This window comes from Mesorhizobium sp. M0571 (assembly GCF_040320985.1).
Taxonomy (GTDB): domain Bacteria; phylum Pseudomonadota; class Alphaproteobacteria; order Rhizobiales; family Rhizobiaceae; genus Mesorhizobium.
This window is the reverse complement of record NZ_JAMYQT010000013.1, coordinates 1-54,882: the sequence shown is the minus strand read 5'-3', so window position 1 is coordinate 54,882 and position 54,882 is coordinate 1. Positions and strand designations below refer to the sequence as shown.

General features: G+C 63.3%; 58 protein-coding genes and 1 pseudogene (1 of these 59 only partly in view). 26 read left to right on the top strand and 33 right to left on the bottom strand.

All coding sequences use genetic code 11. The features are described from left to right. Together NKI85_RS17030 and NKI85_RS17025 are read left to right on the top strand one after the other, a co-directional pair. On the top strand, positions 1–1,640 hold the 3' portion of the coding sequence (locus NKI85_RS17030) for a transglycosylase domain-containing protein (RefSeq protein ID WP_352525154.1). 610 nt of this gene lie to the left of the window's left edge; only the last 1,640 of its 2,250 coding nucleotides appear in the window; its start codon lies off the left edge, out of view; the stop codon is at positions 1,638–1,640. A gap of 61 nt (positions 1,641–1,701) precedes the next feature. Next, positions 1,702–2,454, top strand: a complete 753-nt coding sequence (locus NKI85_RS17025; RefSeq protein ID WP_023675240.1) for an SDR family NAD(P)-dependent oxidoreductase — start codon at positions 1,702–1,704, stop codon at positions 2,452–2,454. A gap of 87 nt (positions 2,455–2,541) precedes the next feature. Here the strand turns inward: NKI85_RS17025 and NKI85_RS17020 are convergent, their stop codons facing one another. Together NKI85_RS17020 and NKI85_RS17015 are read right to left on the bottom strand one after the other, a co-directional pair. Further along, complete coding sequence (locus tag NKI85_RS17020) at positions 2,542–4,293, bottom strand: cation:proton antiporter domain-containing protein (RefSeq protein ID WP_352525155.1); 1,752 nt, start codon at positions 4,291–4,293, stop codon at positions 2,542–2,544. 220 nt (positions 4,294–4,513) lie between these two features. Then, on the bottom strand, positions 4,514–4,963 hold the full coding sequence (locus tag NKI85_RS17015; protein ID WP_352777046.1) for a baeRF12 domain-containing protein: 450 nt from the start codon (positions 4,961–4,963) through the stop codon (positions 4,514–4,516). Between the two features lie 419 nt (positions 4,964–5,382). Between NKI85_RS17015 and cysG the strand changes: the two genes are divergently transcribed. The 6 genes from cysG (at position 5,383) to NKI85_RS16985 (ending at position 10,989) form a co-directional block, all read left to right on the top strand. Next, on the top strand, positions 5,383–6,849 hold the full coding sequence (gene cysG, locus NKI85_RS17010) for a siroheme synthase CysG (RefSeq protein WP_352525157.1): 1,467 nt from the start codon (positions 5,383–5,385) through the stop codon (positions 6,847–6,849). Continuing rightward, positions 6,846–7,151, top strand: a complete 306-nt coding sequence (locus NKI85_RS17005) for a DUF2849 domain-containing protein (protein ID WP_352525158.1) — start codon at positions 6,846–6,848, stop codon at positions 7,149–7,151. Before cysG ends, NKI85_RS17005 begins: the two co-directional genes overlap by 4 nt. A 73-nt stretch (positions 7,152–7,224) precedes the next feature. Beyond that, positions 7,225–8,895 carry a nitrite/sulfite reductase gene (locus NKI85_RS17000; RefSeq protein ID WP_352525160.1) on the top strand — a complete coding sequence of 557 codons (1,671 nt, stop codon included), beginning with the start codon at positions 7,225–7,227 and terminating at the stop codon, positions 8,893–8,895. Further along, the gene (locus tag NKI85_RS16995) at positions 8,870–9,634 is read left to right on the top strand and encodes a phosphoadenylyl-sulfate reductase (RefSeq protein ID WP_352525162.1); all 765 of its coding nucleotides are present in this window, start codon (positions 8,870–8,872) and stop codon (positions 9,632–9,634) included. Before NKI85_RS17000 ends, NKI85_RS16995 begins: the two co-directional genes overlap by 26 nt. A gap of 58 nt (positions 9,635–9,692) precedes the next feature. Beyond that, positions 9,693–10,229 (top strand): DUF934 domain-containing protein, encoded by a 537-nt coding sequence (locus tag NKI85_RS16990; RefSeq protein ID WP_352525163.1) that lies wholly within the window; start codon positions 9,693–9,695, stop codon positions 10,227–10,229. A gap of 139 nt (positions 10,230–10,368) precedes the next feature. Next, a complete protein-coding gene (locus NKI85_RS16985; RefSeq protein ID WP_352525164.1) occupies positions 10,369–10,989 on the top strand; it encodes a DJ-1/PfpI family protein in 621 nt (206 codons plus the stop codon). Positions 10,990–11,035: 46 nt separating this feature from the next. On the opposite strand, the gene NKI85_RS16980 is transcribed toward NKI85_RS16985, so the two are convergent. Both NKI85_RS16980 and NKI85_RS16975 read right to left on the bottom strand, forming a co-directional pair. Beyond that, on the bottom strand, positions 11,036–12,058 hold the full coding sequence (locus NKI85_RS16980) for a fatty acid desaturase (protein WP_352525222.1): 1,023 nt from the start codon (positions 12,056–12,058) through the stop codon (positions 11,036–11,038). A 125-nt stretch (positions 12,059–12,183) separates the two neighbouring features. Then, on the bottom strand, positions 12,184–12,387 hold the full coding sequence (locus tag NKI85_RS16975) for a hypothetical protein (RefSeq protein ID WP_352777042.1): 204 nt from the start codon (positions 12,385–12,387) through the stop codon (positions 12,184–12,186). 235 nt (positions 12,388–12,622) lie between these two features. Between NKI85_RS16975 and grpE the strand changes: the two genes are divergently transcribed. After that, on the top strand, positions 12,623–13,255 hold the full coding sequence (gene grpE / locus NKI85_RS16970) for a nucleotide exchange factor GrpE (protein ID WP_352777039.1): 633 nt from the start codon (positions 12,623–12,625) through the stop codon (positions 13,253–13,255). 150 nt (positions 13,256–13,405) lie between these two features. On the opposite strand, the gene olsB is transcribed toward grpE, so the two are convergent. From olsB to NKI85_RS16935, 7 genes are all read right to left on the bottom strand, one after another. Continuing rightward, positions 13,406–14,281, bottom strand: a complete 876-nt coding sequence (gene olsB, locus NKI85_RS16965; protein WP_292664606.1) for a l-ornithine N(alpha)-acyltransferase — start codon at positions 14,279–14,281, stop codon at positions 13,406–13,408. A gap of 259 nt (positions 14,282–14,540) precedes the next feature. Continuing rightward, positions 14,541–16,829 (bottom strand): PAS domain-containing hybrid sensor histidine kinase/response regulator, encoded by a 2,289-nt coding sequence (locus NKI85_RS16960; protein ID WP_352777038.1) that lies wholly within the window; start codon positions 16,827–16,829, stop codon positions 14,541–14,543. A gap of 94 nt (positions 16,830–16,923) precedes the next feature. Then, complete coding sequence (gene acuI, locus NKI85_RS16955; protein ID WP_352525170.1) at positions 16,924–17,913, bottom strand: acrylyl-CoA reductase (NADPH); 990 nt, start codon at positions 17,911–17,913, stop codon at positions 16,924–16,926. A 53-nt stretch (positions 17,914–17,966) separates the two neighbouring features. After that, positions 17,967–18,443, bottom strand: a complete 477-nt coding sequence (gene lspA / locus NKI85_RS16950; RefSeq protein ID WP_352525223.1) for a signal peptidase II — start codon at positions 18,441–18,443, stop codon at positions 17,967–17,969. 26 nt (positions 18,444–18,469) lie between these two features. Continuing rightward, positions 18,470–19,333, bottom strand: a complete 864-nt coding sequence (locus NKI85_RS16945; protein WP_352777036.1) for a TrmH family RNA methyltransferase — start codon at positions 19,331–19,333, stop codon at positions 18,470–18,472. After that, entirely contained in the window at positions 19,334–20,395 is a 1,062-nt protein-coding gene (locus tag NKI85_RS16940; RefSeq protein ID WP_352525173.1) for an RsmD family RNA methyltransferase, read from the bottom strand. Positions 20,396–20,484: 89 nt separating this feature from the next. Further along, the gene (locus NKI85_RS16935) at positions 20,485–20,970 is read right to left on the bottom strand and encodes an anthrone oxygenase family protein (RefSeq protein WP_352525225.1); all 486 of its coding nucleotides are present in this window, start codon (positions 20,968–20,970) and stop codon (positions 20,485–20,487) included. 106 nt (positions 20,971–21,076) lie between these two features. Here NKI85_RS16935 and NKI85_RS16930 point away from each other — a divergent pair, with 106 nt between their 5' ends. Together NKI85_RS16930 and NKI85_RS16925 are read left to right on the top strand one after the other, a co-directional pair. Continuing rightward, positions 21,077–21,760: a helix-turn-helix transcriptional regulator gene (locus tag NKI85_RS16930; protein ID WP_352525174.1), complete on the top strand. Its 684-nt coding sequence runs from the start codon at positions 21,077–21,079 to the stop codon at positions 21,758–21,760. 104 nt (positions 21,761–21,864) lie between these two features. Continuing rightward, positions 21,865–22,233 (top strand): VOC family protein, encoded by a 369-nt coding sequence (locus NKI85_RS16925; protein ID WP_352525175.1) that lies wholly within the window; start codon positions 21,865–21,867, stop codon positions 22,231–22,233. Between the two features lie 137 nt (positions 22,234–22,370). On the opposite strand, the gene lhpI is transcribed toward NKI85_RS16925, so the two are convergent. From lhpI to sppA, 4 genes are all read right to left on the bottom strand, one after another. Further along, the gene (gene lhpI / locus NKI85_RS16920; protein WP_352525176.1) at positions 22,371–23,339 is read right to left on the bottom strand and encodes a bifunctional Delta(1)-pyrroline-2-carboxylate/Delta(1)-piperideine-2-carboxylate reductase; all 969 of its coding nucleotides are present in this window, start codon (positions 23,337–23,339) and stop codon (positions 22,371–22,373) included. 52 nt (positions 23,340–23,391) lie between these two features. Further along, positions 23,392–23,724 (bottom strand): LapA family protein, encoded by a 333-nt coding sequence (locus NKI85_RS16915; protein WP_352777032.1) that lies wholly within the window; start codon positions 23,722–23,724, stop codon positions 23,392–23,394. Between the two features lie 49 nt (positions 23,725–23,773). Then, entirely contained in the window at positions 23,774–24,058 is a 285-nt protein-coding gene (locus tag NKI85_RS16910; RefSeq protein ID WP_006200394.1) for an integration host factor subunit beta, read from the bottom strand. Between the two features lie 70 nt (positions 24,059–24,128). Further along, positions 24,129–25,085 carry a signal peptide peptidase SppA gene (gene sppA, locus NKI85_RS16905; RefSeq protein ID WP_352525178.1) on the bottom strand — a complete coding sequence of 319 codons (957 nt, stop codon included), beginning with the start codon at positions 25,083–25,085 and terminating at the stop codon, positions 24,129–24,131. 306 nt (positions 25,086–25,391) lie between these two features. Between sppA and lptC the strand changes: the two genes are divergently transcribed. The 6 genes from lptC to ptsN all read left to right on the top strand — a co-directional run bounded on the left by lptC (position 25,392) and on the right by ptsN (position 30,633). Further along, positions 25,392–26,105: an LPS export ABC transporter periplasmic protein LptC gene (gene lptC, locus NKI85_RS16900; protein WP_352525179.1), complete on the top strand. Its 714-nt coding sequence runs from the start codon at positions 25,392–25,394 to the stop codon at positions 26,103–26,105. Continuing rightward, complete coding sequence (locus NKI85_RS16895; protein ID WP_352525180.1) at positions 26,092–26,691, top strand: LptA/OstA family protein; 600 nt, start codon at positions 26,092–26,094, stop codon at positions 26,689–26,691. Before lptC ends, NKI85_RS16895 begins: the two co-directional genes overlap by 14 nt. Beyond that, the gene (gene lptB / locus NKI85_RS16890) at positions 26,691–27,509 is read left to right on the top strand and encodes an LPS export ABC transporter ATP-binding protein (RefSeq protein ID WP_292664962.1); all 819 of its coding nucleotides are present in this window, start codon (positions 26,691–26,693) and stop codon (positions 27,507–27,509) included. Before NKI85_RS16895 ends, lptB begins: the two co-directional genes overlap by 1 nt. Before the next feature lie 197 nt (positions 27,510–27,706). Continuing rightward, on the top strand, positions 27,707–29,233 hold the full coding sequence (gene rpoN, locus NKI85_RS16885) for an RNA polymerase factor sigma-54 (RefSeq protein ID WP_352525182.1): 1,527 nt from the start codon (positions 27,707–27,709) through the stop codon (positions 29,231–29,233). 291 nt (positions 29,234–29,524) lie between these two features. Next, entirely contained in the window at positions 29,525–30,109 is a 585-nt protein-coding gene (gene hpf, locus NKI85_RS16880) for a ribosome hibernation-promoting factor, HPF/YfiA family (protein WP_352525184.1), read from the top strand. 59 nt (positions 30,110–30,168) lie between these two features. Continuing rightward, positions 30,169–30,633, top strand: coding sequence for a PTS IIA-like nitrogen regulatory protein PtsN (ptsN, locus tag NKI85_RS16875; protein WP_023718962.1), 465 nt, complete (start codon positions 30,169–30,171; stop codon positions 30,631–30,633). A 99-nt stretch (positions 30,634–30,732) separates the two neighbouring features. Here ptsN and NKI85_RS16870 read toward each other — a convergent pair whose 3' ends face one another. Together NKI85_RS16870 and NKI85_RS16865 are read right to left on the bottom strand one after the other, a co-directional pair. Further along, positions 30,733–30,990, bottom strand: coding sequence for a BQ00720 family protein (locus tag NKI85_RS16870; RefSeq protein WP_352525186.1), 258 nt, complete (start codon positions 30,988–30,990; stop codon positions 30,733–30,735). A 63-nt stretch (positions 30,991–31,053) separates the two neighbouring features. Next, positions 31,054–31,479, bottom strand: a complete 426-nt coding sequence (locus NKI85_RS16865; RefSeq protein ID WP_023718964.1) for an Hsp20 family protein — start codon at positions 31,477–31,479, stop codon at positions 31,054–31,056. Between the two features lie 144 nt (positions 31,480–31,623). On the opposite strand from NKI85_RS16865, the gene NKI85_RS16860 reads away from it, so the two are divergent. After that, the gene (locus NKI85_RS16860; protein WP_352525187.1) at positions 31,624–32,565 is read left to right on the top strand and encodes a nucleoside hydrolase; all 942 of its coding nucleotides are present in this window, start codon (positions 31,624–31,626) and stop codon (positions 32,563–32,565) included. A gap of 7 nt (positions 32,566–32,572) precedes the next feature. Here NKI85_RS16860 and NKI85_RS16855 read toward each other — a convergent pair whose 3' ends face one another. The 6 genes and pseudogenes from NKI85_RS16855 to NKI85_RS16830 all read right to left on the bottom strand — a co-directional run bounded on the left by NKI85_RS16855 (position 32,573) and on the right by NKI85_RS16830 (position 37,610). Further along, entirely contained in the window at positions 32,573–32,953 is a 381-nt protein-coding gene (locus NKI85_RS16855) for a hypothetical protein (protein ID WP_352525188.1), read from the bottom strand. A gap of 106 nt (positions 32,954–33,059) precedes the next feature. After that, positions 33,060–33,332, bottom strand: a complete 273-nt coding sequence (locus NKI85_RS16850; protein ID WP_352525189.1) for a hypothetical protein — start codon at positions 33,330–33,332, stop codon at positions 33,060–33,062. A 149-nt stretch (positions 33,333–33,481) separates the two neighbouring features. Next, positions 33,482–34,096: a LysE family translocator gene (locus tag NKI85_RS16845; RefSeq protein WP_352525190.1), complete on the bottom strand. Its 615-nt coding sequence runs from the start codon at positions 34,094–34,096 to the stop codon at positions 33,482–33,484. Between the two features lie 103 nt (positions 34,097–34,199). After that, a pseudogene (locus NKI85_RS16840) lies at positions 34,200–35,653 on the bottom strand (amidase). Positions 35,654–35,668: 15 nt separating this feature from the next. Next, positions 35,669–36,577 (bottom strand): ribokinase, encoded by a 909-nt coding sequence (locus tag NKI85_RS16835; RefSeq protein WP_352525191.1) that lies wholly within the window; start codon positions 36,575–36,577, stop codon positions 35,669–35,671. 139 nt (positions 36,578–36,716) lie between these two features. Beyond that, positions 36,717–37,610, bottom strand: coding sequence for a methylated-DNA--[protein]-cysteine S-methyltransferase (locus NKI85_RS16830; RefSeq protein ID WP_352777027.1), 894 nt, complete (start codon positions 37,608–37,610; stop codon positions 36,717–36,719). Positions 37,611–37,725: 115 nt separating this feature from the next. Between NKI85_RS16830 and NKI85_RS16825 the strand changes: the two genes are divergently transcribed. Then, positions 37,726–38,541 carry a class I SAM-dependent methyltransferase gene (locus tag NKI85_RS16825; RefSeq protein ID WP_352525193.1) on the top strand — a complete coding sequence of 272 codons (816 nt, stop codon included), beginning with the start codon at positions 37,726–37,728 and terminating at the stop codon, positions 38,539–38,541. A 3-nt stretch (positions 38,542–38,544) separates the two neighbouring features. Here the strand turns inward: NKI85_RS16825 and NKI85_RS16820 are convergent, their stop codons facing one another. Beyond that, positions 38,545–39,039, bottom strand: a complete 495-nt coding sequence (locus tag NKI85_RS16820) for a DUF2244 domain-containing protein (RefSeq protein ID WP_352525194.1) — start codon at positions 39,037–39,039, stop codon at positions 38,545–38,547. A 22-nt stretch (positions 39,040–39,061) separates the two neighbouring features. Between NKI85_RS16820 and nth the strand changes: the two genes are divergently transcribed. Further along, on the top strand, positions 39,062–39,892 hold the full coding sequence (gene nth, locus NKI85_RS16815) for an endonuclease III (protein WP_352525195.1): 831 nt from the start codon (positions 39,062–39,064) through the stop codon (positions 39,890–39,892). Between the two features lie 37 nt (positions 39,893–39,929). Here nth and NKI85_RS16810 read toward each other — a convergent pair whose 3' ends face one another. From NKI85_RS16810 to NKI85_RS16795, 4 genes are all read right to left on the bottom strand, one after another. Beyond that, positions 39,930–41,441 (bottom strand): tripartite tricarboxylate transporter permease, encoded by a 1,512-nt coding sequence (locus NKI85_RS16810; protein ID WP_352525196.1) that lies wholly within the window; start codon positions 41,439–41,441, stop codon positions 39,930–39,932. Positions 41,442–41,449: 8 nt separating this feature from the next. Continuing rightward, positions 41,450–41,917 carry a tripartite tricarboxylate transporter TctB family protein gene (locus tag NKI85_RS16805; RefSeq protein ID WP_352525197.1) on the bottom strand — a complete coding sequence of 156 codons (468 nt, stop codon included), beginning with the start codon at positions 41,915–41,917 and terminating at the stop codon, positions 41,450–41,452. A gap of 107 nt (positions 41,918–42,024) precedes the next feature. After that, the gene (locus NKI85_RS16800; protein WP_352777024.1) at positions 42,025–43,002 is read right to left on the bottom strand and encodes a tripartite tricarboxylate transporter substrate-binding protein; all 978 of its coding nucleotides are present in this window, start codon (positions 43,000–43,002) and stop codon (positions 42,025–42,027) included. A 188-nt stretch (positions 43,003–43,190) separates the two neighbouring features. Further along, the gene (locus NKI85_RS16795) at positions 43,191–43,646 is read right to left on the bottom strand and encodes a DUF2214 family protein (RefSeq protein ID WP_352525199.1); all 456 of its coding nucleotides are present in this window, start codon (positions 43,644–43,646) and stop codon (positions 43,191–43,193) included. A 215-nt stretch (positions 43,647–43,861) separates the two neighbouring features. Here NKI85_RS16795 and NKI85_RS16790 point away from each other — a divergent pair, with 215 nt between their 5' ends. The 6 genes from NKI85_RS16790 (at position 43,862) to NKI85_RS16765 (ending at position 49,843) form a co-directional block, all read left to right on the top strand. After that, the gene (locus NKI85_RS16790) at positions 43,862–44,401 is read left to right on the top strand and encodes a GNAT family N-acetyltransferase (RefSeq protein ID WP_352525201.1); all 540 of its coding nucleotides are present in this window, start codon (positions 43,862–43,864) and stop codon (positions 44,399–44,401) included. 201 nt (positions 44,402–44,602) lie between these two features. Then, complete coding sequence (locus NKI85_RS16785; RefSeq protein ID WP_352525202.1) at positions 44,603–45,580, top strand: Bug family tripartite tricarboxylate transporter substrate binding protein; 978 nt, start codon at positions 44,603–44,605, stop codon at positions 45,578–45,580. 153 nt (positions 45,581–45,733) lie between these two features. Further along, entirely contained in the window at positions 45,734–46,267 is a 534-nt protein-coding gene (locus NKI85_RS16780; protein WP_352525204.1) for a tripartite tricarboxylate transporter TctB family protein, read from the top strand. A gap of 4 nt (positions 46,268–46,271) precedes the next feature. Next, on the top strand, positions 46,272–47,795 hold the full coding sequence (locus NKI85_RS16775; RefSeq protein ID WP_352525205.1) for a tripartite tricarboxylate transporter permease: 1,524 nt from the start codon (positions 46,272–46,274) through the stop codon (positions 47,793–47,795). Positions 47,796–47,810: 15 nt separating this feature from the next. Further along, on the top strand, positions 47,811–48,995 hold the full coding sequence (locus NKI85_RS16770) for a CaiB/BaiF CoA transferase family protein (RefSeq protein WP_352777019.1): 1,185 nt from the start codon (positions 47,811–47,813) through the stop codon (positions 48,993–48,995). Beyond that, complete coding sequence (locus NKI85_RS16765; RefSeq protein ID WP_352525208.1) at positions 48,992–49,843, top strand: citryl-CoA lyase; 852 nt, start codon at positions 48,992–48,994, stop codon at positions 49,841–49,843. Before NKI85_RS16770 ends, NKI85_RS16765 begins: the two co-directional genes overlap by 4 nt. 66 nt (positions 49,844–49,909) lie before the next feature. Here NKI85_RS16765 and NKI85_RS16760 read toward each other — a convergent pair whose 3' ends face one another. From NKI85_RS16760 to kdpC, 5 genes are all read right to left on the bottom strand, one after another. Beyond that, entirely contained in the window at positions 49,910–50,428 is a 519-nt protein-coding gene (locus NKI85_RS16760; RefSeq protein ID WP_352525209.1) for an NUDIX hydrolase, read from the bottom strand. A 129-nt stretch (positions 50,429–50,557) separates the two neighbouring features. Then, a complete protein-coding gene (locus NKI85_RS16755) occupies positions 50,558–50,818 on the bottom strand; it encodes a hypothetical protein (protein WP_352525210.1) in 261 nt (86 codons plus the stop codon). Between the two features lie 162 nt (positions 50,819–50,980). After that, entirely contained in the window at positions 50,981–51,673 is a 693-nt protein-coding gene (locus NKI85_RS16750) for a response regulator transcription factor (RefSeq protein ID WP_352525211.1), read from the bottom strand. Continuing rightward, positions 51,670–54,408 (bottom strand): DUF4118 domain-containing protein, encoded by a 2,739-nt coding sequence (locus NKI85_RS16745; RefSeq protein ID WP_352777015.1) that lies wholly within the window; start codon positions 54,406–54,408, stop codon positions 51,670–51,672. The genes NKI85_RS16750 and NKI85_RS16745 overlap by 4 nt, the downstream gene beginning before the upstream one ends. 52 nt (positions 54,409–54,460) lie before the next feature. Then, positions 54,461–54,882 (bottom strand): potassium-transporting ATPase subunit KdpC (gene kdpC / locus NKI85_RS16740; RefSeq protein ID WP_352777013.1); only part of this gene is annotated, 422 nt, incomplete at its 5' end.

Here is a 54,882-nt window from a genome sequence, read left to right as displayed (position 1 = left end):
TGCAGGAAGTGCTGCTGGCGCTGTGGCTGGAGCACAAGCATACGAAGGACCAGATCCTCGAAATGTACCTCAACCGGGTTTATTTCGGCTCCGGCGCCTATGGCGTCGAAGCGGCCTCGCGCCGCTATTTCGGCAAGAGCGCGCGCGACGTCACGCTGTCTGAGGCGGCGCTTCTCGCCGGCCTGCTCAAGGCGCCATCGCGGCTGTCGCCGGCGCGCGACCCGAAGGCGGCCGAGCAACGCTCGCAGCTGGTGCTCGCTGCTATGCGCGACGAGGGCAAGATCAGCGCCAAGGAGCTGACCACGGCGATGAGCGCGCCGGCGACACGCGCGCCGTCCTACTGGACCGGCTCGGAAAACTACGTCGCCGACACGATCATGGAAGAACTGCCCGACCTGATCGGCGACGTGCGCCGCGATATCGTCGTCGACACGACCGTCGATCTGACGCTGCAGAAGCTCGCCGAGCAATCGATCCGCCGGCTGATCGACCAGAGCGGCAAGAAGCTCAACGTCAGCCAGGGCGCGCTGGTGTCGATCGACAATTCCGGCGCGGTGCGCGCCATGGTCGGCGGCTATGATTATTCGACCAGCCAGTTCGACCGCGCCTCGGAAGCGCGCCGCCAGCCGGGTTCAGCGTTCAAGCCGTTCGTCTATATGGCGGCGCTGGAATCCGGCCGCACGCCCGACAGCGTGCGCAACGATGCGCCGATCAAGATCGGCAACTGGACGCCCGATAATTACGGCGGCAAATATTTCGGCAAGGTGACGCTGGCGACGGCGCTGGCAAAATCGCTGAACTCGGTGGCCGCGCAGCTGACCATGGAAGTCGGACCGAGCGCGGTGGTCGAGGCGGCGCACCGCATGGGCATCCAGTCCGAGCTGACGGCCAACACATCGATCGCGCTCGGCACCTCGGAAGTGACGCCGCTGGAACTGACCTCGGCCTATGTTCCCTTCGCCAATGGCGGTTACAAGCCGGACATCCATTTCATCCGCCGGGTCACGACCAGCGACGGCAAGGTACTCTACGAAAACAATGGCGGCGGTGCGCCGCGCGTCGTCAAGCCCGACGTTGTCGGCATGATGAACTCGATGATGACCGGCACGGTCGAGATCGGCACGGCCAGGAAAGCGGCGTTCGCCTGGCCGGCCGCCGGCAAGACCGGCACCAGCCAGAACTCGCGCGACGCCTGGTTCATCGGCTATACCGCCAATCTCACCACCGGCGTCTGGTTCGGCAATGACGACGGCAGCGCGATGAAGAAGGTCACCGGCGGCGCCCTGCCGGCGCAGGCCTGGCATGAATTCATGGTCGCCGCACATGAAGGCGTGCCGGTGCGGCCGCTGCCCGGAACCTGGAAATCGACGCCGCCCGACACCATCGTCCCGGACGAGATACCGTCCGATACGGCGCCGCCTGCGCCGGTCGCTTCCGTTGGCCAATCAGCGCCGCCCGCAGCCACCCAGTCGCCTTCGCGTCCCGCGCGGCCCGCCGAGACGGTCGATGCCGGCGGCCTTGCCATGCCGGGTGTCGACGGCGCAACCGGATCGATCAAGCACCCGGTGCCGCCCGGCAATGTCGGCGGCCCGGTCAAGAAGCGGCAGACCTCGATCCTGGACATTCTGACAGGCGGCTGAGCTCTATCCCCTCGCAACCGCTGCCGCGTTCCGCTACATCTCTCGCTTGGAGGCAAGCGACATGGCCGAAACCGACACCAGAAAGACCATTGTGCTGACCGGCGCCAGCCGCGGCATCGGCCATGCCACGGTCAAGCGCTTTTCACGCGAAGGCTGGCGCGTCATCACCTGCTCGCGCCAGGCTTTTGCCGAGGACTGCCCGTGGCCGGCCGGCCCGGAAGACCACATCAAGGTCGATCTCGCCGACCAGGAGGATGTCGGCATCGCGATCTCCGAGATTCGCCACCGCCTGGAAGCACATGGCGGCCAGCTGCATGCGCTGGTCAACAATGCCGGCATCTCGCCGAAGCTCAAGGACGGCAACAGCCGCATGAACTCGATCGACACGCCGATGCATGTCTGGCGCGACGTCTTCCAGGTCAATTTCTTCGCCCCGATCATGCTGGCGCGCGGTCTGTTCAAGGAGCTGGCTTCGGCCAAGGGCTCGATCGTCAACGTCACCTCGATCGCCGGCACCCGCGTGCATCCTTTCGCCGGCACCGCCTACGCGACGTCGAAGGCGGCACTCGGCTCTCTGACGCGCGAGATGGCGCATGATTTCGGCCCGCACGGCATTCGCGTCAATGCGATCGCGCCGGGCGAGATCGACACCGCTATCCTGTCGCCGGGCACCGAAAAGATCGTCGAGACGATCCCGCTGAGAAGGCTGGGCACCACCGCGGAAGTCGCCGATATCATCTTCTTCCTGTGCTCGCAGCAGGCCTCCTACGTGACCGGCTCGGAAATCCACATCAATGGCGGCCAGCACGTGTAGAAGGCTTTTCCAGGCGAGCTATCCAGCCTGCCGTCCCGTTCCCATGTGATGGCACGCGGTCATCCTCAGCCGGCCAGGTGAATTGGGTCAGGCCGTCCCCGTCACCACTTCGACAATCCCACGGGCGATCTCGCGTTCGCCCATGATGACCGTGTCGGCACCAAGGCCCTTGAGGTGCTCGACCTCGGCATCGGAATGGGCGCGGGCGATGATTTCGATTGTCGGATTGGCGGCGCGGGCGCGCAGCACGATCTGCCCTGCCTCGAAGGCGTTGGGAATGGCCAGGATCAGCCGCTTTGCGCCCTCGGGATTGGATGCGGCGAATACGTTGCCATTCGCCGCGTTGCCGGCCACGGTTTCGACGGCTTCGGTCTTGAGCTTCGCCAGCGTCTTGTCTGCATCCTCGATGACGAGGAAGGGCAGGGCGGCCTGCTTCAGGGACGCGCCGACGAGACTGCCGACGCGGCCGTAGCCGATCAGGATGGTGTGGCCGGCCTGCCTCGTCCTGGGCGGCGGGCCATCCTCTTTCGCAGGTGCCGACACGGAAGCCACCTGGCCGGGCTCGGTTGCCGGGCCGATCGGCCTTACTTCGTCGGACGGCACCGTCTTGCCGGCGCGTTTTTCCAGCCAAGGTTTTACCCAGTCGACGGCAACAAACATCAGCGGGTTGAGGACGATCGACAGGATGGCGCCGGCGAGGATGAGGTCGCGGCCCTGTTCGGGCAGCAGCTTCAGACCGACGCCAAGTTCAGCCAGGATGAACGAGAATTCGCCGATCTGGGCAAGGCTTGCCGAAATCATCAACGCGGTTGCGATCGGATAGCGGAAAACGAGGACGATGACGAAGGCTGCCAGCGACTTGCCGATAACGATTATGGCCAGCGTCGCCAGGATCGGCCAGCCATTGCTGATCAGGCTGAACGGGTCGAACAGCATGCCGACCGAAACGAAGAACAGCACGGAAAAGGCGTCACGCAACGGCAGCGATTCCTCGGCCGCCCGGTGGCTGAGCTCGGATTCGCTCATGATCATGCCGGCGAAGAAAGCGCCCAGTGCCAGCGACACGCCGAACAGCTTGGCCGCGCCAAAGGCGACGCCAAGCGCAATGGCGAGCACCGCCAGCCGGAACAGTTCGCGCGATCCGGTATGGGCGACGTAGTGCAGGATCCAGGGGACAAGCCGGCGGCCGACCACCAGCATGACCACGACGAAGGCCGCGACCTTGGCCAGCGTGATGGCGACGACGCCCCAGATGCCGTAGTTCGCGGGCAGCGACAGCAGACTGCCGTGGACCTCGGCCTGCTGCTGGCCACCGAGCACGCCGGCCAATGCCGGCAAAAGCACCAGCGCCAGCACCATGGCCAGATCCTCGACGATCAGCCAGCCGACGGCTATGCGGCCACGCTCGGTTTCGATCAGCCGCCGCTCTTGTAGCGCGCGCAACAGCACCACGGTCGAGGCGACGGAAAGCGCCAGGCCAAAGACCAGCCCCGCACCCATCGACCAGCCGAGCATCCAGGCAAGGCCGGCGCCAAGGGCTGTCGCAAAGCCGATCTGCACGATGGCGCCGGGCACCGCGATAGCGCGGACCGACAACAGGTCCCTCAGCGAGAAATGCAGGCCGACGCCGAACATCAGCAGGATGACGCCGATCTCAGCCAGTTCATTGGCGAGGCCGGCATCGGCGACGAAACCCGGCGTGTTCGGTCCAACCAGAACGCCGGCGATGAGATAGCCTACCAGCGGCGGGACGCGGAAGCGGTTGGCAAGCGCGCCGAAGACGAAAGCCAGCCCCAGACCGGCAACGATGGTGGCGATAAGGGGCGTGTCATGCGGCATTGTCTATGGAGCGCCTTCAGGAATCGCGATGTCGGATATGCCGGCCAAAGCCGCCGCCCTGGCAGTATGGACAGTCGCGTGACAGCCCGCAATCCCATGAAATCAATGGCAAAGCAGCAAAAAGACGGAGAGCCGGCAAGATTTGCCACCACCACGGCGCGGCCTGCTCCAGCCTGGCGATTGATACGGAAATGAAGGTTGCGCGCAGCCGATGCCGCGATCAGGTCGCCTGCAGCAGGCTCTCGATATCGGATATGCTGTGGTTGGTCAGCGTCTTTGGAATTTCCGCCGTTATCTTGTCAGCGACCTCCTTGTGCAGCTTCCTGCGCATGTCGCCCAGCACCGGCGGCGGCGCGATCAGCACGATCTCCTTGAACGTGCCGCGATGCGCGAGCTTGTAGAGCGTGTCGGCAATCTCGTCGGCAAAACGCTCCTTGCCGAGACGGTGCCAGTCGGTGTCCTCGACCGCGCTGCGGTGGACGGAAGGGCCGTCGCTGTAGCGGCCGGGGCGGTCCGTGCCTTGCTCTCGGGTCGCCGGATTTTCCTGCTCCATCTCGTGCACGACCTGAAGGTCGGGATATTGGACGTCTCCACGGTTCTCGAGGAATAGCGCCTTTTCGCCGTCGGCCACCACGATCCACAATCCGCGTTTCAGTCTGACGTAGCTCATGGGGCGCTCCTTTTTTGATTTTTCGAACCCATCGCCGGGCCTTTGCCGCAGGGGTATGACCGGGCCTGGGTCTACAGGGCAAACGCGTGCCGAGGCGTGAATGTTCCGGTAGGGATGGCGAGAGCGCCAAGCTGCCGTTAATGGCTCGGTTGGGATCCGGCGGCTTTAATCTACTAAATTGGTAGAATTTAGAAAAATCTGTTTTGTGGCGCGCTCGGCCAGCCGCTAGAAAGGCAGCGGATCAAGGGCCGCAACAGCAGCTTCAATCCGCTCCGCATTTGAATGTGGAATATTTTTCTCTTGGCCGTCATGCTTGCAGAAAAGAGATTGCCTGCTACGAAGCGATGCGCGAGTGGGTGCCTTCTGGTTTTTCGCGCCCCCGCGTAGAACTGGCAAACGGTTCCAGGATTCCGCTCGTCATGCCGCAAGCCAACCCTAAGCTCAACGCCTTTCCCGTCTTCATGCGGGTCGAGGGCGAAGCCGTGGCCATCATCGGCGGTGGCGAGGAGGCGCTGGCCAAGGCGCGGCTGCTCGCTCAGTCGAGCGCTGTGCTGCGCATCGTCAGCGATGCTGCAAGCCCCGAACTGCTGGCCTTCATCGCCGAGACAGGTGCCACCCACGTCGCCGACGCCTACGATGTCGCGCACCTCGCAGATGCGGTGATGGTGTTTGCCGCCAGCGGCAATGAGGCGCTCGACCGCCGCGTTGCAGGGGATGCGCGCCGGCTGGGCATTCCGGTCAATGCCGTCGACCGGCCGGAGCTCTGCGATTTCTTCACGCCGGCACTGGTCAACCGCGCGCCGGTCGCCATTGCCATCGGCACGGAAGGTGCCGGCCCGGTGCTGGCGCAGATGCTGCGCAGCCGCATTGACCGCATGCTGTCGCCTTCGCTCGGGCCGCTCGCCGCGCTTGCCGCATCGTTTCGCGGCGCCGCCGAAAAGCTGCTGCCGAAAGGCAATGCCCGCCGCCGCTTCTGGAGCGATTTCTTTGGCGGCGCGCCGGCCCGCGCCGTGGAAGCTGGACAGCTTTCTGAGGCGCATGACGCCGCCGTCCGCCTGCTGCTTTCGGATACACCGGCATCGGGCCATATCGCCCTGGGCAATGTTGCTTTGGTGGGGGCTGGTCCCGGCGCCGAGGACTTGCTGACGCTGCGCGCTCATCGCCTGCTGATGGAAGCCGACGTGATCGTCCATGACGCGCTGGTGCCGGAGGCGATCGTCGCCATGGGCCGCCGCGATGCCGAACGCCTGCCGGTCGGCAAGCGTAAGGGCTGCCATTCCAAGAGCCAGGCCGAGATCAATGCGCTGCTGGTCGAGCTTGGCCACGCCGGCAAGCGCGTCGTGCGGCTGAAATCCGGCGACCCGCTGGTGTTCGGCCGGGCCGGCGAGGAAATGGCGGCGTTGCGCGATGCCGGCATCGCCTATGAGGTGGTTCCGGGCGTCACCGCGGCCTTTGCCGCCGCCGCCGATTTCGAACTGCCGCTGACGCTGCGCGGCGTGTCGTCGTCAATGGTGTTCACCACCGGTCACGACTTAAAGGGAAATTCGCTGCCCGATTGGGCAAAGCTCGCTATTTCCGGTGCAACGGTCGCCGTCTATATGGGACGCTCGGTCGCCGCCGAGGTCGCCGGCCGTCTGATCGAAGCCGGCCTGTCGCCGGATACGGCCGTCGCCGTGGTCGAGAATGCCAGCCTCGCCAACCGCCGCCGTTTCCATGGCACGCTCGCCGACCTGCCGTCGCTGGAGGCGCGCGCCGATCTCAGCGGCCCGGTGATGACCATCATCGGCGACGCGGTCGCCGGCGCCAATTTCGAACGGTCCGAGCCGTTGGCGGCACACAGGCAGGAAAGCGTGGCCCGTGCTGCCGCGGTAGGAGTGAACCAATGAAAGTCCTGACCGCGAACCGCCTCGCCGACGGCATAGCCGTCTGGTACGCCAATGGCGGCTGGGCCGAGACCATCGACCACGCCGACATCGCCTATGACAAGGCGGCCGAGGACCGGCTGGAGGCGATCGGCGCCAAGGCCTCCGCCGACAACGAGGTGGTCGACGTCAATCTGATCGACGTGACCGTGCTCAACGGCACGGTCGAGGCGGTCCGGCTGCGTGAAAAGATCCGCGCCGCCGGCCCCACCACCCGTCACGATCTGGGCAAGCAGGCCCGTCCGCAAGCCGCCCGCGCGGCATAGATGACAGGAGCATGATCCCGATCATGCTCGAATGAAGAAAATAACGGGCGGACGCGCCCGGAAAGACCGAGACATGTACCGTTACGATGAGTTCGACCACGATTTCGTCAAGGCCCGCGTCGCCGAGTTCAGCGACCAGGTCGCACGGCGGCTTGCCGGCGAGATCACCGAGGATCAGTTCCGGCCGCTTCGGCTGATGAACGGCGTCTATCTGCAGCTGCATGCCTATATGCTGCGCATTGCGGTGCCCTACGGCACGCTGAACAGCAAGCAGCTGCGCATGCTTGGCCATATCGCCCGCAAATACGACAAGGGCTACGGCCATTTCACGACGCGCCAGAACATCCAGTTCAACTGGCCGGCGCTGTCGGACATTCCGGCTATCCTGGCCGACCTGGCAAGCGTCGAGATGCACGCCATCCAGACCAGCGGCAACTGCATCCGCAACGTCACCGCCGACCACTTCGCCGGCGCCGCCGCCGACGAGGTCGCCGATCCGCGCCCCTATGCCGAAATCCTGCGGCAATGGTCGTCGGTGCATCCGGAATTCTCGTTCCTGCCGCGAAAGTTCAAGATCGCGGTGACCGGCGCCGAGCGCGACCGCGCCGCCATCCAGACGCATGACATCGGCCTGCACCTGAAGAAGAATGCGGCCGGCGAGTTCGGTTTCGCGGTCTATGTCGGCGGCGGCCAGGGCCGCACGCCGATGGTGGCCAAGAAGATCCGCGACTTCCTGCCCGAAGCGGATCTGTTGTCCTACTGCACGGCGATCCTGCGTGTTTACAACCTCTATGGCCGGCGCGACAACAAGTTCAAGGCGCGCATCAAGATCCTGGTCCACGAGACCGGCGTCGAGGAGATCACCCGCCAGGTCGAGGCTGAATGGCAGGAATTGAAGGACGCCGAGCTGAAGCTGCCGGAAGCCGACATCCGTGCCATCGACGCCTATTTCGCGCCGCCGGCGCTTGTCGACCGGCCGGAAGGCGACGAGGCGGTCAAGCTTGCCCGGCTCGATTCCAAGAGCTTTTCCGAATGGCTGGACCAGAATGTGGTCACCCATCGCCATCCCGACTATGCCGCAGTGACCATCTCGCTCAAGGGCATCGGCGAGACGCCGGGCGATGCCTCCGACAGCCAGATGGAAGCGGTCGCCGACATTGCCGAAAAATATTCCTTCGACGAGCTGCGCGTCAGCCACGAGCAGAACCTGATCCTGCCGCATGTCGCGCGTGCCGACCTCAAGGCGGTCTATGACGCGCTGGTCGATATCGGGCTGGCGACGGCCAATTCCAATCTGATCAGTGACATCATCTCCTGCCCCGGCCTCGACTATTGCGCGCTGGCGACGGCGCGTTCCATCCCCGTGGCGCAGGAAATCTCGCGCCGCTTCGCTTCGCTGGAGCGCCAGCGCGACATCGGCGAATTGAAGCTGAAGATTTCCGGCTGCATCAATGCCTGCGGCCATCACCATGTCGGCCATATCGGCATCCTCGGCGTCGAGAAGAAAGGCGCCGAGCTCTATCAAGTGACGCTCGGCGGCTCGGCCGACGAGAACACCTCGGTCGGCGAGATCATCGGCCGCGGCTTCAGTTCGGAAGAGATCACCGATGCCATCGAGCAGATCGTCGAGACCTATCTCGGGCTTCGGCTGGACAGAAACGAAAGATTCATCGACGCCTACCGCCGTGTCGGTCCCGCGCCGTTCAAGGAGGCGCTCTATGCTGGCGAAGCCAAGGCCGCTTGATCGGATCGTCGACGTCGAGGCCGGCATCGCCGCCGAAGCGGCGGGTCTCGACGCGCTCTATGGCCATCTGAAGCCGCTGGAGATCATCGAGCGCTCAGCCCGGGAGTTGTTTCACGGCGAAATCGCCGCGGTTTCGTCGTTCGGCGCGGATTCGGCGGTGCTGCTGCACATGATCGCCGAGATCGACCGCACGCTGCCGGTGATCTTTCTCGACACCGGCAAGCATTTCGAGGAAACGCTCGGCTATCGTGACGCGCTGGTCGCCGATTTCGGGCTGACCGATATCCGGGTGATCAGGCCCGACGATACGGCGCTGGCAAGGATCGACCCGACCGGCAATCTCAACGAGACCGATACCGACGCCTGCTGCGACGTGCGCAAGGTCGAGCCGCTGGCGCGCGGCGTCGAGCCGTTCCGCGCCTGGTTCACCGGCCGCAAGCGCTTCCAGGCGGCGACGCGGGCAGCGCTTCCGGTGTTCGAGGCGGTCGGCTCGCGCATCCGCATCAATCCGCTGGCGCACTGGACGACATCAGACCAGGCCGGCTACATGCGCGCACATGCGCTGCGTGAAAACCCGCTGGTCGCCTATGGCTATCTGTCGATCGGCTGTTTTCCGTGCACGCAGCCGGTGCAGCCTGGCGATGACGCGCGCAGTGGCCGCTGGGCCGGGCACGCCAAGACCGAGTGCGGCATCCATTTGTCGGGGCTGGAGAAGTCACTGACCGACGCCTCGCTTTAGGATCTTTTGGGATCCCGGATTTTTGGGATCCAGGTTTTTGAACTTGGGAATTTTCTTGATGAGCGAATTGATAGCGGAAACCGCCACCCGCCTGTGGACGCCGAATGGTTTCTGCGAGGACGAGTGGGTTCATGCCGAAAGCGCCGAGGCGCTGGTCGGCAATGGCCGCTTCATCCTGCCGCTGCAGGCGTTTCTCGGCCTCGATCCGGAGGTGCGGCGGTCGGCGAAGGAACGCATTGGCGTGCTGCTGCAGCCCGGCGACCAGCTCGAAAAGATCGCCGGCCTGCTCGACCAGCTGTCGCTGGTGGCGCTGGCGTTTCCGGCGTTCAATGACGGCCGCTCGTTCTCCAAGGGCGAATTGCTGCGCAGCCGTTATCATTTTGCCGGCGCCATGCGCGCCACCGGCCAGGTTCTGATCGACCAGCTGCCGCATATGCTGCGCCTCGGCTTCGACGAATTCGAGGTGTCGCACCCGGTGCTGCTGAAGCGGCTCGAGCAAGGCCGCACCGGCGGACTGCCGCTGTTCTACCAGCCGGCGGTGAAGCCGGAGGCCAAAGGCCCGAAATATTCCTGGCGGCGGGTGCGCGCCGGCTGATCCGCCCCGCGGAACCAAAGCCGCATCTGGTCGGACCACATTGCCGATTCAGTCTTTTATTTTGCCCGTCCCCGCTTTAGGATAGGTCTATTATTTCGAGATCCGAAATAAATGTGTGGCCACAAGGGAGGAACCGGATATGGCTGGCAAGAAGATATTGATGCTCGTTGGCGAGTTCAGCGAGGAATACGAGATTTTCGTCTTTGAACAGGCCATGCATGCGGTGGGCCACACCGTCCATGTCGTCTGTCCCGACAAGAAGGCGGGCGATATCCTGAAGACCTCGCTGCACGACTTCGAAGGCCACCAAACCTATACGGAAAAGCTCGGCCACGACTACATTCTCAACAAGACGTTTTCCGAGGTCAACCCGGCCGAATACGACGCCGTCTACGCGGCGGGCGGGCGGGGCCCGGAATATATTCGTATCGACAAGCGCGTGCAGGCGCTGGTGCGGCATTTCCACGACACCGGCAAGCCGATCTTCACCATCTGCCACGGCGTGCAGATCCTAATCGCGGTCGACGGCGTCGTGCGCGGCAGGGAAGTCGCGGCGCTGCAGTATTGCGAGCCGGAAGTCACGCTGGCCGGCGGCATCTATATCGACGTTGCGCCGACCGGCGCCCATGTCGACGGCAATCTTGTGTCGGCCAAGGGCTGGCCGGGCCTTGCCGCCTTCATGCGCGAATGCCTGAAAGTGCTGGGCACCGAGATCCGCCAGGGCGAGATCCTGATGCGCGACGAACGCCAGGCGGCTTGATTTAGAGTCCTAAATAAACCGCCGCGCAGGCAGCGCGGCGGTGCGTCTACATGGCCATCCGCGCTTCGCGGAACGACACCAGCTTGTTGCGGCTCTCGTCCCACAGCGCCAGCTTGACGCAGCGCAGGCTGTCGAACAGCGTTATGCGGCCGATCTCACGCAGCTCCGGATAGTCCCTCAGCACTTCCGGAAGCCGGTAGCATGGCACCTTGGCGGAGAGGTGGTGCACGTGATGGACGCCGATATTGCCAGTGAGCCAGCTCAGCACCGGCGGCAGGTCGTAATAGGACGAGCCGTGCAGGGCGGCGCGCTGGAATTCCCACTCGGAGTCCTTTGTCCACTCCGTCTCCTCGAACTGATGCTGGACATAGAACAGCCAGATGCCGGCCGATCCGGCGAGGATGACGATCGGCAAATGGACGACCAGGAACGCGCCGGGGCCAACAAACCAGATGAGCAGGGCAGCGATGACGGCGATGGCGAGATTGGTGGACATCGACGACACCCAAGGGGTGAGACCGCCCCGCATCATGCCCAAGGGCAGTCTCTGCTCGAAAATGAAGATCCAAATCGGGCCAAGGCCAAACATCACCAGCGGGTGGCGATAGAGGCGATAGGCGAGCCGACCTCGCCACGACAGTTGCCGATATTCGGCCACGGTCAGCGTCTTGATGTCGCCCGTGCCGCGCTCGTCGAGATTGCCGGCGCTGGCGTGATGGGTTGCGTGGGCGCGGCGCCAGCAATCGTATGGCGTCAGCGTCAGCACGCCAAGCACGCGGCCGATCCAGTCGTCGGCATAGCGATTGGCAAAGAACGAGCCGTGGCCGCAATCGTGCTGGATCATGAAGATCCGCACCAGAAAGCCGGCGGCCGGAAGGATGAGGACCAGACCCCACCAATGGCCATAGGCATAAGCGGCCGAGGACAATGCCCACAGCGTGGCGAAAGGGATGAGGGTGATGGCGAGTTCGACGGCGCTGCGACGCCTGTCGGGCTTTTTATAGCGCGACAGGATTTTCAACCAGGCACGCTTGCTGTTTGCCACAGCTTCGGGGGAAATCATGTTCATCATGAAACATAGGCGGTGCAGGGCGCTGCCACAAGATGGGGTCACGCAAAGTTACTGCGCGTAAATGTCGCGCGATGCGAGGAGTTTCCGGCCGCAATCGCCGGGCGCGCCGCCGGCAACGGCGTCTACCGACGGCGCCCGCCTGCGACCATGTTGGCTTCGATGCCGTCCAGGCGGTCAAGCAATTCCTTCAAACGGTCGGGAATATCGGACTCCGTGCGGTAGGCCGGCAAGGTGCGCAGAAAGCGCTTGGTCGCTTCGGTGCCGAGCTGGCGCCGGATATCGGCGGCGAGCCCGTCGCGTTTTTCGCCATTCCTGCGGGGCATCATCCAAAATCCTGTGTCGGCTTCGAAACTCTTCCAGGGGAGGAATGGTTCCCGCTTTGTAGTATCCTGGCAAGCAAAGCCGGCAGCTGTGGTAAAGTTTGAATTAAAATCGAAAGGTCTGCGCCGTCCGCCATCAAGCCGCGACAGCGGCTGCAGTATCGCTTGCCCCTTGATTTTTGGCCGCTAAACCTCGATATCGGGCGCAAATCCACACCATTCGAAATGACGGGAAACGGCGATGAGCGACCAGGCAAAAGACGAACGCGCGCCCGATGAAGCCGAGAAGACCGAGGCTGCCGCGGAGCCAAGGGAAGGCGGCGTCGACGGCGACTATGAAGCGCTTGTGCGGCTTCTGAAGGAAAACGAAGAGCTGAAGGATCGCGCGCTGCGCGTCGCGGCCGACATGGAGAATTTGCGCCGCCGCACCGCCCGAGACGTCCACGACGCGCGCGCCTATGCGGTCGCCAATTTTGCCCGCGACATGCTGTCGGTATCAGACAATCTGCGCCGTGCGCTGGATGCCATCCCGGAGGAGGCCAAGGCATCGGGCGATGCCGGCTTCAAGGCGCTGATCGACGGCGTCGAGATCACCGAGCGCGCCATGCTGTCGGCGCTGGAGCGGCACGGTGTGAAGAAGCTCGAGCCCGAGGGGGAGAAATTCGATCCGAATTTCCACCAGGCGATGTTCGAGGTGCCCAATCCCGACGTGCCCGCCAACACGGTCGTCCAGGTCGTGCAGCCCGGCTATTCGATCGGCGAGCGCGTGCTGCGGCCGGCCATGGTCGGCGTCGCCAAGGGCGGCCCCAAGCATGTGGCAAGCGAAGCGCCGGAGCCGGGGCCGGTCAACGAGCAGGCTGAGAAGGATGCGTGAATGATGAATGGTCAATAGTGAATGGTTAGTAGTTGGTAGAAAGTAGTTTGTAGAAGCCAGACGGGCTTCGTTTCTATCATTCACTATTCATCATTCACTATTCATCATTCACTATTCATCATTCACTATTCACTATTCACTATTCACTATTCACGCAGCGAAGCGCTGCGCTTCCCCGCCATAATAGTTGACGTAGCGGGCGCCGATCTCCTTGACCGGCATCACCACGAACACGTCGACCGTCGAGAATTCACGATCGATGACGCAGCCGTCGCCGATGCGCGCGCCGACGCGCAGATAGCCCTTGACCAGCGGCGGCATGGCGGCGATCGCCGCCTTGGCATTGACGGCCTCGATCGGCATCAGATCCATGGAACAATAGCGCCCGGCGACGGCACGCACGTCCCAGGATGAATTCGTCCGGCAGTGATGGGCAAGATAGGTCAGCGCCTCGGCATGTGCCGCCGGCACGGTGCCGTGGAACGACGCGCAGCCTGTCATCACGCCGATGCCGTAATGGTTGATATAGGCCCAGATGCCTTGCCACAGCGCCTCGATGGTGCGCTTCGAACGGTATTCCGGCAGAACACAGGAGCGGCCAAGCTCAAGGAAGCGCTGGCCGGGATGCCGGGCGATCAACTTGGTCAGCTCGAATTCGCCCTCGGAATAGAAGCCGCCGGCTGCTGCGGCAATCTCCTGCCGCAGCAGGCGGTAGGTGCCGACGATGCGGCGATGCTCGGGGCCGGAAAGCGAAGTATCGAAGACCAGCAGATGATCGCAGAGGGGATCGAAGCGGTCGGCATCGCGGCGGTCCTGCATCTGGAACAGGTCCTTCCTGGCACCAAGCTCGTCGTAGAACACCCGGTAGCGCACTTCCTGCGCGGCAGCGATCTCGGCCTCGTTGCGGGCGAGCCGCACTTCGAGATTGCCGATGCGGCCGAGCGATGCGCCTTTTATGACGGCATCGGCGTTCCGGCCGACAAGCAAAGGCCCGCTGGCGTTCGGCCGAGCATCACATTCCGGCATGACTGTATGCACGAGTGATTCTCCTTCGAGCCATCCCTCTTGGCACGGGGATACGGTGTAGGTGCAACAGGATTGTGACAGTACCGTGATACGGCTCTGCGGGCAATACTTCGTCGGCTGGGTATCGCATGACCCCGGAAACCGAAATTGGTTTCCGGAAAGGATCATGCGAAAAAGTCAAAGTGTTAGAGCGTCCTTTGCGCGTCCAAGAGACGCGGGCGCTCTAATGCCAACCGGCTATCGGGTGATCGAAAGCGGCTCAGGCAGCCACTTGCCCTTCGACCGCGTGAACCAGGGCATCGGGGTCGAGCGGCTTGGTGACGAAGCCGCTGGCACCGTGAGCGAGCACGGCGTGGCGGGTCTTTTCCTGGCTGTCGGCCGACAGCACCATGATCGGCACCGGCGGCACCGCGGTCTCCTCCTCATAGCGGCGGATGGCGGCGATGGCGTCCAGACCGTCCATCACCGGCATATGCAGGTCCATCAGCACCACATCGAAGCGGTGCTTGTGGCCGGTGCTGATGACCGCCTCGACCGCGGCCTTGCCGTTGCCGACCACTTTTACGCGATGCCCGGCCTTCAGCAGCGTGGCGCGGGCCAGCATGGCGTTGATGTCGTTGTCCTCGGCGATCAGCACCGACAGGCCCTGCTGGCGGCCGCCAATGGCGTGCACAGCTTGCGCGCCGCGCTTTTGCGGCTGCGGCTCGGCGATGACCGGCGCATGGCTGGTCAAAAGCACGCGCAGCAGTGTCTCGCCGCGCACCGGCCTTGCCAGGAAGGTGGCGTAACCGTTGGCGCGGAACTCGCCAAGCATGCCGCGGTCGGTCGGCGCGATCAGCGTCACCGCCTCGCAATCGGCAAAGCCGCCCTGGCGCAGGCGCCTGAGCAGCCTGCCGTCACTTTCCTCCATGGCAGCATCGACCAGAAGCACGTCGCAGCCCTCGGCGAAAGGGGTGGCCTGGGCGGCGGTGGTGGCCAGATCGACCGTGCCGCCATTGGCGCGAATGGTGCGGGCGATGGCTTCGGCCTCGACGAGATTCTTCGACACGATCACCGCATGCCGGCCCGACAGCGCGTTCTGGCGGATCTGCGGCGCCTCGACTGCGGAAATAGCGGGAATCTCGAAGACGAATTCGGACCCCTGGCCAAGCCGGCTCGACACCGAGATAGTGCCGCCCATGGCGGTCACCAGGCGCTTGGAAATGGCAAGACCGAGGCCGGCGCCGCCATGCGCACGGGTCGAGGTGCCGTCGGCCTGTTCGAAGTCCTCGAAGATGCGCTCCATGTCCTCCTCACGCAGACCGGGGCCGGTGTCAGCGATGGTGAAGCGGATGCGATCGGTGGTTTCGGTGCCGACGCGGGCGATGCTTACCAGAACGCCGCCGCTGTCGGTGAACTTGACGGCGTTGCCGATGAGGTTGAGCAGCACCTGCCTGACCCTGCCGGGGTCGGCGGTGATCAGCTGCGGCACGTCGGGTTCGACATGGCAGCCGAGGCCGATATCCTTGGCAAAGGCCCGCGCCGCCAAGAGTTCGACGACGTTGTCGGCGATCTCACGCACCGACATCGGCTGCGGTTCCGGATCGAAGCGGCCGGCCTCGATCTTGGAGTAATCGAGCAGGTCCTCGATCAGAGCCAGCAGCGCGCTGGCCGAGGTCGAGATGGCGCCGACATAGGTCCGCTGCTCGGGCGAAAGGCTGGTGTCGGCGAGAAGCCGCGCCATGCCCATGATGCCGTTCATCGGCGTGCGGATCTCGTGGCTGACGGTGGCGAGGAAGCGCGATTTGGCTTGGCTGGCATATTCGGCCCGCTCGCGGGCGGTGATCAGCGACGATTCGGCGCGCTTGCGGGCAGTGATGTCGCGGGCGATGGCACGATGCGAAACGGCGCCGCTGTCCTTGTCGCGCACCGACAGCTCGATCCAAGAGAACCAGCGTGGACCGTCCGGCGTGCGAATGGCGACGTCGGTGGAACTCAGGCATTCATGGTCGGAAAAGGCGGCGTCGGGGACGATGCCGACATCGATGCCGAGTTCGGCCAAGGTCTTGCCGGCAAGGTCGCGCTGGTCGGTTTCGACAAGGTCGGCGAAAACCTTGTTGGCGTAGACGATGTGGCCGTCGCGGTCGCGGTGGACGACGAGATCGCCGAGCGCATCGATCAGCCCGCGGAAGCGCTCCTCGCTCTCCTGCATCTCCCACATGCGGTCGGCCAGCGTCTCGATCTCGGCGCGGCTGCGGGCCGCCGTCGCGCCGAGCAAGGCCACCGCGCGGCGCTCGGCGCGCCTGTTGCGCAGATGCATGGCGAGCCCGGCCATGGCTGTCGCCAAAAGGCCGATGGTGATGAAGATCGGCGCTCCGGTCAGATGCGACAGGCCTGCCAGCACGACGATGGCGACGAGCGTCAGGAACGGCAGGCCTTCGCGGTTGGCATCCGGCAATTCCGGCGCCAGCGGTGGAGCGGCGACAAGCTGCCGCCCTGGCGCCTCGGGAGCCGTCCCGTCGGCCCGTTCGGCTGGTTCCGCCTCTCTGATGCCGGGTTCCGCAATCATACGGAACTCCTGCCAGATAGAGCTTATGGAAGGTTGTGGCGGATCGTTCGAATTTTAGCGGTCGCGCTCTTTTTGTCCCTTGTTGCCCTTGGGCTCACATGTCCACCACCACTCGGCCGCGGATCCTGCCCTCGACGATGTCATGCGCCGCGCCGATGATGCCGTCGAAGCCGATGCTCGTCGACAGGCTGGCAAGCTTTGCGTGATCGAGATCGGTGCCGATGCGGCGCCAGGCCTCGATGCGGACCGCCTTGGGCGCCATCACGGAATCGATGCCGAGCAGGGAGACACCGCGCAGGATAAACGGAGCGACGCTTGCTGGCAGGTCCATGCCGCCGGCGAGGCCGCAAGCGGCGACGGCGCCGCCATAGGAGGTCATCGACAGAACGTTGGCCAGCGTGTGGCTGCCGACAGCATCGACGCCGCCGGCCCAGCGTTCCTTGGCGAGCGGCTTTGCCGGCTGGGTAAGCTCGTCGCGTGAGATCACTTCGGCCGCGCCAAGGTCTATCAGGTAAGGGCGTTCGGCACTGCGGCCGGTCGAAGCGATGACGTGATAGCCGAGGCTGGACAGGATCGAGACCGCAACCGAGCCGACGCCGCCGGCAGCACCCGTCACCACCACCGGGCCGCGGTCGGGCACGATGCCGTGCCGCTCCAGCGCGATGACGCAAAGCATGGCGGTGTAGCCGGCGGTGCCGACCGCCATCGCATCATGCGGGCTCATGCCGTCCGGCAGCGGCACCAGCCAGTCGCCGTTGACGCGGGCGCGTCCGGCATAGGCGCCGAAATGCGTCTCGCCGACGCCCCAGCCGTTCAATATGACGCGATCGCCCTTGCGCCAGTCGGGATTGGAAGACGAGGTGACGGTGCCGGCGAAATCGATGCCCGGCACCAGCGGCCAGCGGCGGATCACCGGTGCCTTGCCTGTTATGGCAAGACCGTCCTTGTAGTTCACCGTCGTCGCCTCGACCGCGACGGTAACGTCCCCCTCCATCAGGTCTGCCTCGGTGAGTTCGGTCACTGCGACCGACTGTTTTTTCTCGGCGTCGCGCGAAACGAGGATGGCTTTGAAGGTTTCGAGCATTTTTTCTCCTCGAGGCGTTCGGTTCTGAAGTGTGTGGCGCCCAGCCAGTGAGGTCAATCGTGCGAGGTCCCGCGCCCCCAGCCAATGAGTTCATCGAAGACGACCAGCACGGCACCGACCGAAATGAAGGCGTCGGCGAGGTTGAAGACGGCGAAGGACCAGACCGGCGTATGGAACAGGATATAGTCGATGACATGGCCATAGGTAGCGCGGTCGATCAGATTGCCGAGCGCACCGCCAACGATCAGCGCGAAACCGACGCGGGCAAGCAGGTGGCCGGGCGGCGTGCGGGCAGCGAGGTAGAGCACGAAAGCGACCACCAGGACCGCGACGACCACCAGGCCGGTGTCGCCAAAGGACGAAAACAGCGAAAACGCGATGCCGGTGTTGTAGGTGCGGTACAGTGCCAGGAACGGCAACAGATCGAGCCTTTGCTGAAAGGCAAGGCCGGTCTCGACCAGATACTTCAGCCACTGGTCGAACGCTATCGCGGCGACGACCAGAAGAGCGTAGGGGCTCCAGGACTTCATGGTTTGCAGTTTCACGGTTTGGGATGTCACGATCCGGCTTCCTCCGGGCCGAGCTTCAGCGCGCCGCGCCGGATCTCGAACAGCATGACGCCGGTGGCCACCGCCAGGTTGAGCGAATCGGCGCGGCCGGCCTGCGGTATCCGCAGCAATCTGTCGCAGCTTGCAGCCAACTCGTCAGGCAGGCCTTGCTGCTCGTTGCCCATCATCAAAAGCACCGGACCTTTTGAAAAATCGACCGATCTGTAATCGACCGCACCCTTAAGATGTGTGCCGGCGACGAGGCCGGGAAAGCTCTTTCGCCAGGCGAGGAAAGCCTCAGGCGTCGCCTTGGCGACCGGCACGGCGAAGATCGAACCCATGGTGGCGCGCACCGTCTCGACCGAAAAAAGATCGGTTGTCTCGCCGACCAGGATGACACCCGTGGCGCCGACGGCGTCGACTGTGCGGATGACGGTGCCGAGATTGCCGGGGTCGCGCACGCGGTCGAGCGCCACCCAGACGTCGCCGTCCTGGGCGCGGATGTCCTTCAGCGGCAGGAATTTCTGTGAGAACACGCCGACGACCATTTGCGGATTGTCGCGGCGGGTGATGGCGACCAGCACCTTTTCCGAAACTTCAAGCACGGTGCCGCCGGCGGCAACTGTGCGCGCCGCGACTTTTTCGACCGCCGCATTGCCGCGTGCGGCCTTGGCGAAGACCAGTGTCCTGATCGTCCAGCCGAGATCGAGCGCGTCGATGACCAGCTTCAGGCCTTCGGCCATGAAGGCATTCTGCTGGTCGCGGAATTTCTTCAAGGCGAGCGCCTTGATGTCCTTGATCAGCGGATTGGCGAGGCTGGTGACTTCCTTCACCTGCCCTGGCGCGCCTGCGTGCCGTTCGTATGTACTCATTCAGGCCACCCAGCGCGAGAACAGCGAGGTCGACAGCGCCCGGCCGGCGGATTTCTCGCGAATGATCAACTCGCCCGATTCGACCGTGCCGCCCATGCCGGCGAAGGTGTCGCGCAGCAAGGCATGGATGGCGAAGAAGGAGGCGCGGATCGAATAGGCGGTCAGCACCACGGCGAGCGGCTTCGGCGTCAGGATGGCGCGGCAGATGTCGGTCAGCGCCGGCAGATCCTCGAATAGCTGCCAGACCTCGCCCTTCGGTCCGCGGCCATAGGCGGGCGGGTCGAACAGGATGATGTCATAGCGGTTGCCGCGGCGCTCCTCGCGTTCGGCGAATTTCACGGCATCGTCGACGATCCAGCGGATCGGCTTTTGCGACAGGCCCGCCATCTCCTGGTTTTCGCGGGCCCAGCCGATCGCTTTCTTGGAAGCATCGACATGGGTGACCTCGGCGCCAGCACGCGCCGCCACGAGCGAAGCAAGGCCGGTGTAACCGAACAGGTTCAGCACCTTGACCGGCCGTTTTGCCGCCGCGATCAGCCCGGCCATGTGGTCCCAATGCGAGGCCTGCTCGGGAAAGACGCCGACATGGCGAAACGAAGTGAAGCGGCCGAGATAGTCGATGCCGTCATGCTTCATCGGCCAGGTCTCGCCGAGCGGTGTCTTCGGAAAGCGCCAGCGGCCGATGCCTTCCTCGTCGGTATCGCCGGTGAAAATGGCGTCGGCGCGCTCCCAGTCTCTGGCCGGCAAAGCCTTTTGCCAGATCGCCTGGCCCTCCGGCCGAACGATGCGGTAGGGGCCGTATTGCTCGAGCTTTTCTCCGGCGCCGCTGTCGAGCAGCGCGTAGTCCTGATTGGGACCGACTTCGAGGATCAGCGGCAAATGTTCGGCAGGCAGCGCGCCGTCGCGGCGCGACAGCAGGCGTGGCGCGGCTTTAGGCTCGGACCGGTCCTGCGGTTTTGTCTCCGGACCAGCAGTTCGATTGGCGTCGCGCTGCCGCGGCTGCTCCGCCACGCCCTTCGCGGGCGGGCGGCTGTCGCGGCGTTTGTCGCGAAAAGGTTTCAAGAAGGCGCATCTCCGGGCGGCGGCTCGGCCGCTTCTGCCACAGCACATTGACCGGCGCAACAAAGCGGCCGCCGGCATTTGCGAAAGGATCAGCCGCGCCGGATCGAAAGCAGGGCGACGACGAGCGCTATGAAACCGGCGGCCTTGAAGCCGGTGACGACCATATGGCCCGTTTCCCAGCGGCTCCGGATAGTTTCGAAATTGTCCGGGATCGGTCCGGGCACCCAGGTAGCCAGGACATCGTTTGCCGGTTTGACCAGCGCAACCCACGCCACAAGGGCCATCAGGTAAAGCATGGTGGCGGCCAACGCCCACCAGAATGCCGGGCGGTCGCCGCGCAGCATCCATGCGAGTAGACCCGGACAGACGATCGCCGCCACGTCCAGCGGTGCGCCGATAGTCGCGAAGAATTGGAACTGAGCGTTGAAGACCGTAGTTTCACGCCAAAGCGAAGGCGACCATCTGGTCAGTCGCGGCACCGATTCTAGCACATGGGCGAAGGATGGCCCAAGGCTGAGCGCAGCGACGGTGGTGGTCAAAATCGACCAGAACAATAGGAACCCGCGGATTTCCATAGGTTCGAACAACGGAGCGAGGCCGTAGATGTTCCCGTCCGCTACCATGTTGCTTGCCGCCGAAAGTGCTGGGGCTCTATCGTCGATTGAAACCAGGTTATGATTCATGTCCCGTGCTGAACGCCTGCTCGACCTGATCCAGATACTGCGCCGTCATCGCCGGCCGGTCAGCGGTCGCAGCCTTGCAGGCGAAATGGGCGTGTCGATCCGCACGCTCTATCGCGATATTGCCGCGCTGCAGGGGCAGGGCGCGCGGATCGAGGGCGAGGCGGGATTGGGTTATGTGCTCAGGCCCGGCTTCATGCTGCCGCCCTTGATGTTCACCGACGAGGAGATCGAGGCGATCGTGCTCGGTTCGCGCTGGGTGGCCAAGCAGCCGGATTGGCGGCTTGCGAACGCTGCCACCGACGCGCTGGCCAAGGTCGCCGCGGTGCTGCCGGACGATTTGCGTGAAGATCTCGATGCCTCGACGCTGCTGGTCGGATCGCGCACCGAGGTCATCGAAGGCATCGATCTCGGCGTGGTGCGGCAGGCCATCCGCGAGGAGCACAAGCTGAGCTTTGTCTATCGCGATGCCGGCGGCGCTGCCTCCGAGCGCACCGTCTGGCCATTTGCGCTCGGCTTCTTCGACAAGGTGCGCGTCGTCGCGGCGTGGTGCGAGATGCGCCAGGACTTCAGACACTTTCGCGCCGATCGGATATCCGGCCTCAACGCCACCGAGATGCGCTATCCGCGCCGTCGCCAGGTGCTGCTGAGGGAATGGCGGGCGACGCTCGACAAGCCAAGCTAAGGCTGCTGCCCAGGTTAAAGGCTGCCCGCAATAAAGGCTGCTGCCAGAATCTGGCAGTGGGATGCCTTATGCTCCTCCAGTCGAAACCATCTGGAGAGCAATTCATGACACCGCCCAATTTCGTCATCCTCTATGTCGACAAGCCTGAGTACAGCGGCGCCTTTTATAGCGCTCTGCTCGGGCGGGAGCCGGTCGATACCTCGCCGACCTTCGTGCTGTTCGTGCTCGACAACGGCTTCAAGCTCGGCCTCTGGTCGCGTCACACGGTGGAGCCGGCCGCCGCGGCAGCAGGTGGCGGCGCCGAGGTCGTCTTTGCGCTGGATACGCCTGCAGCCGTCGACGCCACCCATGCCGAGTGGGCCGGCCGCGGCCTGACAATCCTGCAGAGCCCGGCCGACATGGATTTCGGCCGGACCTTCGTCGCGCTCGATCCGGATAACCACCGGCTGCGGGTTTATTGGCAAAGGGAATAAGGCAGTAGGTTAGTAAGGCAGTAAGGCAGTAGGTGAATAGGAAATATGATTGGCACGAAGCCGCACGATTGGTACGGCTCCCTACTGCCCTACTGCCCTACTGCCCTACTGCCCTACTGCCCTACTGCCCTACTGCCCTACTGCCCTACGCTTGCGCGATACACGGCAATGCCGGCGGCGAGGTCCTCGAGGGCCGCACCGACCGACTTGAACAGCGTGATCTCGTCATCGCTCTGCCGACCTTTTTTCTGGCCGCGTGCCAGTTCATGCAGGTCTGCGACGATGGCTTCCGGTTTCAGCACGCCGGAGGCCAGCGGCTGGACGATATCGCCGGCTTCCTTGATGGCGCCAGCGCGGGTGTCGACATAGACGCGGGCGCGTGCAATCGCGTCGTCGTCGCTTTCGCGCATCGCCGGCGTGAAGCCGCCAACCAGATCGACATGGGCTCCTGGCTTCAAGAGTGCGCCCTTGATCAGTGGCGTGGTGGTGATGGTCGCCGACGACACGATATCGGCCTGGCCGAGTTCGGCGTCGAGATCGCCTGCTGCTTCGGCCGCAAAACCCTCGGCACGCAATTTTGCCGCGAGCTTTTCGGCATTGGCCGGCGTGCGGTTCCAGATGCGGATGTTCTTGATCGGCCGCACCGCCGAATGCGCCTTTGCAAGGAATGGCGACAGCGCGCCGGCGCCGACCACCAGCAGCCGCGAGGCGTCCTCGCGGGCCAGATACGAGGCGGCCAGCGCCGAGGCACAGGCCGTGCGCCACTGCGTCAGCCGCTGGCCGTCGATCAAGGCCTGCGGCTCGCCGGTGGCGCCGTCGAGCAAGAGGTAAAGCCCCATCACCGCAGGCTTGCCTACGGCATTGTTGTCGGGTGACACGGTGACAATCTTGACGCCGATATGGCCATCGGCCGAGGTGCCGGCTGCGTTGAAGTCGGTCCAGGCCGGCATCAAAAGCAGCGTCGAGGCGGCGCCATCGGGCCGCTCGACCGTGTGATGGTGCCTGATCGGCTGCACAGCGCCGTCGCGAAAAGCGGCGCGCAACGTCTCGACCAGCCCGGAAAAGGTCAGCGCACGGTCGACCTCGGCGGCGGAAATGGTCAGCATGGAAGGCTCCGTGGAGAAATAGGCCAGCTGCGCTTCAGGCCCGAACCGCGGCTCAGTTCGTCGGCTTCGGCAAGGCCGGGCCCTGCGCCGCGGTGGGCGCGCGGCTGACCGCCTGGCGCAGGTTCTCAGCCTCGGCGCCGCGCTGGCGCGCCAGCTTGCGGTAGCGACCCTGCTTGATCCAGGTCGCCAGGCTGCCGACGATCATGCCGATGGCCAGCGCCAGGAACAGGAAAATGAAGAGCGGCACGGTCAGCGTCAGCGCCGGATTGCCGGGATTGAACGGATCGAGCGTGAAGGCCACCGGTTCGCGGTTGGCGACGGCCAGCGCAATCAGGATGACGGCCAGCGGCACGAAAACCACGATGAGGATGAAGCGATTGAACATGTTTTTCCGTTCGGAAGAAAAGGCAGGAGCGGGTCGGCGGGCGCCGCGCCTATTTGCCTCCGTTCAGCCTTTCACGCAATTCCTTGCCGGTCTTGAAGAACGGCACCCATTTCTCCTCGACCTCGACGGATTCGCCGGTACGCGGATTGCGGCCGGTGCGGGCAGGGCGGTTTTTCACCGAAAACGCACCGAAGCCGCGCAGCTCGACCCGGTTGCCCTCGGCAAGGGCGTCGGTGATTTCATCGAAGATGGCGCCGACAATGTTTTCGACGTCGCGCAGGAAAAGATGCGGGTTGCGCGTGGCGATGATCTGCACAAGTTCGGATTTGATCATGAAAAGGCTCCCCGTGAAAGCAGTGCCGTCGAAATTATCAGAATGATTTTATTTGCTTTTCTCACTCGTCTCAAGGGTGCCAGACGGAAACGAGACCGTCAAGAAACAAGCGGTCCGCTCCAATTTCGTGAAGGACGTCGCCGCCATAGCCGGGCAGGCCAAGCGCACCGCCGATGGTCTGCGCCATCGTCTTGGAGAACAGGAAACCGCTGCGTTTTTCCGTGTCCTTCCATTCCACCACTTTGAGCTTGGCATCGACACCCTTGCCTGCAAGCCAGTCAATCGCTTCGGCCTCGCCGCCGACCGCGTCGATCAATCTGTTGGTGACCGCCTGCCGGCCGGTGAAGATCGATCCGTCGGCGAGCGCCAGCACCTCCGGTTTGGTCATGTTGCGGCGTTCGGCGACGATGCCGACGAACCAGTCGTAGCTGTCGAGAATGAGCTTGCGGACCATGGCGCGCTCATCATCATTGGTCGGCTTGAAGGGAGACGGCGAGGCCTTCAAGGGCGAGGATTTCACCTCCTCCAGCTTAATGCCAAGCTTGTCCATAAGGCCGCTGACGTCCGGGTACTGGATCAGCACGCCGATCGAGCCGACGATCGATGATTTGCGTGCGACAATATGGTCGGCCGCGGTGGCGATCATATAACCCGCCGACGCGGCGAGCGTGCCGACCTCGGCCACCACCGGCTTGTCGGCGGCGAGCTTGCGCACTTCCTCGTAGATCGACTCGCCACCGACGGTGGTGCCGCCGGGTGAATCGATCGACAGGATCACAGCCTTGACGCGCGGCGACTGACGGATGGCTTCCAGCCGCTTGATCAGTTCTTCGTCTTCGGTGATGGTACCTTCGATCTTGACCTTGGCAATGTGGTCGACAGCCGCGCCAGTGAAGTCGTCGCCATAAATCCAGGCGGAAAAGGCGATCAGCCCGGCTGCTGCGACAACAATCGCCGCAACACGCCAGAATGTCAGCTTGCGGCGCAAGCGGCGGCGGTCGATCAGGTCGTCGGCTCTCAATGCCATGGTCAGCCTCGTAGTCGGTGGGAGCAGATGCTTTTAAAGCAACCATTCGCGCCCGGCTACCGTTTCCTGACGGCCTTGCGCCAAAGGCCGTCTTCGGCGTTCGCGGCACGCTTCAACCTGTCACGTTTACAGGCTCTAACACTCTGCGCCCATATCTGGTATGAGGTACAGGCGCGCCGGGGGCATTTTCGTTGTACAGGGGCGGTTGTCACATTTTTGCGGTTTTCCTCGGCTTGTGCTTGCTTGAGGGCGCCGGCACCCCACCTATAGGGCGGCCTGGCGGGCAGGGGTTTAGAAGAAGCAGTCATGTTAGCGGGACCAATCGAACCGACCAACACCGAGACGGAGTTGGCTCCCAAGGCCGCAGGCTGGGCGCGGGTCGACGCGTTTGACATTGCGCAGCGTCATTCGCGCCGGGTCCGGATTCTCAAGCTGGCCGTGCCGCTGGTCGCCGCCGTGATCGCGGTCGCGTTTCCGGTCTATTCCTATCTCATGGCCCCCGCTGCAATCGAGGTGCAGGCCGACGGCGGCGCCTTTGCCGATGGCAAGCTGGTGATGGCCAATCCCAAACTCAACGGCTTCACCAAGCAGAATCTGCCCTATTCGATGACGGCCCTGCGCGCCATACAGGACGTTAGCAAACAAGGCATCATCGACCTGGAAGGCATCAAGGCCAAGCTGCCGATTGCGGCCGACAACACGGCCGCCATCGATGCCACGCACGGCACCTATGATCGCGACGGCAACACGCTCAGCCTGACCAGCGACGTGACGGTGTCGACCACGGATGGCGTGGTGGCAAAATTCAAATCGGTCTATCTCGACATCGGCGAAGGCACTATGAAGACAAGCGAGCCCGTCGACGTCAGCCGCGGCGGGTCGCGGATCAGGGCGGATTCGATGTCGGTCCAGGACAATGGCAAGGTCCTGGTTTTCGAGAACAAGGTGCGCGTCGACATCGATCCCGCCAGCCTGAAGGCGGCAGAGGCAAAGAGCGGAGAGACCAATGTGGTTCAGTAGTTCGGCACGGCGCCTCGCTGCGATTTCGGCGTTGCTAACCTTGGGGCTGACCTTGGGGACGGCGCCGTCGCTGGCGCAGTCCAAGGCGACCAGCCAAATGTCCGGCCTCAGGCTGTCGGGCGACAAGCCGATCCAGATCGAAAGCGACAAGCTCGAGGTGCGTCAAGCGGAAAGCGTTGCCGTCTTCACGGGCAACGTCAACGTCGTCCAGGGTCCAACTGTGCTCAAGGCCGGCAAAATGACGGTCTATTACGTCAGGGATGCAGGCGCCGCCAAAGGCGCCCAGCCGGCGGGTGCCGCGGCAATGACCGGATCCGCCAACATCGACCATCTCGAGGTCGACGATAAGGTCTACATCAAATCGGACAATCAGGTTGCCACCGGCGACCGCGGCACCTTCGACATGAAGACCGAAGTGCTGGTGCTTTCGGGCAGCAAGGTCGTGCTCTCGCAAGGCGACAACGTGCTTGTCGGCTGCAAGCTCACCGTGCAGATGAAGAGCGGCCTTGCCCAGGTCGACGCCTGCGGCGGCCGTGTCATGATGTCGATCACGCCGCCGGCGAAGTCCGGAGCAGCGAAACCCTGATGACCGGCATATCGTCGCTGCTGGCGCGTCTTCCAGGGCGCGCCGCTAGCAAACTTGCGGCACCGGCCAGGGTCACCGTTGAAGCGGCAAAGTTCAAGGGAACCTTGATCGCCAAGGGGCTGACCAAAAGTTACAAGGGCCGCAAAGTCGTCAGCGGCGTAACGCTGGGCGTGCGCGCCGGCGAGGCGGTTGGGCTGCTCGGCCCCAACGGTGCCGGCAAGACGACCTGTTTTTACATGGTGACCGGCCTGGTGCCGGTTGACGAAGGCACCATCGAAATCGACGGTTTCGACGTCACATCGATGCCGATGTATCGCCGCGCCCGTCTTGGCATCGGCTATTTGCCGCAGGAAGCATCGATTTTTCGCGGCCTGAACGTCGAGCAAAACATCCGGGCCGTGCTCGAAGTGGTCGAAAAGAGCCGCAAGGAGCGTGAGCGCCTGCTCGACGAATTGCTTGAGGAATTCCACATCAGCCATCTGCGCAAGGCTCCGTCGCTGTCGCTCTCCGGCGGTGAGCGGCGGCGCCTCGAAATCGCACGCGCGTTGGCCACGCGCCCCGCCTACATGCTGCTCGACGAACCTTTCGCCGGCATTGATCCGATCGCCGTCGCCGACATCCAGCAGCTCGTGCGCCATCTGACGGCACGCGGCATCGGCGTGCTCATCACCGACCATAATGTCCGCGAGACACTTGGCCTGATCGACCGCGCCTATATCATCCATGCCGGCCAGGTGTTGACCCATGGCCGGGCCGACGAAGTGGTCGCAAATGCCGATGTGCGGCGGCTTTATCTCGGCGAGGGATTTACGCTCTAAATGCGAACTTCCGGTTCGAACGCGATTTCCGGCGTAGTCCAGTAGCTTTTTCTTCAATTTTCTGCCTGAAATCGTGCTGGCAGGCGAGTTTTGCCGCTCCTCGTCTTGACAAGCAAAAGCCGGGCCAGTTTCTATGCTGGCCTGGAAAATTCTTTCCAGCAGTGCGGGTGCGTAGACGGGGCGTTTGAAACCGAACCATGGCGTTGGCGGCAAAACTACAGCTACGACAGTCGCAGTCGCTGGTGATGACGCCGCAGCTGATGCAGTCGATCCGGCTGCTACAGTTCACCCACCTCGAGCTGGAACGCTTCATCGACGACGAGATCGAACGCAATCCCCTGCTGGAACGCGCCGAACCGCAGGAGGACGCCGCCAGCGACCAGGCGCAGAAGAGCGACGCCGCACCGGAATCGGCCGCCGGCGGCGACTGGTTCGAAGCGGAGACGGCGTGGAGCGCCGAGGCGATCTCGGAAAAGCTCGATACGTCGCTGGAAAACCTGTTTCCCGACGATCCCGGTACGAGCGAGCGGCTCGGGCCCGACCTGACGGCGCAATGGAAATCGGCGTCCGGCAACAGTTCGGCGTCTTCCTCCGACGGCTTCGACGTCGCAGATATGGCGGCGGCTGCCATCACGCTGCGCGACCATGTCGGCGAGCAGGTGGCGCTCGCCTTTGCCGATCCGGCGGCGCGCCTGATCGCCGGCGAGCTTGCCGATGGCCTCGACGAGGCCGGCTACATGCGTGCGGATATGGCCGAGATCGCGGCCCGCCTCGGCACGGACGCCACGGCGGTGGCAAAGGCGCTGGCGATCTGCCAGACATTCGAGCCTGCCGGCATCTTCGCCCGCGACCTCGCCGAGTGCCTGTCGCTGCAGCTTGCCGTGCGCGACCGGCTCGATCCGGCGATGAAGGCGCTGATCGCCAATCTCGAACTCCTGGCACGGCGCGATTTCCAGACGCTGAAGCGAATTTGCGGCGTCGACGAGGAGGATCTGCTCGACATGCTAGCCGAAATCCGGGCGCTCGACCCGCGGCCGGGAATGGCGTTTTCGCGCGGTGCCAGCGATGCGATCGTGGCCGACGTCGAGGTGCGCGCAGCCAATGACGGCAGCTGGACGGTCGAGCTCAATGCCGAGACGCTGCCGCGCGTGCTGGTCGATCACATCTATTTCGCCCAGGTCACGCCACATGCGAAAAACCAGGCGGAAAAGGATTTCCTCGCCGAATGCCTGCAGAACGCCAACTGGCTGACGCGCAGTCTCGACCAGCGGGCGAAGACCATCCTCAAGGTGGCCTCTGAGATCGTGCGCCAGCAGGACGCTTTTCTCGTCCACGGCGTGCGGCACCTAAAGCCGCTCAACCTGCGCACGGTGGCGGACGCCATCGGCATGCACGAATCAACGGTCAGCCGGGTCACGGCAAACAAATACATGCTGACGCCGCGCGGCGTGTTTGAGCTGCGCTATTTCTTCACCGCCTCGATCGCTTCGTCAGGTGGCGGCGATGCGCATTCGTCGGAAGCGGTGCGCGATCGCATAAAGCAGCTGATCGACGAGGAGAAAGCCGTCGATGTGCTTTCCGACGATGCCATCGTGGACATGCTGCGGGAAAGCGGCGTCGACATCGCCAGGCGCACGGTTGCCAAATACCGGGAAGGCATGAACATACCCTCTTCGGTGCAACGGCGGCGCGAAAAACGCGCTTTGGCCAGCGCCGGTCGTTGAGTTTCGGCGGAATTTCCACAGCTTTCGCCTTTCATTGACAAGCGGCAACGAAGTGGCTAGAAGCCCGCCCGCATGAGACGGGCTGGCGAGTGGATTTGAGTTCGCTGATGCCCGCACGAGAGATGGTCCGTCACGACGTAGGCCACGGGACGGCCAAGAAGGCGGCTTGTGATCAACCGGAAAGTTCGGATTTAAAATCGGCGCAAGTGACGCCGCAAAAGCTTGTGCGCACGGACCACGAGTATAAACTCGGGACAGTTTGAAGCCTGAGCAAGGAAGGTCAGTTTTCAGATGACACTGCGCATATCGGGAAAACACATGGACATCGGCGATGCGTTCCGTACGCGCATCACCGACCGTGTCGGGGAAGTGATCGGGAAATATTTCGATCGGGGCTTTTCAGGGCAAATCGTAGTCGTCAAATCGGGGTCGCGCTACACGGCCGATTGCATGATCCGGCTGGATTCCGGCACTTCGCTGCAGGCGACCGGCGATGCCCAGGATCCGACGCTTGCCTTCGATGCCGCGGCGGATCGTCTGGAAACCCGCCTCAGGCGCTACAAGCGCCGGCTGAAGTCGCACAATTCAGGCAATGCCAACGGCGAACCCACCGACGTCGCCTATACGGTGATGGCGCCGCTTGCCGACGATGATGAAGACATACCGGAGAATTTCGCGCCGGCCATCGTCGCCGAATCGACCATGACGCTGCGGACCATGTCGGTAGCGTCAGCCGTGATCGAGCTCGACACCAAGGACAGCCCGGTCCTCGTCTTCCGCAATGCCGGAAACGACCATCTCAACATCGTCTATCGCCGGCCGGACGGGAATATCGGCTGGATCGACCCGTCTACGGCCAAGGTCGCGCAGGGGTAAAAACCAGCCGCACGCGAGCGTGAGGACTGGCGACGGCAGGCGAACAAGGGATTTCAAGCATGGATCTGAGCGATCTCGTCAACGTTCCGGCAATCATGCCGGCGTTGAAGGCGAACTCCAAAAAGCAGCTGCTGCAATTGCTGTCTGAGAGGGCGGCGGCGATTTCCGGCATTCCGGAGCGGGAGGTGTTCGATACCATCCTGCAGCGCGAGCGGCTGGGTTCAACCGGCGTCGGCAACGGCATCGCCATTCCGCATGGCAAACTGGCCGGGGTGAAGCGGATCGCCGGCGTTTTTGCCCGGCTGGAGACACCGGTCGATTTCGAGGCCCTCGATGACCAGCCGGTCGACCTGGTGTTTCTGCTTCTGGCCCCCGAAGGTGCCGGCGCCGACCACCTCAAGGCGCTGTCGCGCATCGCGCGGGTGCTGCGCGATGCCGACACGGTTGCCAAGATCAGGGGCACGCGCGACGCCGTGGCCATCCACGCGCTGCTGTCGGACACGCAGGCCTCGCACGCCGCCTAGATGCATTGGGATTGAAGATACCGCTGGCTGAAATCCTTCAGGGGCCGCCGTGAGCGGCCCTATCCATTTCAGCCGGAAGACCGCCCGTCTCTTCAACGCCTAATGAATGGCGACGGTGACGAGGTCGTTTTCCATGGCGCCGGCCAGCGCCCGGTCACGAGCGTCCGAAAGCAGGATCGGCTGGCCATTGGCGGCAAACAGCGCCCACAGTTCCATGCCCGGCGCGATTTCGCCGAGGCCTGGGAAACGCCCGCGCAGATCGTCGCTCGACACTTTCCTGAGATAGGCGACCGAACCTTCGCCGAGATGGGCGAATTCGCCGCTGGTCATGATGATATTTTCGTCAGTTCTGGTCATTTCAAGCCTCCTTGCCGCGAGACGCCGCTCAAGGCCATCCCGCATGAGAGCTATCGGCAAAAATCAGTCTTTCACCGATATGTTTATTTTTCGTACCAGCCGTTCGGACTCCGGCCGATCGAGATCGATCGACAAAAGGCCGTTCTTCAATTCCGCCGCAATCACCCGCATACCGTCGGCCAGCACGAAACAGCGCTGGAACTGGCGCGCGGCGATGCCACGGTGGAGGAATTCGCGCTCGGTGTCGTCGTTCTGACGGCCTCGCACGACCAACTGGTTCTCCTCCGTGGAGACATCGAGATCGCTTTCCGCGAAACCGGCGACGGCGAGCGTGATACGCAGCCTTTCGGTCTTGCCGTCGGCACCGCTGAGGCGCTCGATGTTGTAGGGAGGATAGCTGTCACCTGACTTAGCCAAGCGCTCCAGCGTCTTTTCCATAGAATCGAAACCGAGGAGAAGCGGGCTGGAAAAAGGCGTCATTCGGCTCATGTTACAGTGTCCTCTCAAGAGCGACATAAAGTGGAAAAACCCGGATGGCATTTTTCCCGATGGTCTTGATATGGTCCGCCGCCCGGCAGACTTCAAGCCGTCACACATCCCGCCCAAAAAGACTTGCCAAAACAAGGAATTGAAATGCCCCAATCCCGCAGGATCATCATCGACACGGACCCCGGCCAGGACGATGCCGTCGCCATATTGCTGGCGCTCGGCAGCGCCGAGCTGGAGATCGTCGGCATCACCGCGGTGGCCGGCAACGTGCCGCTGAAACTTACCGAAAAAAACGCCCGCAAGATCTGCGAGTTGGCCGGTCGGCCGGACGTCAAGGTCTATGCCGGCGCCATCCGGCCGCTGGCGCGCGAACTCGTCACCGCTGAGGAAGTGCATGGCAAGACCGGCCTCAACGGACCGCAACTGCCCGAACCAAAGATGAAGCTGCAGGACGAGTATGCGGTCGATTTCATCGTCGAGACGCTGATGAACGAGGAGAGCGGAACGATCACGCTTTGCGCGCTCGGGCCGCTCACCAATGTTGCGCTGGCGCTGATCCGCGAGCCCAAGATCGCGCCGCGCATCAAGGAGATCGTGCTGATGGGCGGCGGCTTCTTCGAGGGCGGCAATGTCACGCCGACCGCCGAATTCAACATCTATGTCGACCCGCACGCCGCCGATGTCGTGTTCAAATCGGGCATTCCGATCATCATGATGCCGCTCGACGTCACCCATAAGGCGCTGACCACCGCCAAGCGCACGAAGGCTTTCCGCAAGCTCGGCACCAGGGTCGGCACGGCGACGGCGGATATGCTGGAATTCTTCGAACGCTTCGACGAGGAGAAATACGGCACCGATGGCGGCCCGCTGCACGATCCTTGCGTGATCGCCTATCTGTTGAAGCCGAAGCTGTTCAAGGGCCGCAATTGCAATGTCAGCGTGGAAATGGCCTCGGAGCTCACCATGGGCATGACGGTGATCGACTGGTGGGGGGTGACCAAGCGGCCGAAGAACGCCATGGTGATGCGCGACATCGACCACGATGCGTTTTTCGCGCTGCTGCTGGAAAGGTTGGGGCGGCTTTAAGGGCCGCTCAGTCGTTGAGCAGGCGGTAGGTGGAGGTGCCGTTCTGGCGATGTTGTTCTTCGACCGAGACTTCCGATCCGATCATGTGGGGCGTTTCCACCTCACCATCGACTAATATCACTGCGTTGCTGTCATCGAGACGGACTTCATATCTATAATGAAATCCTTGGCCGACGGAAACTTTCGGATTTAGCGGCATCGTCGTAACGTATTCGACGATGCCTCCTACGCGTTGCGTGCCGACAATCGGGCTATTCTGCCTTGTTACAATCGGCACGACGATCGCAAGCGCGAATGCACAAAAGAAAGTGATGCCGACAACTCTATCGCGAAACTCTTCTTGCAGCAGAAGAAAGCGGTTCCTAAGAGAAAGATTTGTCGGCCCCATCCCCTATATTTGAGTGGAGTATGGGCCTTGTTCAAGAACGATTCCACAAAGAAAGATCTGACGCTCGCTTCGCCTTAGAAAACGGCTTCGGTGATCGGATGGCCGTTCAATTTGCAAACCGGTAAAAGATGGCGCCGTTGTCGCGCGTGACGCGCTCGATGCCGACGCGCGAGCCGATCAGATGCGGGAGGTCGTCGTAAACCAGGACCGTCGAACCGTTCTCAAGGAACAGCAGATATTGGATATTCCGCCCCTTACCCTGTCCACTTTTGATTGTTGCATCGACCGGGTCAACCGACCGGATCGGGCTTGCGTCATTCGCCCATTTGTTCAGAGCCGACGGAACCATCACCGCGAACAAAGTGATGAGCAGAATCACGCCAAACGCGTTCCTTTTCAAATCCGCATAAGTCCACGGCATAGACATAAATCCCTCAGTGCAGATTTATGTGGTTGCACGAACGCTGACTTTCAATCAGTCTTTTGTTCCGCGTGATGTTACTGTTCGTGACGCCGGGTTCGCGGCTGTTACTTCGCCTTGGAAAACGCCAGCCACAGGCCGCCGCCGACCAGGAAGCTGCCGCTGATCCTCGACAGCAGCTTGACGCGGCCGGCCGACAGCAGGCGTCCGGCGCGGCCGGCGGCCAGCGCGTATGTTGAATCCGACACGGCGGCGAAGATCATCGCGGTAAGACCCATGACCACGATCTGCAGCGCGTAGTTGCCTTCGGGAGAAATAAACTGCGGAAAGAAAGCGCCGAAGAACACCAGCGTCTTCGGATTGCTGACCGCCACCAGCAGGCCTTGCAGGAAAAAGCCGCCGCGCGGTTTTTTCGCCGTTCCGTCGGCGTTCAGCTTGCCTTTCGAGCGGAACATCTGCACGCCCATCCAGATCAGGTAGGCGGCGCCGATCAGCCGGACCCACTCGAACCAGTGGCCCATGCCCGCGATCAGCGAAGTCAATCCGATGCCGACGATGGCGATCATGATGGCCAGCCCGGCCTGCGTGCCGGTGACATTGGCGAGACCGGCGCGCGAGCCGTGGCGGATGCTGTTGGCGATGATCAGCGTGACCGTCGGCCCCGGCACAAGGATGATGACGATGCAGGCGACGACATAGGTGGCATAAAGTTCCAGCGACATTTTTCCCTCCGCAGAATGCCGCTCGTGCGGCGCGGCGTCGCGATCAATGCATGGCGACGGGTTGGGCGCAAGTCGGTGAGGCGCCGACAATGCGGAACTGACTTCAGCAGGCGCCGGCCTGCCACGGCAGCGTCGCCTCATAGGCGGCAGCCGCCCTCAGCACCGAGAGGTCGTCGCGCGGCGGCCCGATCAATTGCATGCCCATCGGCCTGCCCTTGGCGTCGAAGCCGGCCGGCACGTTGACCGCCGGGCAGCCGGCCATCGTGGCAAGCACTGAAACCTGCATCCAGCGGTGATAGCTGTCCATGGTCCGGCCGGCGACTTCACGTGGCCAGGGGATGTCGACAGCGAAGGGAAAGACTTGCGCGCTCGGCAACGCAACCAGGTCGAAACGATCGAACAGCGACAGCAATGTTAGGTACCAGGATGAACGGACGACCGAGGCTGCATGGACCTGAGCGGCGGTGAGGCGAAGCGCGCTTTCCACTTCCCAGACGGTTTCCGGTTTCAGGAGATTGCGTTTGTTCGGATCGTCATAGTGGATCCTGAGCGCGCAGCCATTGTTTGCCTGGCGCAGTATCACGAAGGCTTGCCATAACGCCTCGAAGTCGAAATCCGACACCAGAGGCTCGATCAGGAACGATACACCGGCGAGCCGGCCGAGAGCGGTCTCGCAAAGCTCGAGAATTCCCGGTTCGACCGGCAAATGGCCGTCGAGATCGCCCAGCCAGGCGACGTGGCCACCGGCGGATGGCAGTTCCATTGCTTGAAGGAATGAACCCGGTTTGTCGTTGTGGGATAGCGGCGATCGAGGGTGATAGCCGGCCTGCACGTCGAGCAGCAGCGCCATGTCGCGCACGCTTCGCCCCATCGGGCCTTTCACCCCCATCTGGGCATGAAACACATCCAGGCTCGGACCATTCGGTACCAGCCCCTGCGACGGGCGGAAGCCATAGACGTTGTTGTAGGCGGCCGGGTTGCGCAGCGAGCCACCCAGATCGCTGCCATCGGCGATGGGAACCATGTCGAGGGCGAGCGCCACGGCGGCGCCGCCGCTCGAGCCGCCGGCGGTCAGCGCCGGGTCGAATGCGTTGAGCGTCTGTCCGAACACGGTATTGTAGGTGTTGGAGCCAAGCCCGAATTCGGGAACGTTGGTCTTGCCGATGATGATGGCGCCGGCCTGGCGAAGACGCTCAACGAAGAAATCATCCTCAGCCGGGATAAAGCCAGCGAAGATCGGCGAGCCGAAAGTGGTGGCAATGCCCCTGGTCAGAGCGAGATCCTTGATGGCGATCGGCAGGCCGAACAGGGACCCGGCATGGCCATCATGCGCCAAATGAGCGTCTGCCTCGTCGGCCTCGCGCAGGATGTCGGCACGCTCACGCAATGAAACGATGGCGTTGACCAGCGGGTTCACCGCCCCGATCCGGTTGAGGAATGCCGCGATCACTTCGCGCACCGAAAGCTGTCGGCGCCTGATCCTGTCGGCAGCTCCACGGCGGACAGGCGGCAGATATCGCCGGCGGGCGGCACAGCATGCTTGGTGGTCGGGCGCATGGCCGTCGTCCCGATTCAGCCTGCGGCGTTCTGCAGGGCGGCATCGACATCCCTGGCCAGCGGGATGGCCGGCTGGGCACCGGCTTTCAGGCAGGCGAGCGAACCGGCGGCGGCAGCGCGGGCAAGCGCTTGGTCGAGCGGCAGGCCGGCTGCCAGTCCAGCAGCAAAATAGCCGGAGAACGTGTCGCCGGCGCCGACCGTGTCGAGCGGCGTGATCTTCAGCGCCGGAACCATCAGAAGATCGTCCGGCGTCGCCGCCAGAACGCCGTCTGGGCCAAGCGTGACGACGATGGTTCGGCCGGTTCTCGCGGCGTAGTCGCGCATCCGTGCCGGGCGGTCGCGGCCACTCAACGACAGCGCCTCGCCATAGAGATCGAACTCGGTTTCGTTGGCGACGAGATAGTCGGCCTTGCCGAGGAAGCCGGCCGCGTCGCCGTGAAAAGGGGCGGTGTTGAGCACGGTGACCGCTCCGGCCGTCCTTGCCGCGTCAAGCGCTGTCTCGACCGTTAGCAGCGGGACTTCCAACTGCAGCAGCACGACATCGCCGTTTTTCAGGAAAGCCTTGGAAAGGTCACCCGGCACGACCGAATCATTGGCGCCCGCCACGACGGCGATCACGTTCTCGCCGTCGGCGCCGACCATGATCAGTGCGGTACCGGTCGAGGCAAAGGTCTCGCCGACGCCGGACAGGTCGATTTTGCCGTCGCGCAGCAGCGCCAGAGCCTCGCCGGCGAAGCTGTCCTTGCCGACCGCGCCGACCATGCGCACCTTGGCGCCGGCGCGGGCGGCGGCCAGCGCCTGGTTGGCACCCTTGCCGCCGGGGGCAGTGGCGAAACCGGAGCCGCGCACCGTCTCGCCGGGACCGGGCAAGCGGTCGACACTAGCGATGAGGTCGAGATTGATGGAGCCGATGACGACGATCAAGAAGTGCCTCCCGCTAGCGCATCGACCCGAAAATCGGAATAGATGCATATCGCTAATTGCGCGGGAAGCTACCCTGTAAGATCGGTGCTTGCCAACCCAGCGGTTCTTGCGCCGCTCTATCGTTCCATCCGGCGGCTATTCAAGGAGCGACCTGTCCCGCCTCCCAGCCGAGGATGGCGCGTTTGCGGGTCAGGCCCCAATGGTAGCCGGTGAGCGCGCCGGACTTGCCGAGAGCCCGGTGGCACGGCACGACGAAGGACATCGGATTGGCACCGACCGCGGCACCCACAGCCCGGCTGGCGCTCGGTGCGCCGATGCGCGCGGCGATCGAGGAATAGGTGCAGGCCTTGCCCATCGGAATGCGCAGCAAGGCCTCCCAGACGCGGACCTGGAAGTCGGTGCCGATCATGACGACGCGCAGCGGCTGGTCGGCGCGCCACAGCGCCGGATCGAAGATGCGCGCGGCGTAGGGCGCCGTTGCCGCCATGTCCTCGACATAGGTCGCATTCGGCCAGCGGCTCGACATATCGGCAAAGGCCGCGCGCTCGCCGCCGGGGTCGTTGAAGGCAAGGCCGGCAAGGCCGCGGTCCGTCACCATGATCAGCGCGACGGCGAAAGGCGAGATATGATAGCCGTAGCGGATAGTGAGCCCGGCGCCGCGCGTCTTGTAATCGCCCGGCGACATCGCTTCGTGGGTGACGAACAGATCGTGCAGCCGGCCTGGGCCGGACATGCCGAGCTCGAACGAGGTTTCAAGCAGCGGCATGCCGGAATCGAGCAGCTTGCGCGCATGATCGAGGGTAACGGCCTGCAGAAAAGCCTTGGGCGACAGGCCGGCCCAGCGGGTGAACAGCTTCTGCAGCCCGGTCGGAGTCTCGCCGACCTCCTCGGCCAGCACTTCCAGCGAAGGCTGGTCGCGATAGTCGAGGCTGATCTTCTCGATGGCGCGACGGACGATTTCATAGTCGCCGCCTTCGGGCGTAATGTCTTTCTGAAGGATTGCTGTCGTTTTGAGAGGCATTTGGGCGTTCATCGGTCTATCTCCTTGAGTGCGAATATCGCGCTTCGCGGCTCCGATCACCACCCGAAACTTGCCTTCCCGCGGCATGTACCCAGATAGAGTCGGCTTTGAATGGGAAGGACAATTCATGGCCGGCGAGAAGGTGCATCTGACCAAGGAAAAAGAAACGCTGCTGATCACCGTCTATGGCAAGGCGCTGGAAAGCCGGCTTCCCAACTCGCTGCTGAAAGACCGTTTCGCGGACGAGGCGGTTCGCCGCATCGACTACGACTTCTCGCGGCTCAAGGTCGATGACAATCTCGGCGTGGGTCTGGCGATCCGGGCCAAGACGCTGGACGACTGGGTTTCGGCTTTTCTGGCGAACAACCCGAACGCCATTGTCCTGCATCTCGGCTGCGGGCTCGACACGCGAATATTCCGTATCGACCCGCCAGCCGGCGTCGACTGGTTCGACGTCGACTATGCCGAAGTCATCGAGCTCAGGCGCAAGCTCTACCCGACGCGCGAGCATTATCACCTGATCGGATCGTCAGTCACCGAGCCTGGCTGGCTGGACGACGTGCCTGGCGATCGCCCGGCGATGGTCGTGGCGGAGGGCTTGACGCCCTATCTTGCCGCTGACGAGGGCCCAAGGCTGGTCTCACGGCTTGTGTCGCATCTGGCCAGCGGCGAACTTATCTGCGATGCCTACAGCGACCTGGGTCTGAAGCTCGTGCGCCTCAACCCGTCGTTCCGCGCCACCGGAGCCGAACTCCACTGGGCGATCAACGATCCGCGCGACTTGGAACGGTCAGTGCCCGGTCTGCGGTTTGTCGAGGAAACCATGGCCTACAAACCCGAACATGCCGCCCGTGTGAGCTGGTTCGCCGGACTGATCTTTCGCCTCTGGAGCCACATTCCGGCTCTTCGGAGGGTCGGCAGGCTGTTGAGATTTCGGTTTTGATCGTCAGCGCGCCTTGGCGGTCGCCAGAGCGCGCGAAAATGCGGTGGCAAAACTCTCGCGGTCGTCGGGATTGAGGAAGCCGCCGATCGAGACGGTTTTTCCTTGCGCCTCGACCGCCATCCCGGTGATGCCGATCTCGGCGTGGCGGGCGATCGAAAAGCGCGCCCAGAACGGATTGAAGCGATGTGCTTCCGATTTGCCTGACGGGGCAGTCTTGCGGATATCGAGGCTGGTGCGCGACACCGACACCTCCTCGCGAGCCCGGGCGGCACTATAATTGGCGCGGAAAGCGATGTAGACGGCAATAACGTCGAGGCCGAAGAAGCCGAACACCGGCCAGGCGCCACGCGACAGAAAAAACGCTCCGGTCACCAGCCAGCCGAACAGCAGCGCGCCCATCAGGATGGCAAAGCCGGTCTTGCCCAGCGACCGGTGCGGTGTCAGCAGCGCCTGGAAGAATGGCTCGTCGGCCTGAAATGAGGCGTTTGTATCGCTCATTAGGGGATATTATAGGAAGGCGATGACGAGCCCCAAGCCCAAAAACTCTTCCGCGCTCAAAAAAGACCTCTTGCCCGGCCGCCGCGACGGCTCGAACGCCAAGCCGCGTCCGCGGCCGGCGAGATCGCGGGCGCTTTACAGCCCGGCCGAAGTGCATGAGATTTTCCGGCGCTTTTCCGTTCAGCGGCCGAAACCGAGAGGCGAACTCGAATATATCAACGCCTTCACGCTGCTGGTGGCTGTGGTGCTTTCGGCGCAGGCGACGGACGCCGGCGTCAACAAGGCGACGCGGGCGCTGTTCAAAATTGCCGACACGCCGCAGAAAATGCTGGCGCTGGGCGAGGCCAGGCTCGGCGACCATATCCGCACCATCGGGCTCTGGCGCAACAAGGCCAAGAACGTCATCGCGCTATCCGACGCGCTGATCCGCGACCATGGCGGCGAGGTGCCCGAGGATCGCGATCAACTGGTCGAACTGCCGGGTGTCGGCCGCAAGACCGCCAACGTCGTGCTCAACGTCGCCTTCGGCCAGCATACGATGGCGGTCGACACGCACATCTTCCGCATCGGCAACAGGCTCGGCCTGGCGCCGGGTAAGACACCGGAACAGGTCGAGCAAGGGTTCCTGAAGATCATTCCGGACGAATATATGCGGCATGCCCATCATTGGCTGATCCTGCATGGCCGCTATGTCTGCAAGGCGCGCAAGCCGGATTGCCCGGTCTGCGTCATCGCCGATATCTGCAAGGCCAAGGAAAAGACGACCAGCGTGCCGGCGCCGCTGGTCGAGATCGCGCCGCTCGAGCCGGTAGAAGCGGCTCAGGACCGAGCAGCGGCAATCGGTGCCAGCTAGCAGATTTGAACGTCCTGCTACGGAGCGGCATCCATGTTCAGGAACTCTCCTCGACGAACACCTCTTCGCGCTTCTTCTTGACCGCGGGGAGAAAGACGATGACGAGCACAGCGAGCGCGATGAGGAGCAGGCTGGCGCTGATCGGTCTCGTCACGAAGGTGCTCGGGTCGCCGCGCGAGAGGATCATGGCGCGGCGCAGGTTTTCCTCAAGCAACGGGCCGAGCACGAAGCCGAGCAGCAGCGGCGCAGGTTCGCAGCGCAGCTTGACCAGGAGGTAGCCAAGCAAGCCGAAGAAGGCGACGGCATAGAGGTCGTAGACGTTGGTGTTGACGCTGTAAACGCCGATCGAGCAGAACGCCATGATGATCGGGAAGAGCACGTAATAGGGGATCGTAAGCAGTTTCACCCAAAGCCCGATCAGCGGCAGGTTCAAGACGATCAGCATCAGATTGCCGATCCACATCGAGGTGATGATACCCCAAAACAGCGCAGGCTGTTCGATCGCGACATTGGGGCCGGGCACGATGCCCTGGATGATCATCGCGCCAATCATCAGCGCCATGACCGGGTTGGCCGGAATGCCGAGCGTCAGCATCGGGATGAAGGAGGTTTGTGCGCCGGCATTGTTGGCCGATTCCGGTCCGGCGACGCCCTCGATGGCGCCCTTGCCGAATTCCCCCGGATTTTTCGAGACACGTTTTTCGACGGTGTAGGAGGCAAAGGCTGCCAGGATCGCGCCGCCTCCTGGCAGGATGCCGAGCGCCGAACCGATGATCGTGCCGCGCACGATGGGAGCCGCCATGCGCCGAAAATCCTCGCGGGTCGGCATAAGGCCGGAGATCTTTCGGATAAGCACGGAACGTTCGTGCTCATTTTCGAGGTTGCGCAGTATTTCGGCGACGCCGAAGACGCCGACCGCCACTGCGACGAAATTCAGTCCGTCGGCATATTCGCGGATGCCAAGCGTGAAACGGGGCGTGCCGGTGTAGATGTCGGTGCCGACAAGGCCAAGCAGCAGGCCGAGCACGACCATCGCCAGCGCCTTGACAATCGAGCCGTGGGCGAGCGCGACGGACGAGACCAGGCCGACGATCATCAGCGAAAAATACTCGGCCGCGCCGAACTTCAGCGCTATCGCCGTCAGCGGCGGGGCAAAGATGGCGACGAGGAAGGTCGACACCGTGCCGGCAAAGAACGAGCCTATCGCCGCGGTCGCCAGTGCTGCTCCGGCGCGGCCGTTCCTGGCCATCTGGTAGCCATCGATGGCGGTGACGGCTGACGAGGATTCGCCGGGCATGTTGATGAGAATGGCGGTGGTCGAGCCGCCATACTGCGCGCCGTAATAGATGCCGGCGAGCATGATGAGGGAGGAAACCGGGTCGCCGATCTGGAAGGTGATCGGCAACAGCATGGCGATGGTTGCGGTGGCGCCGATGCCGGGCAGGACGCCAATCAGCGTGCCGAGAAGGACGCCGATCAGGCAGAATCCGAGGTTTGCCAATGATGTGGCGGTCGAAAAACCGAGTGCGAGATTGTTGAGGAGTTCCATTCATCTCCTCACAACGATAGGGGCAGCCACGGGCCGAAGCGCCGGAACGGCAGGCCGAGTGCGTAGCTGAAGACGACGAATGCGAACAGCGTCAGGCAGGCCGACAGCACGAGCGCGGTCAGCGGCTTCATGCGGCCGCTGGCAAACGATGCGATCAGCGCCGTCAGGAAGATCGAGGGGATAAAGCCCAGGCCGCGCACCGTCAGGCCGAAGAATATCGGAGCAGGCAGGATGAACAGCATGCCGCGCCACGCGATGTGGCCGATCGGTTCGCCCTCGAAGCGCACCGCTTGGACGAGGATGATGGCGCCAAGCAGGATCAGCACGATCGCCAGCACCAGCGGGAAATAGCCCGGTCCCATGCGAAAGGCGGTGCCGATTTCGAGGCCGAGCGATTGCAGCGCGAAACATGCGCCGAGAAAGATGAACAGCGCGGCGCATATGCCGTTGGTTCTGTCGATTGCGACAGGTTTCATGACGTTCTCCCGGCCCGCGCCGCGGGCGTGCCGATGCCGAATCGAAAGGCCAAATCGAAAGCGGGACCCTAGCGAAAACGGGGCGCTGGTGGCGCCCCGTTCAAGCTTTAGTCGGCGTACTGGCCGGCCGCTTCGATGATCGGCTTCCAGCGCGCGATCTCGCTTTCCAGCTTGGCCTTGAGCGCCGCCGGCGTCGCGTCGGCATCGGACGACGGCTTGGTGCCAAGTTCGGCAAAGCGGGCGACGACGTTCTGGTCCTTCAACGCGACCTGAAGCGATTTCGACAGGCGTTCGGTGATCTCGGCCGGCGTGCCCTTGGGGGCATAGATGCCGTGCCAGATGCCGACCTGCACGTGGGGAAGGCCAGCTTCCGTCGTCGTCGGCACGTCCGGCAGCACATCGAGGCGGTCCGGCGAGGTGACGGCATAGCCCTTGATCGTGCCGCCCTGGATTTGCTTGGTGGTGTTGGTCGTCTGATCGCACATGATGTCGACCTGACCGCCGAGAAGATCGGTCATGGCCGGGCCGGTGCCCTTGTAGGGCACGGTAACCAGCGGCGTGCCGATGGCGCTCATAAACAGCATGCCGCACAGATGCGAGGCCGCACCTATCCCGGCATTGGCGACGGTGACGGTATCCTTGTTTGCCTTGGCGTAGTCGACCAGCCCCTTCAGATCGGTCGGCTCGAGATCTTTGCGGCCGACGATGGTCATCGGCACCTCGGTGACGAGGCCGACATATTCGAACGCGTTCAGCGTGTCGTAGGCGAGATTCCTATATAACGTCGCACTGGTCGCCATGCCGATGTGATGCAGGAGCAGCGTATAGCCGTCAGGCTCGGCATTCGCGACGCGGCCCGCGCCCAGCGTGCCGCCGGCGCCGCCGACATTCTCGATGATGACCTGCTGGCCGAGGTCCTTCGACATGGCTTCCGCGACGAGACGCGTGACGGTGTCGGTCGGGCCGCCGGCCGAAAATGGCACGACAATGGTGATGGTGCGTTCGGGGTAGGTCTGCGCGCCCGCGGCCAACGGGTAAAGCATGATGGCCGCGGCGGCAGCCAGCGCGGCGACGAATTTTCGCATCGTGTTTCCTCCCAGGATATGAATTACCAACCGCGGCGCGGAGTTCCTCTCAAAAAGCCGACTGTAGATGGAGCAATAACTAGCGCAATCCAACAAATTGCAATTGGCCTCAAACGGCAAACTGCACGTTTGTCCGCGCAAATGAGTGGAAAGGTTGGGCCGCGCGATGCCCTTCCTCCGACCTATTTCTAATAGCCGTAGCCGCGCGCCATCGCTGCCGCGAACACCGGGATCAACAGGAAGATCAAGGCCTCGGTGCGGACATAGGTGCGAACGGACGCTAGCTCCGCCGCAGGCACCTGGAAGCCGGGACTGGCGCTCGCCTGCCTGTTCCAGGATAGGAAACGAATGGTGGGGATGATCGACAACAGACCGACAATTGCGAAAGCGGCCATCTTTGCCCAGAACACCCAGTTGTAGACGTAGAATTCCCAGCCCTTGAGACCATAGATGACGCGGCCGATGCCGATGACGATGATCAGCATGGCGATGATGCCGTAGTGGCGGTCGATGCCGACAAGCCGCTTGAGCGTCGCGGCGGACAAGTCGCTGCGGATCAGGACGAATTCGGCGCCGATGATGCCTGCCAGCGAAAACACCAGCAGATGGTGGAAGATGGCAAGCACAAGGTCAGTGGTGTCCATGCTGTTTTCCCTCTGTCGGACGGCAGCGCTGAAACCGAATGCGTTGAATCAGATACCGGTGAAAAACTAACACCGCCTGACAGGATTCACATCAGCCTGGAAGATGATCTACACAGCCTTGGCTCTTGTTCGGCGACGACGGTTCCGTCTCATGCATGTCGTTGTTCCTATCTGGGCGACATACATAGCACCGGCAACACAACCGAGGCATGACCATGGCCAGTCCGCAGACAATTGTCGCCCCAGTGATTGAGACCTCGCGCGCCATCTTGCGGCCGCACCGGCTGGACGATTTCGACGCCTATGTCGCAATGTGGGCAGATCCAGTCGTCACCCGCTTTATCGGCGGCAAGCCGCGCACGCGGGAGGAAAGCTGGATGCGCTTCCTGCGCCATGCCGGCCTATGGTCACTTCTGGGCTACGGCTTCTGGGCGATCGAGGAAAAGGCGACCGGCCGCTTCATCGGCGAGGCGGGCTTTCACGATCTCAAACGCGACATGACGCCGTCGATCGAGGGCATTCCGGAAGCCGGCTGGGCTCTGGTTTCGGGCGCACATGGTCAAGGGTTGGCCAGCGAAGTCGTCGCACGGGTACTTGCCTGGGGCGACGAGACGTTCGGAGTCGCAAAAACCGTCTGCATCATCGATCCGGAAAACACCGCCTCGCTGAACGTCGCGGCGAAATGCGGCTATAGCGAAGTGCTGCGAACCCTCTATCACGAGGAGCCGACCATCCTGCTGGAGCGGCAGCCCTGACGGGTGCTATCTGGGCGCTGCCTGCCACGTCGTCGTCGAGTTCGCCAGGCTGAGGATCGTACAGGCCGATTGTGCCGTATGCGGAGTGTTCTGTCTTTGACAGGATGACGCAAACTCTGCATGAATTTTATCGAGCGGGTCTGAATTCAGGCTACGTTTCTGGCAGGCACCGGAGGAAGTGTCGCGATTTGGAGGAATCCCATGCTGAACAGACGCAGATTCTTGATGAGCACCGCGGCGGCAGGTGCTGCCGGTCTCGTGACGTCGCATTTTATCCCCGCTTTCGCGCAGGACGCGCAGCAGCTGCAGATTTTCGTGCCGGCGGCGCCGGGCGGCGGCTGGGACCAGACGGCGCGCGCCATGGACCAGGTGCTGCGCAGCGAAAAACTGATCTCCGGCTCACAGATCACCAATGTCGGCGGCGCCGGAGGCACTGTCGGCCTGCCACAGTTCGTCAACCAGTGGAAGGGCAAGGGCAATGCGCTGATGGTGGCCGGTATGGTCATGGTCGGCGCCATTATCGCCAACAAGGCGGCCAACAACCTTACCGAGGTCACGCCGATCGCCCGCCTCACCGGCGAGTTCGAGGCGCTGGTGGTGCCGGCCGCCTCGCCCTTCAAGACTGCGGCCGACTTCGTTGCTGCCCTCAAGGCCGACCCGACGCAGGTTCCGGTCGCTGGCGGTTCGGCCGGCGGCTCGGACCACATATTGTTCGGCCTCATCGCCAAGACCGTCGGTGTTCCGGCCACCAATCTCTCCTATGTGCCGTTCGCCGGCGGCGGCGAGGCGCTGTCGGCGCTGCTCGGCAACCAGGTCGCGGCCGGCATCTCCGGCTATGGCGAGTTCGCCGAACAGGTCAAGGCGGGCGCGCTGCGGCTGCTGGCCATATCCGCGGACAAACGCCAGGAGGGCATCGATGCTCCGACGATGAAGGAAGCCGGCATCGACGTCGAGCTGTTCAATTGGCGCGGCGTCTTCGCACCGCCCGGCGTTTCGGACGCCGATAAGGCAGCAATGATCAAGCTGATCGAGACCATGGCCAAGAGCGACGCCTGGGCCACCGAATGCAAGAACCGCAACTGGACGCAGATCCTGCTCACCGGTGACGACTATGCGAAATTCGTCGCCGAAGACACGGCCCGCATCGGGACGATCCTCAAGGACCTCGGCCTTGCCTGATACTCTCGGCAAGGGGCGGCCTTCGCCAACCCTTGCCGACTTTCGCCAGCCGCATGGACACACGCTCCGCCGGAGGTGAAACTACGCCGAGCTCGGCCGAGGGAGACTGCTCCGAGGAGGCCGGCTCAGGGAACCGATATTGGGAGGACGATCATGAGCACCAGCGACCAGCCGGCGCCGCCGCGCCTTGCAGTGCCCGAATTGCTGATCGGCATTGGGCTCCTCGCCTGTGCGGGTGCGGTGGCCTGGCAGACGCTGGCAATCCCGGTGTCGCCGCTCTATTCCAAGGTTGGCCCGACTGTGTTTCCCTACATCACCATGGCCGGCATGGTGCTCCTTTCGCTGCTGCTCGTCATCGCCGCCTTGCGGGGCGGCTGGCAGCCGGAGGACGAAAAGGAGACGCCGACCGACTGGAAGGCGATGGGCATCGTCGCTGTCGGACTGATCGCCAATCTTGTGCTGATCCAGCCGCTCGGCTTCACCGCGGCATCTGTCATCATGTTCGTTCTCATCTGCCACGGTTTCGGCAGCCGGCATCCGCTGCGTGACGTGCTGGTCGGCCTGATCTTGGCGCTGGCCGCCTATTTCGGGTTTGCCAGGGCGCTCGGTGTCAATATCGGCGCCGGCTTCATCGAAAACCAGCTGAATGCGATCGTCGATTCTGTCATCGCCATGCTGAGGGGCTGACGCCATGGAAACGCTTGGCCATCTCGCGCACGGATTTTCGGTCGCCTTCTCGCCGACCAACCTGATATGGTGCCTGGTCGGCACCACACTTGGGACAGCGATCGGCGTGCTGCCCGGCCTCGGGCCGGCATTGACCATCGCGCTGCTGTTGCCGATCACCTACCAGGTGGCGCCGGAAGCGTCCTTCATCCTGTTTGCCGGCATCTACTACGGCGCCATGTATGGCGGCTCGACGACGTCAATCCTGCTCAACACGCCTGGCGAAAGCGCCACCATCGTCACGGCGCTGGAGGGCAACAGGATGGCCCGCTCCGGCCGCGGCGGTGCGGCCCTGGCGACCTCGGCGATCGGCTCCTTCGTCGCCGGCACGCTGGGCACGATCGGCGTTGCCTTCCTGGCGCCGATCGTCGTCAAATTCGCGCTGGCGTTCGGCCCGGCCGAGTATTTCTCGCTGATGGTGCTGGCCTTCATCACGGTTTCGGCGGTGCTCGGCTCGTCGTCGGTGCGCGGCCTGACCAGCCTGTTCGTCGGCTTCGTCATCGGCATGATCGGCGTCGACCTGCAGACGGGCCAGCCGCGCTTCACCTTCGGCATGAGCGAATTGCTCGACGGCGTCGACGTCATCGTCGTCGCCGTTGGCCTGTTCGCCGTTGGCGAGACGCTTTACATGGCTTCGCGCCGCTATGCCGGCAAGGACGATATCGTGCCGTTGAAGGGCTCGCTCTACATGACCGCAGCCGAATGGGCGCGCTCGTGGAAGCCATGGCTGCGCGGCGCCCTGATCGGCTTCCCGATCGGTGCCATGCCGGCCGGCGGCGCCGAAATCCCGACCTTCCTGTCCTATGCGATCGAGAAGAAACTCTCAAAACACAAGGAGGAGTTCGGCACGGTCGGCGCCATCGAGGGCGTTGCCGGGCCGGAGGCCGCCAACAATGCATCCGCGGCCGGCGTGCTGGTGCCGATGCTGACGCTCGGCCTGCCGACCTCGGCGACGGCCGCGATCATGCTGTCGGCATTCCAGAGCTACGGCATCAATCCCGGGCCGCTGCTGCTGACGACACAGGCCGACCTGGTGTGGGGGCTGATCGCCAGCCTGTTCATCGCCAACGTCATCCTCGTCGTCCTCAACCTGCCGCTGATCGGGCTCTGGGTGCGGTTGCTGAAGATCCCGGCGCCGCAGCTCTATGCCGGCATCCTGGTGTTCGCCACGGTCGGCACCTACGGCATCTCGCAATCGCCGATCGACCTCGTCATCCTCTATCTGCTCGGTGCTGCCGGCTTCCTGATGCGGCGTTTCGATTTCCCGACCGCGCCGGTCATCATCGGCATGATCCTCGAGCCGCTTGCCGAAACCCAGTTCCGCCGCGCGATGACCATCTCGAACGGCGACTGGACGGTGTTCTACAAGCATCCGCTGTCGCTGACGCTGCTGACGCTGGCCTTCATCGGATTGGTCGGGCCACATATCTATGCTTACATCGAGCGCAGGCGCATGCGCGGGCCGGAGCATGTGCCGGGCGATGCCTGAGCTGTTCGTGACGTTATGACAGACCTGCTTTCCGGCATCCGCATCCTCGACCTGACCAATGTGCTGGCCGGCCCCTATTGCGCCTATCAGCTGGCGTTGCTCGGGGCCGACGTCATCAAGGTCGAGACGCCGCAAGGCGGCGACCTCGCACGCCAGCTCGGTGCCTCGCCGGAGCTCAACAGAGCCGGCATGGGCGCGTCGTTCCTGGCGCAGAATGCTGGCAAACGCTCGGTGGCGCTCGATCTCAAGCAGGAGGCCGACCGCGAACGCTTCCTCGATCTGGTCGCCTCGGCCGACGCGCTGGTCGAGAATTTCCGCCCCGGCGTAATGGACCGGCTGGGGCTTGGCTATGCCAGGCTGAAAGAGGTCCGGCCAAGCCTTGTCTATTGTGCGATATCGGGCTTTGGCCAGACCGGGCCGATGCGCGACAATCCAGCCTACGACCAGATCATCCAGGGGCTTTCCGGCATTATGAGCATCACCGGCACGCCGGAGACGGCGCCGCTGCGTGTCGGCTATCCCCTCGCCGATACGCTTGGCGGTCTGGTCGGAGCCTTCGCCATTGCCGCTGCGCTGGTCAAGCAGAAGACGACAGGTGAGGGCGCGTTCCTCGACGTCTCCATGCTCGAATGCACGCTCTCCGCGCTCGGCTGGCCGGTGTCGAACTATCTGACCGCACGCGTCGAGCCGCAGCCGATGGGCAATGAGAACATGACGGCCGCACCGTCGGGTGCCTTTCGCACCGGCGACGGCCTGCTCAACATCGCCGCCAACAAGCACGAGCAGTTCGTCATGCTCTGTCAGATGATCGGTCGGCCGGAGCTGGCGTCGGATGTCCGCTTTGCCGAGCGCGAAACACGCAAGCAGAACCGCATCGCATTGAAGGCGCTGATCGAGGACGCCTTGGCAAGCGGCTCGGCCGCCGACTGGGAGGAGACGTTCAATCGCGCAGGCGTGCCAACCGGCCGGGTGCTGACGATCCCGCAGGTATTGCAGGAGCAACAGGTGATCGAGCGCGGCATGACGGCGCGCTTCCAAGCTGTGTCCGGCATGGACAAGCCGCTGACCGTGGTGCGCGGCGGCTTCATGGTCGATGGCGAGGCACCTTTGCCGAGCAGGCCGCCGCCGGCGCTGGGTGAGCATATGGACGAGGTGTTTGCCAGCCTGCCGCCGCGCGCCAAGAAAAGAGCGAAGGCATGAGCGGCACGGAAAAGAAGACCGGTCGCGCACGCGGCGAGGAGTGGTGGCACACCGGCATCATCGAGATGCGCCCCGGCGTCATCCGGCTGCGCGGCTATGAGATTCAGGATCTGATCGGCCGCGTCAGCTTTCCGGCAATGATCTGGCTGATGCTGCGCGGCGAACTGCCAAGCGAGGACCAGGCGGCGCTGCTTGGCATCGCGCTGGGTGCCGCTGTCGACCATGGGCCACAGGCGCCGTCGATCGCCATTGCCCGCATGGCGATGACCTGCGGCGTCGGCATCAATAGCGCCATGGCGTCGGCCATCAACGTGCTTGGCGACGTGCATGGCGGCGCCGGCGAACAGGCGCTTTCCTTCTACGGAGACATCGCCGCCGAACTGGACGCCGGCATGCCGCTTGCGGACGTCGTGTCGGCGCGGGTTGATCGTTTCCTTGCTGGGGAAAACGGCTATGTGCCCGGGCTCGGCCATCGTTTCCATCCGGTCGACCCGCGGGCGCCCCGCCTCATCGAGCTGACCCGCGACTTTGCCGCGCGCGGCATCGTCAGCGGGCGCTTCGCCGACATTGCCGAGGCGATCGAGGCCGAGGTTGCGCGGCGCAAGGGCAAAAAAATCCCGCTCAATATCGACGGCGCCACGGCCGTCATCTACGGCGAGCTCGGCTTCCCGCCGCCACTAACGCGCGGCCTTTTCGTGCTGTCGCGCTCGGTCGGCATCCTCGCACATGCGTGGGAACAGTCGCAGGAAAGCGACCGCAACAAGGGGCCACTGCCGCGCGAATGGCTGTGGGCCTATACCGGCACGCCGGTGCGGCCCCTCCCCGAGGAAGACGACGGCAGCCAGTGAGATGTCGGTTCAAGCGACAGCGGCGGACTAGAGCCTGTTCCATCCCGATGGAATCGGGATGGGACTCTAACTTTTTGTTTGAGCGTGATCTTTGCCGAAAACTCGATTCCACTTTTTGGAATCATGCCCCGGCTCGGAAATCTTGATGTTCCTCACCAGCGTCGAAAGATCCGGCTCGTCGATGAGCAACGCCGCGTCGGCCGGCGCCAGCCATGCCCGCTGCCGTCTCTTGGCTTCTTGCCAATTGGCGAGTTCCTCGGTTACCTCCAGCAAATAGACGACGACGTCGACACGGACGAAGCGGTTCGCCAGCCGCTTCCAGTAGCAATAGGTGCCGGCCGGCTGTTTCAGTGTCTTGCCGAGAACGCCGGCTTCTTCCTGTGCTTCGATGGTGGCCGCCTTGCGGCCGCTCTTGCCCTTCATCGGCCAGCCCTTCGGCACAATGAAGCGCCTCGTCGTTCGCGATGTGACGAGCATCACCTCGACGTCGCCATACTCGCTCAGCCGAAAAGGAATTGCCGCGACCTGGCGAATCCGGTCGCCCTTCCTTGCCTTGCGTACGACCTTCTTCTTGCCGGCTGCCATTCGATAATCCAGTCGAGGCGGTGCCCAAATGGCAAGGGCAGCGTTGCAAAGTCAGCCGCTTTCAATAGATCCGAAGCGGAGCGGTTTTCCCCAATATATAAGTCGGCTAAATAAATGAAAGGCCGGTTGTCAGCGGCAGGTGCTGATAAAGCCGCTCCCCGACGGCAGCAATTGGCAAGTCGGCTTCATCTGCGGCACCACCTGCTGTTGCGGCGGCGGGATCTGGCGGTCCTGGGCGCGGTACTGCTGTTGCTGCTGCTGATATTGCTGCCGCTGCAGCCTGTTCTCCAGCATCTGCAACTGGTTTTGCTGGATCAATACGTCCGCAGGGCTGACGCGCTGCGCCGCGCTGGCAGGATTTACGCCCGACAGCATCGCCGCTGCCAGCATTGCCGACCCGGAAAACGTCAAAAGACGAAGCCGTAACATCCGTTCATTCCCGCACAAAACCCGACCTGTCCTTAATATAGGGCGTCTGGCCGGCGATGCCATGGCCGCCCCTGATTCGCAGCGGATTGGAGGAAGCATTGCTGCATCCGGGTGCTCCTCACGTCAATCGACTTCGCGCAGCCGATATCCGACGCCGGTTTCGGTCGTGATATAGCGCGGCTGGTCGGGCGTCTTTTCGATCTTTTGCCTGAGTTGCCGGACATAGACCCTGAGATATTGAACGTCGGTGGAATCCCCCCAGACCTGCCTCAATAGGAATTGGTGGGTGAGAACCCTGCCGGCGTGCTGCACTAGGATGCGGAGGATGTCATATTCCTTCGGCGAGAGCTTTATCTCCTTGTCGTCGACCTTGATGATGCGCTTCACCAAGTCGACGGAGAGGTCGCCGGTGCGGAACACCGGTCTCTCACCCTGCTGCTGGAATTTGTGGCGAAGCGCCACGCGGATGCGTGCCACAAGCTCGTTCATACCGAATGGCTTGGTGACATAATCGTCGGCGCCGAGTTCGAGCGCCGAGACGATGCCGGCCTCGTCGGTGCGGCTGGAAAGAATAACCACGGGAATGTCCAGGCCATCATCCCGCCATTTGCGCAGCAGCTCATGGCCGCTCATGCCGGGCAGACCGAGATCGAGCAGGACAAGGTCCGGCTTTTCCGTCTCCATGAGTTCGATCGCCGCCCTGGCGTTCGGCGCCTCGCTGATCGAATAGCCCTGGCTGCCAAGCCCGACGCGAAGCAGTTTCCGGATCGGCGGTTCGTCATCGACCACCAATATCCTGACGTCCAGGCTCGTCATGCCAAATCGTCCATATTTTGATCGCCCGCATCGGGTTCGCCGAGGTTGGGCAGCTCTGCCGGCATCACCTGCATCCTGATGGTGAAAACCGCGCCCGAGCGGTCGGTCCTGTTTGCCGCCGAGAGCGTCCCGCCCATCGCTTCGATGAAGCCGCGGCAAATCGACAATCCCAGCCCGGTGCCAGCACGCACCTGGTCACCCTTGCGCACACGGTAGAAAGTGTCGAAAACGCGCTCCAGATCCGCCGCCGGGATGCCTGGTCCCTCATCCATGATCTGCAGGATGACGACGCCATTGTCGGTCCAGGCCTGCAGGCGGATCGTCGAAGCTGGCGGCGCGTATTTTGCAGCATTGTCGAGGAGGTTGAACAGCACCTGTTCGAACAGAACGGGGTCGACCCGCAACATCGGCAGATCCGATGGGATATCGATCTCGGTCTTGTGCTCGCCGACGATTGTGCGGGCCCGATGCAGGGCTGAGCCGACAATGTCGCCGACATAGTGAAACGCATAGTTCGGCTCCATCGTGCCGGATTCTATCTTGGTCATGTCGAGCAGATTGGCGATGAAGCGGTTAAGCCTTTCCGATTCATCAAGCACGGTCGACAGCAGTTCCGCCCGGTCCTGCTCGGGAAGTGCGTCCTCGAAGTCCCTGAGTGTTCCGGCCGCGCCGATAATGGCGGCAAGCGGCGTTTTCAAATCGTGCGAAATGGAGGTCAGCAGGGCCGAGCGCAGGCGGTCTGCCTCGGCCGCAAGCTTGGCCCGGTCAACATCGGCGACGAGCTGGATGCGCTCGATGGCGACCGCCGCCTGGTCGGCGAGCGCATCGAGCAGACGCTGCTGCTCGGGTGTCAGCAGCGGACCTTGCTTGTCGTTGTCGAGGCCAACCACGCCCACCGCCGTGCGTCCGGTCCGCAACGGCAGATAGAGGCGTTTTGCTCCCGGCAGCGTGTCGGCGCCGCGCCCCGCGGCGCGGTTATGCTCCCAGGCCCAGAGCGCCGCGGCAATGTCTGCCTCGGCCAGCGTGTCGTCGGGCGGGTAGCCGGCCTTGACCGCGATCGTGCCGTTTTCCGGCAAAAGCAGCACCACGCGCAGCTTCAGCATTGAGGCGATCTGGAAGGCAGTCGCCCAGAGAACGTCGTCGAGCGTGCCCGTTCCCGCCAGTTTCTTGGAGAACAGATAGAGATCCTCGGTAGTGCGGGCGCGGGATTGTGCTGCCACTACCTGGCGCTGCACCCGCGCCGTCAAATTGCTGGCGATGATCGCCACGCAGAAGAAGAAGCCGAGTGCGACGGCGCTTTCAGGGTCGCTGATATTCAGCGTGTAGAGCGGGTCGAGAAAGAAAAAATTGAAAACTATGGCGCTGAGAACGGAAGCGAAGATCGCCGGCCAAAGCCCGGCTGTGACCGCCGACGCCAGCACAGCCATGAGAAAGACGAGAGCGATGTTGCGCACATCCAGCACGCGCGACAGCAATTCGCCGAACAACAGCCCTGCAACGACATAGAAGACGACAATCAGATAGGGCCTGATGTCGAGGCGCGGCGGTCGGGCAGGGGTCAACCCCCGCGACGGCGGGGCTTGCGCCTGGGCGTCGCCGGAGACGACGTGAATGCTGATCTTGCCGGCATCGCGTATCAGGTCATAAGTGACGGAGCCGTCAAACCACTGCCGCCAGCGTGGCTTGCGCGGCTTGCCGGTGATGATGTGGGTGACGTTGTTGGCTGCCGCGTAACGCAGGATGTCGGCAGCGACATCGTGGCCGGGAATGGTGACGGCAACGCCCCCCAACTGTTCGGCAAGTCGAAGCGTCGATGCCAGCCGGTCGCGATCCTGCTCGGACAGGCCGGTCGAGTGTGGCGTCTCGACATAGAGCGCCAGCCACGAGGCACGAAGCCGCTCTGCCTGGCGGCGGGCATAGCGTACAAGTGACGCGCCGCGCGGATCCTTATCGACCCAGACCAGGACACGCTCGCTGGCCGCCCACGGCCCCGGAATGGCGTGGGCCTGCATATGGATCAGCAACTGCTCGTCGACGCGCTGGGCGGTGCGGCGCAGCGCCAATTCTCTGAGCGCCGTCAGATTGCCCGGCGAGAAGTAGTTCTCGATGGCGCGCTGGGCGGTGTTGGGGAAGTAGACCTTGCCTTCTTCAAGCCGCTTGATCAGATCGTCGGGGGTGAGGTCAATGATCTCGATGTCGTCCGCCTGGTCGATGATAGAGTCGGGAACGGTTTCACGCACCCTGACGCGGGTGATCTGGGCCACGACATCGTTCAGACTTTCGACGTGCTGGATGTTCAGTGTCGTGTAGACATCGATGCCGTGCGTCAGGATTTCCTGGACGTCGAGATAGCGCTTCGGGTGACGGCTGCCGGGAACGTTGGTGTGGGCGAGCTCGTCGACCAGAACCAACGCCGGGCGCCGGGCGAGGATGGCGTCGAGATCCATTTCCTCAAGGATGCGCCCCTTGTAATCGATCTCAAGACGAGGAATGACCTCGTAGCCTTCGACCAGCGTCTGCGTTTCCTTGCGACCGTGCGTCTCGACGATGCCGATCACCACGTCGATCCCGTCGGCCAGCCTGGCGCGGCCCGACATCAGCATCTCGTAGGTCTTGCCGACACCGGGAGCGGCGCCGAGAAATATCCTCAGGCGACCTCGCTCCTCCCGCTCTGCATGCTCGAGCAGCGCGTCGGGAGAGGGCCTGGTTTCGGCGGTGCGGCTGTCGTCTGGCATCAGGATCAATCATGAACGGCGCCGGCTTCGGTGTCGATCCCGGCGCCCGCCTTCATTGTTTCGTGGCATCGTCCAGCGCAAGGTTGAGGGCCAGCACATTGACCACCGGCTCGCCTATGAAGCCCAATTCGCGATCCTCGACATGGCTGTCGACAAGCGATTTGATCCTGGATTCATCGACGTTCCTTGCCCTGGCCACCCTGGCGACCTGAAAATAGGCCGCATCGGGGCTGATATGCGGATCGAGGCCGCTGCCGGACGTGGTGACCAGATCCATCGGCACCGGCTGGTTCGGGTTTTCGGCCCTCAACTTTTCGGCGTCGCTCTTGATACGGTCGATCAGCTTCGGGTTAGTCGGGCCGAGATTTGAACCGCCCGAGGCGGCGGCATTGTAACCGTCGCCGGCAGCCGACGGACGGCCATGGAAGTAGCGATCGCTGGTGAAAGCCTGGCCGATCAGCTCGGAACCGATGA

What these genes read in the sequence shown, in the direction of transcription:
- NKI85_RS16930 (WP_352525174.1), top strand. Translation starts at nt 21,077, where the DNA reads ATGTCCCGTGCTGAACGCCTGCTCGACCTGATCCAGATACTGCGCCGT.
- NKI85_RS17025 (WP_023675240.1), top strand. Translation starts at nt 1,702, where the DNA reads ATGGCCGAAACCGACACCAGAAAGACCATTGTGCTGACCGGCGCCAGC.
- NKI85_RS16775 (WP_352525205.1), top strand. Translation starts at nt 46,272, where the DNA reads ATGGAAACGCTTGGCCATCTCGCGCACGGATTTTCGGTCGCCTTCTCG.
- lspA (WP_352525223.1), bottom strand. Translation starts at nt 18,443, where the DNA reads ATGAAGTCCTGGAGCCCCTACGCTCTTCTGGTCGTCGCCGCGATAGCG.
- NKI85_RS16745 (WP_352777015.1), bottom strand. Translation starts at nt 54,408, where the DNA reads ATGCCAGACGACAGCCGCACCGCCGAAACCAGGCCCTCTCCCGACGCG.
- NKI85_RS16865 (WP_023718964.1), bottom strand. Translation starts at nt 31,479, where the DNA reads ATGAGCCGAATGACGCCTTTTTCCAGCCCGCTTCTCCTCGGTTTCGAT.
- NKI85_RS16990 (WP_352525163.1), top strand. Translation starts at nt 9,693, where the DNA reads ATGAGCGAATTGATAGCGGAAACCGCCACCCGCCTGTGGACGCCGAAT.
- NKI85_RS16805 (WP_352525197.1), bottom strand. Translation starts at nt 41,917, where the DNA reads ATGAAACCTGTCGCAATCGACAGAACCAACGGCATATGCGCCGCGCTG.
- NKI85_RS16995 (WP_352525162.1), top strand. Translation starts at nt 8,870, where the DNA reads ATGCTGGCGAAGCCAAGGCCGCTTGATCGGATCGTCGACGTCGAGGCC.
- lptB (WP_292664962.1), top strand. Translation starts at nt 26,691, where the DNA reads ATGACCGGCATATCGTCGCTGCTGGCGCGTCTTCCAGGGCGCGCCGCT.
- NKI85_RS16860 (WP_352525187.1), top strand. Translation starts at nt 31,624, where the DNA reads ATGCCCCAATCCCGCAGGATCATCATCGACACGGACCCCGGCCAGGAC.
- NKI85_RS16825 (WP_352525193.1), top strand. Translation starts at nt 37,726, where the DNA reads ATGGCCGGCGAGAAGGTGCATCTGACCAAGGAAAAAGAAACGCTGCTG.
- NKI85_RS16855 (WP_352525188.1), bottom strand. Translation starts at nt 32,953, where the DNA reads ATGGGGCCGACAAATCTTTCTCTTAGGAACCGCTTTCTTCTGCTGCAA.
- NKI85_RS16915 (WP_352777032.1), bottom strand. Translation starts at nt 23,724, where the DNA reads ATGTTCAATCGCTTCATCCTCATCGTGGTTTTCGTGCCGCTGGCCGTC.
- NKI85_RS16985 (WP_352525164.1), top strand. Translation starts at nt 10,369, where the DNA reads ATGGCTGGCAAGAAGATATTGATGCTCGTTGGCGAGTTCAGCGAGGAA.
- NKI85_RS16925 (WP_352525175.1), top strand. Translation starts at nt 21,865, where the DNA reads ATGACACCGCCCAATTTCGTCATCCTCTATGTCGACAAGCCTGAGTAC.
- olsB (WP_292664606.1), bottom strand. Translation starts at nt 14,281, where the DNA reads ATGCCGGAATGTGATGCTCGGCCGAACGCCAGCGGGCCTTTGCTTGTC.
- NKI85_RS16960 (WP_352777038.1), bottom strand. Translation starts at nt 16,829, where the DNA reads ATGATTGCGGAACCCGGCATCAGAGAGGCGGAACCAGCCGAACGGGCC.
- NKI85_RS16870 (WP_352525186.1), bottom strand. Translation starts at nt 30,990, where the DNA reads ATGACCAGAACTGACGAAAATATCATCATGACCAGCGGCGAATTCGCC.
- NKI85_RS16770 (WP_352777019.1), top strand. Translation starts at nt 47,811, where the DNA reads ATGACAGACCTGCTTTCCGGCATCCGCATCCTCGACCTGACCAATGTG.
- NKI85_RS16800 (WP_352777024.1), bottom strand. Translation starts at nt 43,002, where the DNA reads ATGCGAAAATTCGTCGCCGCGCTGGCTGCCGCCGCGGCCATCATGCTT.
- NKI85_RS16755 (WP_352525210.1), bottom strand. Translation starts at nt 50,818, where the DNA reads ATGCTGGCAGCGGCGATGCTGTCGGGCGTAAATCCTGCCAGCGCGGCG.
- NKI85_RS16945 (WP_352777036.1), bottom strand. Translation starts at nt 19,333, where the DNA reads ATGAGTACATACGAACGGCACGCAGGCGCGCCAGGGCAGGTGAAGGAA.
- NKI85_RS16785 (WP_352525202.1), top strand. Translation starts at nt 44,603, where the DNA reads ATGCTGAACAGACGCAGATTCTTGATGAGCACCGCGGCGGCAGGTGCT.
- NKI85_RS16935 (WP_352525225.1), bottom strand. Translation starts at nt 20,970, where the DNA reads ATGGAAATCCGCGGGTTCCTATTGTTCTGGTCGATTTTGACCACCACC.
- lhpI (WP_352525176.1), bottom strand. Translation starts at nt 23,339, where the DNA reads ATGCTGACCATTTCCGCCGCCGAGGTCGACCGTGCGCTGACCTTTTCC.
- sppA (WP_352525178.1), bottom strand. Translation starts at nt 25,085, where the DNA reads ATGGCATTGAGAGCCGACGACCTGATCGACCGCCGCCGCTTGCGCCGC.
- lptC (WP_352525179.1), top strand. Translation starts at nt 25,392, where the DNA reads ATGTTAGCGGGACCAATCGAACCGACCAACACCGAGACGGAGTTGGCT.
- nth (WP_352525195.1), top strand. Translation starts at nt 39,062, where the DNA reads ATGACGAGCCCCAAGCCCAAAAACTCTTCCGCGCTCAAAAAAGACCTC.
- NKI85_RS17005 (WP_352525158.1), top strand. Translation starts at nt 6,846, where the DNA reads ATGAAAGTCCTGACCGCGAACCGCCTCGCCGACGGCATAGCCGTCTGG.
- NKI85_RS16790 (WP_352525201.1), top strand. Translation starts at nt 43,862, where the DNA reads ATGGCCAGTCCGCAGACAATTGTCGCCCCAGTGATTGAGACCTCGCGC.
- NKI85_RS16910 (WP_006200394.1), bottom strand. Translation starts at nt 24,058, where the DNA reads ATGATCAAATCCGAACTTGTGCAGATCATCGCCACGCGCAACCCGCAT.
- NKI85_RS16810 (WP_352525196.1), bottom strand. Translation starts at nt 41,441, where the DNA reads ATGGAACTCCTCAACAATCTCGCACTCGGTTTTTCGACCGCCACATCA.
- NKI85_RS16895 (WP_352525180.1), top strand. Translation starts at nt 26,092, where the DNA reads ATGTGGTTCAGTAGTTCGGCACGGCGCCTCGCTGCGATTTCGGCGTTG.
- acuI (WP_352525170.1), bottom strand. Translation starts at nt 17,913, where the DNA reads ATGCTCGAAACCTTCAAAGCCATCCTCGTTTCGCGCGACGCCGAGAAA.
- NKI85_RS16760 (WP_352525209.1), bottom strand. Translation starts at nt 50,428, where the DNA reads ATGGCAGCCGGCAAGAAGAAGGTCGTACGCAAGGCAAGGAAGGGCGAC.
- NKI85_RS17000 (WP_352525160.1), top strand. Translation starts at nt 7,225, where the DNA reads ATGTACCGTTACGATGAGTTCGACCACGATTTCGTCAAGGCCCGCGTC.
- NKI85_RS16975 (WP_352777042.1), bottom strand. Translation starts at nt 12,387, where the DNA reads ATGATGCCCCGCAGGAATGGCGAAAAACGCGACGGGCTCGCCGCCGAT.
- ptsN (WP_023718962.1), top strand. Translation starts at nt 30,169, where the DNA reads ATGGATCTGAGCGATCTCGTCAACGTTCCGGCAATCATGCCGGCGTTG.
- NKI85_RS16765 (WP_352525208.1), top strand. Translation starts at nt 48,992, where the DNA reads ATGAGCGGCACGGAAAAGAAGACCGGTCGCGCACGCGGCGAGGAGTGG.
- NKI85_RS17020 (WP_352525155.1), bottom strand. Translation starts at nt 4,293, where the DNA reads ATGCCGCATGACACGCCCCTTATCGCCACCATCGTTGCCGGTCTGGGG.
- NKI85_RS16750 (WP_352525211.1), bottom strand. Translation starts at nt 51,673, where the DNA reads ATGACGAGCCTGGACGTCAGGATATTGGTGGTCGATGACGAACCGCCG.
- NKI85_RS16845 (WP_352525190.1), bottom strand. Translation starts at nt 34,096, where the DNA reads ATGTCGCTGGAACTTTATGCCACCTATGTCGTCGCCTGCATCGTCATC.
- cysG (WP_352525157.1), top strand. Translation starts at nt 5,383, where the DNA reads ATGCCGCAAGCCAACCCTAAGCTCAACGCCTTTCCCGTCTTCATGCGG.
- grpE (WP_352777039.1), top strand. Translation starts at nt 12,623, where the DNA reads ATGAGCGACCAGGCAAAAGACGAACGCGCGCCCGATGAAGCCGAGAAG.
- hpf (WP_352525184.1), top strand. Translation starts at nt 29,525, where the DNA reads ATGACACTGCGCATATCGGGAAAACACATGGACATCGGCGATGCGTTC.
- NKI85_RS16980 (WP_352525222.1), bottom strand. Translation starts at nt 12,058, where the DNA reads ATGAACATGATTTCCCCCGAAGCTGTGGCAAACAGCAAGCGTGCCTGG.
- NKI85_RS16795 (WP_352525199.1), bottom strand. Translation starts at nt 43,646, where the DNA reads ATGGACACCACTGACCTTGTGCTTGCCATCTTCCACCATCTGCTGGTG.
- rpoN (WP_352525182.1), top strand. Translation starts at nt 27,707, where the DNA reads ATGGCGTTGGCGGCAAAACTACAGCTACGACAGTCGCAGTCGCTGGTG.
- NKI85_RS16780 (WP_352525204.1), top strand. Translation starts at nt 45,734, where the DNA reads ATGAGCACCAGCGACCAGCCGGCGCCGCCGCGCCTTGCAGTGCCCGAA.
- NKI85_RS17015 (WP_352777046.1), bottom strand. Translation starts at nt 4,963, where the DNA reads ATGAGCTACGTCAGACTGAAACGCGGATTGTGGATCGTGGTGGCCGAC.
- NKI85_RS16820 (WP_352525194.1), bottom strand. Translation starts at nt 39,039, where the DNA reads ATGAGCGATACAAACGCCTCATTTCAGGCCGACGAGCCATTCTTCCAG.
- NKI85_RS16830 (WP_352777027.1), bottom strand. Translation starts at nt 37,610, where the DNA reads ATGAACGCCCAAATGCCTCTCAAAACGACAGCAATCCTTCAGAAAGAC.